Annotated in this window: 33 protein-coding genes and 1 pseudogene; 21 read left to right on the top strand and 13 right to left on the bottom strand. The window is 53.6% G+C overall.

Annotation, left to right across the window (positions count from 1 at the left end):
• Positions 1-336 precede the first annotated feature (336 nt).
• Complete coding sequence (locus tag ACR0BU_RS23425) at positions 337-1,194, bottom strand: penicillin-binding transpeptidase domain-containing protein (protein WP_480739248.1); 858 nt, start codon at positions 1,192-1,194, stop codon at positions 337-339.
• 260 nt (positions 1,195-1,454) lie between these two features.
• Here ACR0BU_RS23425 and ACR0BU_RS23420 point away from each other — a divergent pair, with 260 nt between their 5' ends.
• Both ACR0BU_RS23420 and ACR0BU_RS23415 read left to right on the top strand, forming a co-directional pair.
• Positions 1,455-1,772: a hypothetical protein gene (locus ACR0BU_RS23420; protein ID WP_480739286.1), complete on the top strand. Its 318-nt coding sequence runs from the start codon at positions 1,455-1,457 to the stop codon at positions 1,770-1,772.
• Between the two features lie 687 nt (positions 1,773-2,459).
• Positions 2,460-7,595, top strand: a complete 5,136-nt coding sequence (locus tag ACR0BU_RS23415) for an NACHT domain-containing protein (RefSeq protein WP_480739250.1) — start codon at positions 2,460-2,462, stop codon at positions 7,593-7,595.
• Between the two features lie 789 nt (positions 7,596-8,384).
• On the opposite strand, the gene ACR0BU_RS23410 is transcribed toward ACR0BU_RS23415, so the two are convergent.
• The gene (locus ACR0BU_RS23410; RefSeq protein ID WP_480739251.1) at positions 8,385-9,122 is read right to left on the bottom strand and encodes a hypothetical protein; all 738 of its coding nucleotides are present in this window, start codon (positions 9,120-9,122) and stop codon (positions 8,385-8,387) included.
• 450 nt (positions 9,123-9,572) lie between these two features.
• Between ACR0BU_RS23410 and ACR0BU_RS23405 the strand changes: the two genes are divergently transcribed.
• Entirely contained in the window at positions 9,573-11,336 is a 1,764-nt protein-coding gene (locus tag ACR0BU_RS23405; protein WP_480739252.1) for a hypothetical protein, read from the top strand.
• Between the two features lie 18 nt (positions 11,337-11,354).
• Entirely contained in the window at positions 11,355-12,830 is a 1,476-nt protein-coding gene (locus ACR0BU_RS23400; protein ID WP_480739254.1) for a pentapeptide repeat-containing protein, read from the top strand.
• Between the two features lie 101 nt (positions 12,831-12,931).
• On the opposite strand, the pseudogene ACR0BU_RS23395 reads toward ACR0BU_RS23400, so the two are convergent.
• A pseudogene (locus ACR0BU_RS23395) lies at positions 12,932-13,141 on the bottom strand (integrase); the annotation flags it as partial.
• A gap of 900 nt (positions 13,142-14,041) precedes the next feature.
• On the opposite strand from ACR0BU_RS23395, the gene ACR0BU_RS23390 reads away from it, so the two are divergent.
• Both ACR0BU_RS23390 and ACR0BU_RS23385 read left to right on the top strand, forming a co-directional pair.
• Entirely contained in the window at positions 14,042-15,745 is a 1,704-nt protein-coding gene (locus tag ACR0BU_RS23390; protein ID WP_480739255.1) for an Hsp70 family protein, read from the top strand.
• 82 nt (positions 15,746-15,827) lie between these two features.
• Entirely contained in the window at positions 15,828-18,131 is a 2,304-nt protein-coding gene (locus ACR0BU_RS23385) for a hypothetical protein (RefSeq protein ID WP_480739257.1), read from the top strand.
• Here the strand turns inward: ACR0BU_RS23385 and ACR0BU_RS23380 are convergent, their stop codons facing one another.
• The 5 genes from ACR0BU_RS23380 to ACR0BU_RS23360 form a co-directional block, all read right to left on the bottom strand.
• The gene (locus ACR0BU_RS23380; RefSeq protein WP_480739258.1) at positions 18,132-18,446 is read right to left on the bottom strand and encodes a Rid family hydrolase; all 315 of its coding nucleotides are present in this window, start codon (positions 18,444-18,446) and stop codon (positions 18,132-18,134) included.
• A 360-nt stretch (positions 18,447-18,806) separates the two neighbouring features.
• Entirely contained in the window at positions 18,807-19,244 is a 438-nt protein-coding gene (locus ACR0BU_RS23375; protein WP_480739260.1) for a GNAT family N-acetyltransferase, read from the bottom strand.
• Between the two features lie 401 nt (positions 19,245-19,645).
• Positions 19,646-20,824 carry a carbohydrate porin gene (locus ACR0BU_RS23370; RefSeq protein ID WP_298938393.1) on the bottom strand — a complete coding sequence of 393 codons (1,179 nt, stop codon included), beginning with the start codon at positions 20,822-20,824 and terminating at the stop codon, positions 19,646-19,648.
• Positions 20,821-21,525 (bottom strand): DUF3299 domain-containing protein, encoded by a 705-nt coding sequence (locus tag ACR0BU_RS23365; RefSeq protein WP_298938391.1) that lies wholly within the window; start codon positions 21,523-21,525, stop codon positions 20,821-20,823. Before ACR0BU_RS23365 ends, ACR0BU_RS23370 begins: the two co-directional genes overlap by 4 nt.
• A gap of 86 nt (positions 21,526-21,611) precedes the next feature.
• Entirely contained in the window at positions 21,612-23,009 is a 1,398-nt protein-coding gene (locus ACR0BU_RS23360; RefSeq protein WP_085823390.1) for an amidohydrolase family protein, read from the bottom strand.
• Between the two features lie 132 nt (positions 23,010-23,141).
• Here ACR0BU_RS23360 and ACR0BU_RS23355 point away from each other — a divergent pair, with 132 nt between their 5' ends.
• The 6 genes from ACR0BU_RS23355 (at position 23,142) to kdsA (ending at position 28,769) form a co-directional block, all read left to right on the top strand.
• On the top strand, positions 23,142-24,152 hold the full coding sequence (locus tag ACR0BU_RS23355; RefSeq protein WP_480739262.1) for an AraC family transcriptional regulator: 1,011 nt from the start codon (positions 23,142-23,144) through the stop codon (positions 24,150-24,152).
• A gap of 518 nt (positions 24,153-24,670) precedes the next feature.
• Complete coding sequence (locus ACR0BU_RS23350) at positions 24,671-25,417, top strand: SH3 domain-containing protein (protein WP_480739264.1); 747 nt, start codon at positions 24,671-24,673, stop codon at positions 25,415-25,417.
• Between the two features lie 280 nt (positions 25,418-25,697).
• The gene (locus tag ACR0BU_RS23345) at positions 25,698-26,060 is read left to right on the top strand and encodes a DUF1428 domain-containing protein (RefSeq protein ID WP_480739265.1); all 363 of its coding nucleotides are present in this window, start codon (positions 25,698-25,700) and stop codon (positions 26,058-26,060) included.
• A gap of 230 nt (positions 26,061-26,290) precedes the next feature.
• The gene (locus ACR0BU_RS23340) at positions 26,291-26,782 is read left to right on the top strand and encodes a GNAT family N-acetyltransferase (RefSeq protein ID WP_480739266.1); all 492 of its coding nucleotides are present in this window, start codon (positions 26,291-26,293) and stop codon (positions 26,780-26,782) included.
• Positions 26,783-27,007: 225 nt separating this feature from the next.
• Positions 27,008-27,553 (top strand): P-loop NTPase family protein, encoded by a 546-nt coding sequence (locus tag ACR0BU_RS23335; protein WP_480739268.1) that lies wholly within the window; start codon positions 27,008-27,010, stop codon positions 27,551-27,553.
• 370 nt (positions 27,554-27,923) lie between these two features.
• On the top strand, positions 27,924-28,769 hold the full coding sequence (gene kdsA / locus ACR0BU_RS23330) for a 3-deoxy-8-phosphooctulonate synthase (RefSeq protein WP_480739269.1): 846 nt from the start codon (positions 27,924-27,926) through the stop codon (positions 28,767-28,769).
• A 327-nt stretch (positions 28,770-29,096) separates the two neighbouring features.
• Here kdsA and ACR0BU_RS23325 read toward each other — a convergent pair whose 3' ends face one another.
• Complete coding sequence (locus ACR0BU_RS23325; protein ID WP_480739270.1) at positions 29,097-32,993, bottom strand: autotransporter family protein; 3,897 nt, start codon at positions 32,991-32,993, stop codon at positions 29,097-29,099.
• Between the two features lie 826 nt (positions 32,994-33,819).
• Between ACR0BU_RS23325 and ACR0BU_RS23320 the strand changes: the two genes are divergently transcribed.
• Complete coding sequence (locus ACR0BU_RS23320) at positions 33,820-34,557, top strand: hypothetical protein (protein ID WP_480739271.1); 738 nt, start codon at positions 33,820-33,822, stop codon at positions 34,555-34,557.
• A gap of 483 nt (positions 34,558-35,040) precedes the next feature.
• Here ACR0BU_RS23320 and ACR0BU_RS23315 read toward each other — a convergent pair whose 3' ends face one another.
• From ACR0BU_RS23315 to ACR0BU_RS23305, 3 genes are all read right to left on the bottom strand, one after another.
• Complete coding sequence (locus tag ACR0BU_RS23315) at positions 35,041-35,832, bottom strand: DUF4147 domain-containing protein (protein ID WP_480739272.1); 792 nt, start codon at positions 35,830-35,832, stop codon at positions 35,041-35,043.
• 136 nt (positions 35,833-35,968) lie between these two features.
• Complete coding sequence (locus ACR0BU_RS23310; RefSeq protein WP_480739273.1) at positions 35,969-36,808, bottom strand: EamA family transporter; 840 nt, start codon at positions 36,806-36,808, stop codon at positions 35,969-35,971.
• Between the two features lie 3 nt (positions 36,809-36,811).
• Positions 36,812-36,964: a DUF1127 domain-containing protein gene (locus tag ACR0BU_RS23305; protein ID WP_480739275.1), complete on the bottom strand. Its 153-nt coding sequence runs from the start codon at positions 36,962-36,964 to the stop codon at positions 36,812-36,814.
• A gap of 111 nt (positions 36,965-37,075) precedes the next feature.
• Here ACR0BU_RS23305 and ACR0BU_RS23300 point away from each other — a divergent pair, with 111 nt between their 5' ends.
• The 7 genes from ACR0BU_RS23300 to ACR0BU_RS23270 all read left to right on the top strand — a co-directional run bounded on the left by ACR0BU_RS23300 (position 37,076) and on the right by ACR0BU_RS23270 (position 43,966).
• Complete coding sequence (locus tag ACR0BU_RS23300; protein WP_299085518.1) at positions 37,076-37,951, top strand: LysR substrate-binding domain-containing protein; 876 nt, start codon at positions 37,076-37,078, stop codon at positions 37,949-37,951.
• A 121-nt stretch (positions 37,952-38,072) separates the two neighbouring features.
• The gene (locus ACR0BU_RS23295; protein WP_480739276.1) at positions 38,073-39,218 is read left to right on the top strand and encodes a homocitrate synthase/isopropylmalate synthase family protein; all 1,146 of its coding nucleotides are present in this window, start codon (positions 38,073-38,075) and stop codon (positions 39,216-39,218) included.
• Positions 39,218-40,438 carry a 3-isopropylmalate dehydratase large subunit gene (locus tag ACR0BU_RS23290; RefSeq protein WP_480739277.1) on the top strand — a complete coding sequence of 407 codons (1,221 nt, stop codon included), beginning with the start codon at positions 39,218-39,220 and terminating at the stop codon, positions 40,436-40,438. The genes ACR0BU_RS23295 and ACR0BU_RS23290 overlap by 1 nt, the downstream gene beginning before the upstream one ends.
• Positions 40,395-40,958, top strand: a complete 564-nt coding sequence (locus ACR0BU_RS23285; RefSeq protein ID WP_480755766.1) for a LeuD/DmdB family oxidoreductase small subunit — start codon at positions 40,395-40,397, stop codon at positions 40,956-40,958. Before ACR0BU_RS23290 ends, ACR0BU_RS23285 begins: the two co-directional genes overlap by 44 nt.
• The gene (locus ACR0BU_RS23280) at positions 40,951-41,892 is read left to right on the top strand and encodes an isocitrate lyase/phosphoenolpyruvate mutase family protein (protein WP_299085525.1); all 942 of its coding nucleotides are present in this window, start codon (positions 40,951-40,953) and stop codon (positions 41,890-41,892) included. Before ACR0BU_RS23285 ends, ACR0BU_RS23280 begins: the two co-directional genes overlap by 8 nt.
• 3 nt (positions 41,893-41,895) lie before the next feature.
• Positions 41,896-42,969, top strand: coding sequence for an isocitrate/isopropylmalate dehydrogenase family protein (locus ACR0BU_RS23275; protein ID WP_480739280.1), 1,074 nt, complete (start codon positions 41,896-41,898; stop codon positions 42,967-42,969).
• A gap of 376 nt (positions 42,970-43,345) precedes the next feature.
• Positions 43,346-43,966 (top strand): hypothetical protein, encoded by a 621-nt coding sequence (locus tag ACR0BU_RS23270; RefSeq protein ID WP_298938396.1) that lies wholly within the window; start codon positions 43,346-43,348, stop codon positions 43,964-43,966.
• A 276-nt stretch (positions 43,967-44,242) separates the two neighbouring features.
• Here ACR0BU_RS23270 and ACR0BU_RS23265 read toward each other — a convergent pair whose 3' ends face one another.
• Entirely contained in the window at positions 44,243-45,145 is a 903-nt protein-coding gene (locus ACR0BU_RS23265; protein ID WP_480739281.1) for a DMT family transporter, read from the bottom strand.
• 89 nt (positions 45,146-45,234) lie between these two features.
• Between ACR0BU_RS23265 and ACR0BU_RS23260 the strand changes: the two genes are divergently transcribed.
• The gene (locus tag ACR0BU_RS23260; protein WP_480739283.1) at positions 45,235-46,110 is read left to right on the top strand and encodes a LysR family transcriptional regulator; all 876 of its coding nucleotides are present in this window, start codon (positions 45,235-45,237) and stop codon (positions 46,108-46,110) included.
• The last annotated feature ends 426 nt before the right edge of the window (positions 46,111-46,536 follow it).

Here is a 46,536-nt window from a genome sequence, read left to right as displayed (position 1 = left end):
AAAACACCAGCTCCCCGACGCTGCTTGACCATTTGTGCAGGTCTACAAGTCGTATGGTCCCCGCATCTGATGACGCGGCTTGAACCGCACCAGGTTTACCGGAGGCTTCAACTCGAGAACATGATGAAGCCACAATGGTTTCTGGTGCCAGCGGATGGTAAGGACTCATGCTACCCGTCAATACTTGTCGCGGAGAACGTCCGTTGCAAGCCCCAGAGTGACCAATGCTGCGGCCGGGATACGCAGCGGCTTTGGAGAAACGCGCAAAGCCCGTTAAGGCCTTTTTGGGCAGCCGTTACGATTGGCCTACTAATGCGAGATGCAAGCCGCACGCGATCAGCTGTCAAAGCCGCCAGGAAGATATCCGCACTCAATTAGCATCCGGATTGCGAATTGGCGCCGAAAGTCTCTGATCTCACCATACGTGGCAGCTTGGGCATAGAGCGCGAAGGGGATCGGCTTTAGACCGTTCCTTGCCACCCATCCCACGTACCAACCTTCGAAGGGGCGTGAGAAGTCTCCTGGAACAAGCGGACCCGATCCAGTCTTGCCGTGGAGTCTGAATCCATTGGTGCTACGGTCCAGGCTTGCCATAGTGAGCGCTTCGAGGCTCTCCGGAGCCACGTCAAAAGACCCCGACAGTAAATGCGAAAGGAACTCGACCTGCTCAGAGACCGAGATGCGCAAGGTCCGGTCCAGCCAGAAGGTGTCTGAGTTATCTGGGGCTGCTGCATTACCGTAGCTCCAGTCGTCCATGATCATCCGATATTGTTGAGCTCCCACATCGACGGCAACATCCTGAAAATACCACGCCGCAGAGCGTCTGAAGGCGCTTTCGAGCGTCTGGTCTCGTCGCCAATCGTCGGGCCAGTAGTTGGCCGCTGGTCGACGCTGCTGATCCCACGCCCGCTCCGCTTCCAGACCGTCTACCACGCCGGTTTCCAATGCGATCAGAAGGTTGGGTATCTTGAAGGTTGACCAGGGCCCGTATTGCGTTTCGAGATCGCTATCCTCCAACACACAACTCGCTTGCGTTTCAGAGTTATGGGCCAGGAAACTGACTTCGCGCCCCGTCATTTCCTCAGCAAGAGGTGCGGCGGGAAGAATGACGCGCGACTCAGCGACAGCCTCCCCAGAGAATATTGCGGCGACAGCGAAGAGGGAGCAAGCGATGACGGCGGTGCAAAGGTTCATTATTCACTCTGGGTTGTTGTTGCGTTGGTATTTCAAATGTGTTCCGACCATCAAGCAACATGTCTGGAAGACAGCGTCGATGGACCGAAACACATTGGTTCAGCCAACGTATCGGCATTTAGGGTCCTGGAGACAAGCGGCCGTTCCAACAATCGCGCTGAACGGCAGCCAAGTCCGCTGACCAGATCTAGCCCAGCCTGAATCTAAGCCTCCCCAACTGAACTGGTCCACCGTTATGTTTAGGAAACGGAGGACCACGAATGGCAAGCAAGAGACCGAAGCCTGAAGAGATTGTCTCAAAGTTACGGCAGGTTGAAGTTCTGATGGGTCAAGACATGTCTCGTCTTGATGCGTTCATTCAGGCCAATGAACTGATAGCACTGGATACTGAACCGCACCGGGTTTGCCGGAGGCTCCAACTCTTGAGTAGGGTGGAGCATTATGACGAAGACAACGAACAAGTATTCACCAGAAGTGCGCGAGCCTGCCGTGCGGATGGTCAGGTAGTGATGTTCGATCTTCCAGATCGGTTCTGGGTGCTGAGTCCTTTCATGGAGAAAGCTATCCCGGCATTTTAGACATTAAACCAGGGTTCGGATCCTCCGACACCTCAGCGTTACACTTGCACTATTGGAGTAACGAACAGTTACGGCTTTGATAACTCCTACTAGGTTATTGCAACTGGTACGCAAAGGCTAACTGAGCAGCCTTTGGGCAGGCTTCGATTACGTGGTCCATGTGGCGCGAAAGACGAATTTCTCCTCGCAGCCACCGCCCAGAACCTCCGCAAACTGGCTAAGATCTTTCCTGCACCGCAGCAAACGCGAAAAGCCTGACTGGGAAGGCGCTCGCGCTATAACCGGGGCATCGGTTTCTGCGTGAGCAACACGTTGTTTTTCAACACCATCGCCACACAGCAGACATTCGTTGCATACGCGAAATTCTTGCTGCAAGCGCGAAGCAATCCAACGGGAGGGCGGTTTCCGGTCATTCGCTGCAAGTGCAAAACATGAGGAGCCATTGCCACGAAGCGGACATTCGGCAAGGAATTCAAGTCTATACTTGATCGCTCAATATGAAGCTCGAGTTTCGGAGCTTCAAAGCATTGAATGTCTGCGTCTCGGACAGCAGTGTGCCGCGAAGCTCATGAGCTCGGACCCTACCAAGATGTCACCCCAGCGACCCTTAGAAAGTAATCGAATTAGGCCCGCGTTTCCGCTATCGAGTTGGCACATGTCAGAAAAGATCCATAGACGACCGACGCAATGAGTCAGACTCCCGAAGGATGCTTAAATCAGGAACAGAAAGGCTCCAGCCCAGTCGGTCGCGGAGGCGCCGGAACCTATATTGAGGGCGAGCTTGGTGCCTATTATCTCCTGCAGATGCTTGCGGGTAGCGAAGCGCGCGGTCTTCCCAATGCCCGAATTGAGCAAGTACAACTGCAAGGGGAAAATGAAGGCTATGCGCTTGACGACCTGATCGTCCATGGCGTGTCGAACAACGGCACAGCGATCCTCGAAATCCAGTCCAAAAGAACCATCCGCTTTTCGCCCAAAGACCCTATCTTTAAAGGCGTCTGCGAACAGGTTGTGCGCAGTAATCCCGCTCAAAAGCCGACGGACCGCCACTTACTGGCGGTTGCCACTCAACGAACCAGCTATTCTATCTCTGGCCCCTATCAGGACGCGCTCGAATGGGCGCGCAGAGCGGAAAGCGGCGTGCAATTCTTCGCGCGGTTAGCCCTCCCAGGCGTCGCCAGCGCAGAGATGCGTACTTTCATCGAGGCGTTCCGGAATAATCTTGTGGCTCAAGGCGTAGCGGACGACGACGAAGCCATCTGGGTCATTCTTCGGCAGTTCATGATACTCGAGTTCGATTTCGAGTCTTCTGCACCTGAGGCAAGGGCCCATGCTTTGACTATGGCTCGCCAAGTTCTCGCGCCTGAGGATGTGATAAGCGCTGAAGCGCTTTGGAGCAATCTCATCGAGATCGTTCTTGAGACGGGCAAAGCTGGCGGCTCGATCTCGCGCCAGTCTCTTATCGAGCGACTAAGGATGCGGGGCTTCCACCTTGCTGGCGACCAGAATTTCGCGCTGGCCCGCGACAAACTTGCGGAAATGTCGCGCCACGCACTGATGGAGATCGGCACTACGGTCGGAGGCGTCAATCTCCCCCGCTTGAGCGCGCTTGCCGATCTCGAGAAAGCGCGCGACGAGCATCGCTTCGTTGAGATCACCGGCAAGCCTGGCGTGGGCAAATCTTGGGTCTTAAGACATCTTGCTGAGCGGATAGGCCGCGAGGGCCATGTCATTGTCCTTGATCCCGTAGGCACGCCGGATGGCGGATGGTCGGCGCTCGCGCAACGTATCAATATGCCCGGGACCGCAAAGGATTTCTTGTGGGACCTTGCGGCAAGTGGCGGCGGGGTCCTGTTCATCGACGGCCTCGAGATGTTCACGTCCGTCGAGCGCCGCCGCACAGTGAATGACTTGCTGCGCGAGATTACAGATGTCCCAGGCTTCTCCGTAGTCATGTCCAAGCGGCCGGATTTCGGCGCCGAAGACACCGCCTGGGTCGCCGAGGAAGCGCTCGCAAGGTTGGGTACGCCCTACCAAGTGATCGTGGACGAACTGAACGACGACGAGGTTGCAGCGCTGAGCATTGCCACCCCGGAACTGCGCGCACTGCTGTCACCGGACCATCCGGCCGCGAGTATTGCGCGCAATCTCTATCGATTGGCCCAATTGCTCAAGGTCCCGAAATCGGCCGAAATTCGAACTGAAGCAGCGCTTGCCGATCGTTGGTGGAAAAGTGGTGATGGCGCAAAGCCAGATGATGTTCGCCCGGCGCAACGGCTTTTGGCCGAGCTAGCAGAATCGGCGCTGGCAGGGCAGGACTTGATCGAGGCGTCGACGGACACGCCGGCACGAGCCCACTTACTGCGTAGCCTGACCCTGTCCGAACCGAGGCGCGACCGTCTCAGCTTCTACCATGACGTGCTGCGCGACTGGGCGATCGGCGCGCGTCTCAATGAAGACATCATGTTGCTCGACAGCATCGATCTTTCGGTGCCGCCATCGCCACAGGTGGCGCGTGGCATCGAGTTTGCCGGGCGCTTCGCACTCGAACAGGGACCGGACGGCTCGAACTGGACGGCCCTCATTGGGGCTCTCGCGCGACCAGGTGCCCATGATGCATGGCGTCGCCAAGCGCTCATGGCGATCGTGCGATCCGAGCTGTCTTCGCACCTTCTGAACAGCTGCCGCGCCGCATTGCTTGCCGACGGTGGCTCGCTGCTCGTCGAGATCTGTACCGCCATCATCGCGACCGAAACGATCTCGGCCGCATCCGCCTTCAAGCAGATCGCCGCGAAGGGCGTTGAGCTTCCTGTCGAGGCGCCAGGCTCTTTGCGCATCGCCAACACGCTATCGGCGCCCACGGTTCTCACGTGGTGCGCTGTGAATGCCAGCGAAATTCCAGTGCAAGCGATCGCTGCTGTTCTGAAGCTCGCGGAAGTCCAGTTTCTCACATTGATGAGCATTCCTGAACTCGGGCAGCTTACGGCGAAGATGCTGTTCGGGTGGCTTATGCAGCTTGACCTGCGTGCCTCCACCGTCACGATCCCGGGTGCTCAGGATACGCCATGGACTGAACGCTCAACTCGCAAGACGATGATCGAAGACCTTCGCAACATGGCGCTTCTGAGCGCGTCACACGCGCCGGATGACACAAGGGCCTATTTGACCGCGATCGCGAAAGAGGACGATCATTACAAGGTCAAGGCAATGCGGCCGTTCAGCAAGACCTTGGCTAGCGCCGCGCCGAATGAGCTTGCGGCGCTGATCACATCCAGTCTTATTGAACAGTCACGTCGAGGCCGATCACGACGGGATTCCCTGAATGGCGCGTTCGGCTTTGCGGATACCGACTACATGCCGGTGTCTCCAGCGCAGCCTCCTTTTCTCGACTTGCTCGATGCAGACGCCGAGATCGGACTCGGCCTCATCCGAGCACTCATTGACGCGGCGGTCGCGCATCGTGCGGATGGCATGAAGGCGGGAATAGACGGCTTCACGATCGTCTTCGACGGGAAGCCGCGCTTCTTTCCATGGGTGCAGACCTATTACTGGTCACGCTCCAGCCAAGCGCATGAATACGCTGCATCTTCTGGCCTAATGGCGCTCGAAGCTTGGTCACAAGAGCGCCTCGACAGGGGCGAAGATGTTGATGCGGTTCTCAGGGACATCCTCGGACCGGAAGGTAGCTGCGCCGCCTATCTGCTGATCGCTCTCGACGTGCTGCTATCGCATTGGCCGGCGACGCGCGATGCGCTCGTCCCGTTTTTGGCGAACCCCGACCTACTAGCCAATGATCGCACCCGGTTGACGTTAGAGAGGCTTGGAGGCGCGACGATGCTGCAGAAGGAGCCCAAAGGCCGCGTCATGCTTGCCGATCTCGCAAAGCGCCAATCGCGCTCCATCTCGCTCGAGCGACTAATCCCCTATTACATCGGCGAGGATGACGCCGGGCAGAAGGTGCGCTCCTTGTTGGCTAATGCAGTCGAAAAAGCTGGCTCGTACAGCGATGAAGCGAATTTCGGCGATCCCGCTTTCATGGGATCCTATGCACTCAATATGCTCGACCGGGCGAACTGGGTGAAGGTCGAAGAAGGCCTCGCTTACAAGTCGCCGCCAGCTGAGGCCGAACATTTCGAACGTCTCGAGGCCAGCCGACAGGCGCATGAACGTTCCAGCACGATTGAGGTGAGAATTCAGCTGGCTATCAGCGATCCAGCGAAAGGGTCGCCGGATTTGGCGCGCGAGGCCGTCGAATACGCTGCCGGCGATCTGCCTGACTATAGCGATACCGATTATCTTAAGTCACGATCGACGCGGTTGATTTCGACGGCGATGCTTGTTGCGCGGGACGGTGCGGATACTGTCCTTGACGATCATGAAGACTGGGTTCGGACCGTGATTGCCACTGCCTTGGCGGAAGAGGTCGACCGCTACGACTCGAAAGAACGGCTGGACTACAATCGCCCGGCGCAGGGCATATGCGCTCTAATCCATCTTTGGCATCGGAGACGGCGGATCGAGGACCGCGACCAGCTACTGAGAACCGTCGCTCGACAAGACCAGGCCGCCGTCGTTTCCATGGCGGCAGCACACGCGAGCATCAGAGATGCCGAGCCGCGGCTAATCAAAGCGGCAATCCGTATCGCTTTCACCTGCTGCCGTTGGCGTTGGAATCCCTATGACGAGGACGCCTCTACTCGACAGGCTTACGAGGAGGAAAAAGTGGGGAAGGACGCTGATGCGGTTGCAGCCGAGATCGCTTGGCTCAATGGCGGGCCCGAGCCGACTTGGCCAGAGCTTCCGGAAGAGACACCGGCGTTTTCGCGGCGGCCGCGTGCAATTGCCTCACTGAACGGTGAACAAATTGACCTCGAAAGTGATGACGCATCCCAGAGACGTAGTTCCGGGGAGGCGGTCGTTCGCGCCAATGATCAAGAGCTTTCACGATGGTTGAGTCTACTCAATGTTGAAGGAAGCGCTCGGCCTGGCTGGTACCTTGAGATCATTGAATCATACGCGCCATGGTCAGCACGAATGAATGGTCACGGCTATTCCGCTGATGCTGAGCTCAGTCAGACACCAAGCGATTGGAACAATCAGTTTTACGCCTTGGTAACAACCGCTTTGATGGACTGTGCGGAGGATCAGTTCTTATCGCTTCTTCTACTGATAGTTGAGCTACCTGATCGGTCATTCTGCGATGTTGCTGAAACGGTCATACATGCCGCTGATGTTCACTATTTTAATGAGCCGGACCGGCCGTCAGCTCGGGCGTCGGGTTTGCGGCAGAAGATGGTTGCGCGTGCGATTGAGCTAAATCGATGGTCTTGGGATCGTCGCCGGGGAGAACTCGGGATCGACATAGAAACCGGTCCAATGATCGGCAGGTTGCTGATGAACTTCCACAGCCCATTTTCTGGAGCAAGTACTTATCTTGTTCCGGCTGTGTTCGACCGAGTTGATCCAATTCTTGAAACGCTACGCCCGATGATGTCAGGCGGTCCTACCGCTTTCGTCGCGCTCTGCACGATGAACACCCTAAACGTTGCTCCCACTGCACGACATCTCGATTTCCTGTTGAACGCGATCGAAACTTGGCTCGAAGTAACGGACGGCAACCGCTCGATGTGGCATGAGCTCGGTATCGGTCGCAAAGTCGCGGAATGGTTGAATAAGGCGGCGGTCGATGATCCGTCTTTGTATAGCAGGTCTCACCCATCACGCAGCCGCATCGATGCCATCTTGGGGCGTCTTGTCAGCTTGGGTGTGTCAGAAGCGCATGAGCTAGAGCTAAGGATCCAAGCGGAAGCAAACAAACGGTGAGTTAGCAGATCATCCTCTTTCAGCGCTTTCCCTTTCGTATCAATACTTGAGTTTCTTACTCGACCTTCCCTTCACGTGGAATCCCCCAAGATGGCAGCACTCAACATCTTGTGGTATGCATGTGCCCCCATGTCAGATCATGCTAGTAACGTCGCCATGTTTTCATTATGTTCTGGTATGCTGTGGACTCGGAAAGGTTTTGGTATGAGCGAAAACAAAAACGAAAGTAAGTCTGAAAAGGTCACAACTCTGATTGCCAAGCCTGAGAATGGCTTGTGCGTCTCGATTAACTCACAACAACCGATGGCAAGTGCGCCTTCCGCGCCACCACCTCCAAAGCCAAAGCGGTAGGCATGGCAAAGAAGCCAACACCGTAGCCAAAGCCCAAGCCAGTCCCGCGTCAGCGGGGTGAAGTCCGGGTGCAAGGATCACAACAGCCCCGTGCCGCTGCGCCGGGCACGCCTCCACCACCCAAACCAAAGAGGTAGAATACATGGCCAAGTCACCATCGTCCAAGCCATCGCCTAGACCTGCTCCGCGCCAGTCTAGCTCAAGAGTGTTGATCGAAAGATCGCAGCAACCGGTTGCCGGCAAACCCGCATCATCGCCGCCCCCTAAGCAGAAAAGGTAGATCAATGACTAAAAGGCCATCACCCCCACCAACACCGCCGCGTCCTTCTTTGCCGCCATCGCGACCAACCCCAGAGACAAATACCCGTCCCGCACCAGCGGCACCATCTTCGCCGCCACCACCCAAGAGGTAGCACTATGCAAGGTTTTGAAATGCAGTCAGGGGGTGGACCCGTTTACATCCCCGATAACGCCAGACCCGTCCCCAGCGCCCCGTCCTCGCCTCCACCGCCTAAGAAGTGACGGGTTGTGCCGAATACGTACCTCTGAAATTTCGCCGGCAGGAATGACCGTAATTTCCGGTCCCCAGTCGCTATGCTCTGGGCTGACCGTTTCCCATTTTCCGGTTTTGTCCCGGTAATCCGTCACGTACATTGCAATTGACCCGTCTTGCCCCAATATCACCGGACCGAAGGGCGCATCTTTGAAGTCGTCAAGGCGCTCGCATTGAACTGTCATCCCATCCTTTTTGAGAACGGTAATCTGGGTCGGCCCGGAATCTTCTCGGTTAATAACGGTTTCCCATGCCGCGGCGTTTCTATCCGATGAGGAAATTCCCGCCTTTCGCAAGAACGCTGGAAGGCTATTTACACTGGCACGTCGCCAAATCGCAGCAGCAATAAGGGCGACGATGATCCCGCCAACGCTTGCCCCGTAGCCCATCCATAGCGGCAATTTTCCACCCGTCGGGACAGGATACTTCCAGTTATAGAGGATCAAGAGCCCCGCTGACGCAGCCTGCGCTATGAATGCGAACACAAGCGCTATCGCCAAAGTGTCTAGCGTGCGGTGCGTTGTGTCGCGGCCTGTGTAAGCCAGACGATACGACAGGTATCCCGCGACCAAGATCGCGAGAGTTTGATAGGGAAGTTGAAGAAGGTTTTCGAGTGCTTCCATCAATTCACAAGACCACCAATTTCAGCCGTACACAACACGCAAGCAAGAGATGTTCACTCTAACAACATAGTTCCTCAGAGCGAGTGCTGTCGAAAACTGCTCAGAACCGCTTAGTCATCGGATAGACACTTTCCGTACGGCAGCAAAGTTTGCAATCAGTGAGTCCGTCTTTGCAATTACTTCGCGCCTGCAGCGAATGTCCGGAACGCGACCGTCACAGCGGCAACCAAGCCGACTTCTGGATGTCCGGCCGGGGCCGACTCAATGTGCCTATCGGGTCACGCCACTTCCGATTCTGCGTTACCTCCAAGGCTGGCAAAGATGAATATCCAACGTTCGCTCAAGTAACACGCAATCCAGCATGGGTCGAAGTGCACTAGGTGACTATGCAACATCATGAGTAACATCTATCCTATCCCGCATATTCAAGGTTTTTTGAGGTGCGGAAAGATGGAATTTCCCGAGAACCCAATTGCATTTCTTGATCTTCTTGCAACCCGTCACAAAGCCTGGCTGAAAGCGCGCCCAAGACGTGGTGAATCGATCCGCTATATGCGCGAAGCGGTCGATCAACAGGGCACCGGATCTGAGTTCATGGTGCATTATGTTCATAATCCGGAACCTGCCCAGCCCGATCCGACAGCCGAGGACACCGACCTCGCACTCCTGCAGCTTTACGCACACTGGCGGCAAGAACGCGGACTCAGGCCCATCGAGCCTTGGGATGGTTCCCGGTTGCGACCGTGGCTGCCAGAAGAGAGCAATCCGGCGGTGCCTGCACTCCTGCAGGGTAATCTATCCCATTTCAACGATGCCTATGTGAGATGGGGCCGCAACAAAGAGTGGCCAGCGATCGATGTACTCGGCAATGCGATTGAGCAATACTTCGCGGACATCAGACATCACAGCATTTGGTCAAGGCCTGTCAATGGCGGCAAGCTTCGCCTCTACCGCCACAATGAGCTGAACAATATCGAGACAGCATCCTACAGCATCCGGTTCTGGGGCTTTCTGCAGTGGGCGGATGATCTACGCCGGACCTTGGCCGGCGAAAAGATCGAGACCTATCCCCATGACAAGTGGTCTGACATCACCTTCATGGATCAATTTAACCAGGATCATTTCCCCTGGCACGATGATGTGTTCGGGAATGGCCGGTGCCCGAAATGGCACAGCCAGTTCGGCGAGAAAGCCCGTCACAAATACCCGATGAACACCTATGGCTTCGGGTTGGAGTTCCTCGAATTCCACAGCGATCTTCTCGATGCTTACAATGATTATCTTGCACGCTGGGGCAGACCACCGACCACGAGCTGGCGAGACGGCGAACAACCCTGGGAGCCTGGTATTCATCATTCCGCGCATATTCTAAAGCAGGCCGGGTTTGGTCCCTGGGGCATTGGCGGGACCAACGGCGAGGCGCTTGCGCCTGAGCTTTTTGCACCGGCCTTGCTCGATCCGGATCTGTCAAAGTTCAATACGGGCACCGAGCTTGGCGCTTATCTTGAGGGCTTCGGAGTGCGGTATCACGGCGCGGGCCATCTTGAGCATTGCGATATTCGTGATCCTTACACGAACAACTATTCGCTCCGCTTCTTCCATTGGCATCAGTGGATCGATGATCTCTACAAGAAGCTGTTGGCGCAGGGAAAACCGCATGTTTCCGAGGCGGCCGACGAGCAGCTGGGGGACAAGGTCAAAGACGCGTTCTTCGAACGCTTTGCTTCGCCGCTTGAACTGAAATTCCCTCTGACCGGCACCTGGACCTATCGCAGCTTCCATAATGACGCGGACAGGAATGATCAGAACCTTGCTGCCCTTTGGTTTGTCGCGGACCTGACCCTTGAGCAGGCCGGGAATGGCCAGATCACCGGCACGCTACAAGGTGGGCATCCGGACCCGAATCCCGATTATGTCTACAGTGTTGAGGGATTTTATGATGACCGCAATGTTGTCTACGAGCTGACACCGGATTGGTGGGAACAGCGCGAGATCATCGTCCTGACCGCGAAGGGTGCAACGCCCGTTACAGACGGCCATGTCTATGAGTACCGTGGCCACCTGGTGGCCGATTGGCCGAACGGAAAGGACCGGTTGCCCGCTTTGGTCGGATCTGTTTTGCGCGCAAGACGGCCGGATGATCCCACAAAAGAAGGCAAAGTCGGATCCTTCGTCGCGGTTCTGCAACCCGACGAGGCGCCCGCGGTCGCCTAAACGCACGGGGAGGCGGCAATGACACAGACAGACACGGACCAGGGAAGCTCAAAGACCCCGGTTCTGAAAACGCTCGCCTGGGCGACGCAACCGGGTCTGATTTACGGGATCGGGTTTGGGATCGCCTTTACGGTGGCGTTCATCGTGAGCGCACAGCTTGGGATCATCACCAATGTGCTGATCGGCTTCCTAGCGCTGTTGTTTTTGTCCGTCTTCGGAGCCTTGTTCTTTTTCTTCATGGCCCAGGCCCTGTCCCGAAAGTTCAGCTTGAAGGATGTGTTGGCGTCGGCCGGCGAGGCCTATGGCCCGAAGCAAATTCTTTCGGATGTGCGCACCTTCGCTGACAAAGACGCTGTTGATGAGGTCGAGTGCGAGGAGGTCGAAAACCGGCTCGGCAACACACTGTCCGGTCTTTTCGTACTCGCCGGCAGTGCGATTGGCCGGTATTTTAGTCTGGTGTTTTTGGTCAGCGTTTTGGGTGGAGCGGCGACCTTTGCGATCTTTGCCGCAACCTTCATTCAGGCAGAGCGCCTGGCCGTTCAAAACCGTCTCATTGAAAACCAATTGCATCTGGCGGAGGCGCAGAGACAAACGGCGTTGGCTGTGTCTTTGGAGAACCTCGAGACGGAACTTGTGCGCCTGCAGGGCTCGGGCGGCGAGATCGAGTTACCCGAACCTCTGATCTTGAAGATCGTCGCGCTGAGCCGGACATTTCGACCCTACCGCTTCGTGGAATACTCTCTGCAGAACACCCTCAATGTGGTTCAGCAGGATCTTCTGCCCTTTGATGCGGAGTTCGGCGTGCGTTTGACGCGGACGCCGCTTAGTCAGGAGCGATCCCGATTGTTGTCGCAGATCGTCTTCGCGCCGATATCCAACATGGGCGACCTCCATCAGAAGGGCCCAGTGTTTCAGTTCTCAGATTTCCGGGAGTACTTTCTGAGCGAGGTTAAGCTGGACTGTTTTGATCTGCGCAGCAGCGATTTTCGCGAGTCCTATGGATTCGCGGCGAGCTTTAGGGGTGCCCAGCTTCAACGCGCCGATTTCAGCTATGCCAACATGACCGGCGTCAATTTCTCAACGGCTGTGACGGAAGAAGAAAACCCGCCCTGTCCAGATACGATTGGTGCCTTTCACCCTGACCGCATCACAAATCTTGCAAATGCGAATTTTAGCTTTGCGCGTTTAAACCACGCGAACTTTGATGGGGCGATCTTGGAGGGCGCAAACCTAACAAACACGGTGCTCTTCGGCGCAACGTTTTTGGAAACAGACATCTCGTCCACGAGCTTTGAGAACGCAATCATCAGTTCCGGCGATGAAGCTCCGGACATTGGAGCAATAGCTGAGGGTTTTTTTGGTGAAGCGAGTAGCGAAGCTAAGTCGGAATTTATCCGCCATTGGATGGTGGTTTCGGCGAAACCAAATCATCCTTTTCTCAATCAATCGGATTTGGACGACACCATCTACTACGTATTGAAACCAAGGCGTTGAGGCACAGTTCTCTCGCAACACGACCCGCCTGATTTTGCACCAGAATGCTGAAAATCTGTTCTTCGGTGAAGCGGCTTTTCTTCATCGACTGGCTCGTCTGTTGGAGAAAGGTACTCAGACCCGATCATGAGCTCATCTTCCATCCACTTCTCGACGGAAGCACGTGTACCTTCGGAAATTTCGAAGCGTACAGGTTTCTGGGTTTTGCTTTGCAGAACGGACGCGAGCTCTTTGATCTGCCCCGACGCCATGACATCGGCTACTTTCATTTTCATCAGATCACAGCCGCGGAGTTTGCTGTCGATAGCCATATTGAACAATGCAAGGTCACGATGGTTCTCGGCCAACTCAAGTCTAACGCGGATCTCCGCAGACTGTGAGTTGGGACAGACACAAATTTTGGCAGCGCAGCGAATGGCCGCTAAGCGGGCAGCTGACGCAGAATTCGGTTGCTGTGCTCAAAGTCGGCTCTGGGCCGGACTACCATGCTGCGTTTGCAAAGACGTAAAACCAAAGCAAAGGTCGGTAAGGGCTCAAACTGCTATCCTTGGTGTGACGACTATATCGAGTTTCTCTCGGGTGCCCAGGCTCAACAAGATTTGCTGCACAGTTGAATGGGGCTCAGTTCGAATTGGGGCTGATCTCGCCCTCTACCACCCGTTCCACTTCACTTTCAGTTTTTACACAAGACAAATTCGAACCGCCAAAGGTGGGAACTGGTTTTGCTATCCAGGGGCCGTTACGCCTTAAGCATGAGTTATGCAACAACGCCCGCCACACGGCCAAATCATAGTAAGGGCCTATTAAAATATAGCCTCTCAGTATTTCTTAATGCAGCAACCTAGTCGTAGAATTTGGGCGTCCGAAGCGATGTTTGCCGACCGCAATTGGATTGATGTCATAGGTAAGGAAAGATGAGATTAGACAGGCTACGATTACGAGGCCGATGTGGCGTAAAAAACGATTTATTTCTCGCCTCCACCATTTAAGACCTCCGCAAACTGGCCAAGATCTTTCCTGCACCGCAGCAAACGCGAAAAGCATGACTAAAGAGACGCACCCAGAAAACTCTGAACATCGATTTCTGCACCAGGGAAACGTTATTGCCGAACACCATGGGCGGGATGCTGGCATCCCCAGATTTGTCAACATTGCGCATAGCTGGTTCAGGTCTCGCACGAAAATTAGTCATAAATTGCAGGAGGTTCGCGTTGCTGGCGGTCGGAATTGATCTTGGAACAACCCATTCACTGGTATCGACTATACGCGAAAACGGCGAGGTTGATCTGATCAAAGGTAGCAATGGTAGTGTTCTGACGCCTTCGGTCGTTGGGCTATCGGACGATTTTACGTTGTTGGTGGGATCATCGGCCCAGGCACGCTTGGTTAGTTGCCCTGAAAAGACAATCGCCAGCTTTAAGCGGACAATGGGCACATCCAAGACTTACGAGATTGGGCGGCAATCCTACAATTCCAGCGAACTGTCAGCAATAATTCTTCGCAAACTCGGGGCTGATTTGGCAGCCAATGAAGGCGCGGTGGAAATTGGTGCATTGGTGATCTCGGTTCCGGCATATTTCAATTCGACACAACGCGAAGCGACGATGCTGGCTGCCGAACTCGCGGGATTGCCACGCCCGCATTTGATCAATGAACCCACAGCCGCCGCCATGGCTTATGGGCTTCATGCAAAGGATATCGAACAAACCATCATGGTCCTGGATCTTGGCGGAGGTACGTTCGATGTTTCAATCGTTGAGATGTTCGAAGGGGTTATGGAAGTTCGGTCCAGTTCCGGGGATACGCAACTGGGTGGTGAAGATTTCACTCAAGCGGTTCTCGCAGACATTCTGAACCTGAATGACCTGGATGCCAGGAAGATCAAGACCAATGAACGTGCCCAACTGAACATGGCAGCCGAAGCGATAAAGCACCGTTTGTCTTCTGCGGATCAGGCGGAGGTTACGATCAACTTATCAAAACGCTCAATTGAGTATTCGTTGACGCGCGACCGGTTCGAAGAGATCTGCGGAGATCTTTTGCTTAGGATGCGGCGACCAATTGAGCAATCACTATATGATGCTCGGTTGAACGCAGATCAGATTGATCGAGTGGTCTTGGTCGGCGGCGCGACACGCATGTCGATGGTGCGGGGCCTAGCGGCGCGCTTACTACGTAAACTGCCTGAAGCTGGTCTGGACCCGGATCAGGTTGTTGCCTACGGCGCAGCTGTTCAAGCCGGATTGCTGCGCAATGACGAAGCGTTGTCGGATATGGTTATGACGGACGTCGCCCCGTTTTCGCTGGGCATTCGTTCGAATATCGAGACGCAGACCGGCAGTATTCCCAACGGTTTCGCCCCGATAATAGAGCGAAACACGATCTTACCTGCATCGCGAATGAGTCACTTCTGGACTATGGAAGACAGGCAAACTCGGATCGATGTAGATGTCTATCAAGGTGAATCTCCGATCGCGGCTGAGAACATTAAAATCGGACATATGTCAGTGCAAGTCCCCCCAAATCAAAAGGGAAAGGAATCAATTGCGGTCCGATTTTCCTATGATACGAGCGGTTTGTTGCAGGTTGACGTGACGGTCACATCCACGGGCTTGTCACGCCAGTTAGTGATTGAAGGTAACGCAGCTTCACTTTCGAGCGCGGAAAAAACGGCCCGTTTGCGGGCATTGGATGCCTTCAAGGTTCATCCAAGGGAAGACGAAGAAAACATAGCTCTGCTAGAAAAGCTCAAGGGCCTATATGCGATGCTACTTGGCGTAGATCGTACGGAAGTCACAAACCTAATTTCCGAGTTTGAGCAAGTATTGGGCAAACAAGATCCGCGTGAAATCGCGAGATGCCGGGAGCAGTTGCTTCAAAACATCGAAAGCATTGAGCGTAACTATGTCCGGTAAGTCTGGGGTTTTTCCGTGGAACATTCTGGGTCTGGATGGGCCTGGGCCTGACAAGGAAATTCGCAAAGCCTATGCGCGCGAATTGAAAGCTCTGAACCGCCAGACGGATCCCGAAGGGTTCCAGGCTTTGCGTCAGGCGTATGAGTTCGCGCGACAGATGGCAGCCAACGATGAAGCGGCTCAGGCGCAAAGCCATGAAGATGCAATCAGATCGGAACCTCCTACGAATGAAGAAGGCAAAGCAACCGCTGAGGAAGATACCCCAAAGTCTGGAGAATCAGTAGTATCGATCAATCACGACGACACAGAATTCGTCGAGATGCCCGGACAGGTTGCCGCTGCCACAGCCTATCAAGATCTTTTGGTTAGGATGCGTTATCTGGTTGAAAGTCGGGATTACGACGTCGCCACCTGGACGATCTTGCTGAACGACAGGTTGCTTGACGAATTCTCGAGTGCTCGGGATTTCGAGCAAGCTCTGGTAGTTTGCTTGGCCGAGAACGAATTTTCCGGTTGCGATGAGTTCAAGAAGTTCATCTCGGCAGACAAAGAATGGGTCGAACTGATCGAACGGCGCTACGGCTGGATCGAAGATGGCCTGAAATTCGAGCGACGGTTTCCCGGTCATCGGAAACTGCGACGCGCGATGGTGGCAAAACGCGAACTTCTAAACAAAGATGGGCAACAGGCCGCGGTTCAATTTAAAACACCCAGAGTGCCATTAGATGAACGACTTGCCAGTTTTGCGTTGCATCCCAAGATGGTTTGGTTGGCATTTTTTGCTACGTGCTTAGCGTGGATCTATGTTTTCGAGCCCTTTCACCCATTCGCTATCATCGTTCCAATCATTCTTGCAGGTGGATCATATTTCGCCTTTGAGTGGATTTACTCGCTACTAGACAAACCGTTGGTCACCAGGAGTGGACTGGTACGAGCAAAGCTGACTTTTCTTTACAAGTATCTGGTTGGAAGAGGCCTTGCACAGGTTACGGTTGGCATGATCGCGTGGGCAGGTTTCCTAACAATGGGCGGTTTTCTGTTTGTACCGACCGAAGCACCAAGAGGTGCTCCCCGTGTACATTTTTTTGTAACTGATGAGTTTTCGCGCGTCCAAAACCAGCTGGATACGGAGGGCGATAATGGCCAGTTGAGCAGACATTCCTGGCAGGTGATATCTGATTACGACCCGCAATCCCAGTCTGTGGATGAGTTCTTGACCCAGCTCGGAACGCCATATCCATTGATCGCGTTTGATCAGCTTCGTGACATGTATGACGTTGAAAAACAGGTTGTTTCAGAATCGTATGCCGACGCAGAAGAAGATCCAATTCCAATGCGCACACAAACGATGGTAAGCTGTCGCCGAACGGGCAGATGTTCGGCCCTGATTGAAACAGGAGCATTGATTCAAGTTGAGTCCTTTGCGCCGCATGTGAACATCGTATCGCGCAGACTAGCAGACACACCTGTCGTGCAATTGCGCTCGGATGAAGGCGACCAGAAATACCTGGAACCATCTGTTCTGTTCGAAACCAAAATGGATTTCATCGTAAACGCCGACACTAGGAAGCTGGTAAATTGGTTTAATCAAAACGTGAATCGGTTCAGTTTTGAGACGCTTGAAGCCACTGCAAAGGTCGCTGCACCTACAGGCGAAAGCGTACTCTCATTAACGGTTAGTCTAGCGAAACCCAGTGAAATCGGCTGGCGTGTAGTAGGATGCGCGGCATCGGTCCTACGTCACGTCGAATACAAGCATGTATTCGAGATTAACCAAAATAAAGATGACCTGATCGAAGAACTATGCTCGGTTAGAGAAGAACAACTGACCCTATTAATGCGAGCATGCCCTCAGCCGCCCGGAGCAGAACGCGCCCTTTGCCCACCAAGGCGAGCACTGCCCGTAGAGTACGTACGTGCGGAGAACAGTTCCAGCCATGCGTTGAGAACAGAGTACTTTATCGATCCAAGTGTTCCGGCAGTCCGTGATGGTGTTTTCCAAGAGGTGTTGGATACAGATGGGGATCGATTTGTTTTGGCTTTTTTGGACCGCTGGTCCGGGCGCACCCCGCGAATGGACGCGAGTACCCGCAAGCGTTCTGAAGAGATATCTGATCAGATCATTCGCGATTATCTGACTGTTTTTTGGAATACTACGCTACCTGATTCTCTGGCGTCTTACCTGGTTGAATATCCGGAAATTCAAGGCGAGCGTACCGCGCCGACCGACCATAAGCTAAAAGAGGCAGTTCGGCGCCAACCCCAACTAACACGCTATTATCGGGTTGACGAAAAGGCTGCGCACGCAATTCTGGTCGATATGTTCGCTTTCCTGAGCCGAACGAAAATGCTGAGACATGAGACAATACCAATGCGTGTGAACTAGTTATACTGCACACTTTTCATTCTCATCTGCTTTTACTGAGCAGCCTGATCTGACTGGTCCAATCCAGTCAAGCCAGACACTGTCTAAATCGGGCTTTTGTCTTACGTCATTGAGATAGACTGTTGCCTGAAGCATGCCAGCTAATCCGCTATCCGCAGCTTCTAGAATGCGTCTGAGTTCATTCCGTGTATTTTGCGTCTGCGCAATTATACCGTCTGCCAAACTTGGATCGGTTGCCACAGCGCAAACAATCCCATCCGACACGACCGCTTCACACCTACCTAATCCTTCGTATGGAAATCTTTTGATCGTCATGTGTCACTTCCTGATGCTCCGCACTTCTTTACGTAACCTAGGCGACTGTGAGTAGGTGATTCGATTGCGAAAGCCGTCATTCGAAACGCGGAGTTTAACGACAGCAATAGTCCACACTTCCGCCACTTTCCACCTGGTTTTAAATGTCCAGAATGTGCGGATTGCTACATGCTGCAAGTGCGAAGCCTGAAGGCACGGTGAAGGTCCGGTCAGGGCTCATTCCACCATTCGGACTTGTCGCAGAGAGGGTCTGGTGCGAGCTCGTTTTGGCGGCCGGCGCTTGCACGGCGAAGACCGGATTCGAATGCGTTGAAAGGATACGGGTCTTAGAAGTTGATGAGCTGTTTCACGGAACGAAGACTAGCGGGTCAAGCGTAGCGCCATGTCTATGTGTAAGATACCTGCATCCAAGTATTGTTGTCCTTCTTCACGAAACCCCAGTCTTCGATAAAAACTGAGCGCACGAACCTGAGCGCCGAGACGGACGAACTTAGCGTTCGTGGATTTACCTGCACGTTCTACTATAAACTGAATGATTTTCGCACCGATGTCTTTTCCACGCTCTTCTATTGGAACACAAACGCGTTGAATTTTGACATAGTCGTCAACCAAACGAAAGCGCGCAGCTCCCACCGGTGTATCTCCAATCTCAGCGAGAACGTGCGAACACTCGTCGTCTTCTCCGTCTACCTCTTCTTCTTCGGAAACACCTTGTTCTTCAACAAACACCGCCCATCGAATTTTCATGCAGGTAGCAATATCGTCCCGTTGTTCAACAATTCTAATGGATGTCGGCATGTTCTCTAGTCTCGTTTTCTCACAATACTTAAGTTCTTATGACTAATCCTCTTCAGGCCGTCCATCTCTACCATTCGGTGCGAAACCGGTCATTGGCGCGTCCGCAGCGAAAGCGTGCTTCGTCCACACTCGCCTTTAGTCGTCAGCATTTCCAATGTCTCGTTTGCATTATTAGCGACGTGCTGCACGAGCGAAGCAATGGAGGAGGGCGAAAGTCTGGTAGGGGCTCTTTCTACCAATTCAGGCTTGTCGCAGAGAATATCCGCGGCGAGCCCAAAGTTACCGGGTGCTGCAGTCCGCGCTAACGGTGGCAACGCGCAGAAAGCAGGCTTTGCAAAGTCCTGTTGATCTCCCTTAGTCGCCCTTTGGCACTGCCGCTTACCTATTGCATTCACCCCGCATTAGAAAACGATCTGGGTTCTTAGACCGAACAGAGTAATCTGGTCCTGATTGGGATTCAGAAGCGGGTCGGAAATGAATTGTACCGATGGCGTGATCTGCAGTCCGGGCGAGATTGAAAAACGGTAGAATGCTTCGAGCGTGAACTGGTCACCGTCTATGCCTCTTGCCTCGGCCCAGTTCAGGCCCAGCCCGGCCAGGTCAGTATTGTGACCGTAATATCCCAGACCTGCAGAGATGGACCGATCGTAAAGCGCCGCTGTTCCTTTAGAGGCCCCTGCCCGAAAGAATGGCATCCATTTATTGCCAACAAACCATGCCGCTGAAAATGCAGCCCCATAGTCTTCAGGGCGACTGCCATCGTCGGCTGCATCCGCATGCCAAAGGGTCAGGTGGATATTGTCGAAGTAAATGCGATCGAAGCCGGAGGTGTAACCAAGCTCGAGTGACTTGAAGAGATTGCCATCGCTAAACACATCAAAGTTTGGATCAGACGGGTCGGCGTTTGCGTCTGAGACGCTCGCAACAGCGTAGATGTTTTCGCTCAACTTTATCCCACCGGCAATGCCAAGACCTTGGTTGGGCGCGTTAATTGTCGGATTGGTATTAAAAGACAGGTTTTGGAAACCACTGTAAGGGCTGACCAACCCATAGATATCCACAAAGTCCGTTACATCAATCTGCCCAACTTGCAGCGTCCACGCGCCGTTCTCGGCCCTTTGGGTCCAGAACAGGTTGGTCAGCAGCAAACCATTATCGTTGAAGGCTGTCCCAGTGATCGAAAGTGCTCCGCCATCCAGCCCAAGAAACTGTGGGGCAACATCGGTGTAACTGTGCCGGTCTTCGATCTTGAATGTCAAAGAGCCGCGTTCAGTTGCCTGCCAACTACCGTAAAAACGCGCAATTCCGCTTGCTGCTTCGCCGGTTCCCAGATCAGCATTCGTGGATTGGCCCAATGCCAAGTAGTCAATATTGAAACGAAATCCTTCCTCGGCCAGTCGGTCTTTCCACTGAAACCAACCCGGAGCTATATTGCGTGGAAAATCGGAACGGTATTGCGGATCGGTTAGCCCATCTCCGGGCTTTAGATCAGCTTCAACCGAAGATGGCCCGGATAGTCCCTGAGCCGACGCTACGCCAGCAATGGCAATACTCAATGCGGTAACCAGAAGTCTTATCATTCAGACGCCTTTGCCCCTCCGGTCTTGCGATGACCTGCCGCTCGGATGCGATCAGCAGCACGTTGCTTCCATTCCAGCCCGTCTGCTTCAGTTTCCAGAGTTTCGACACGTTCCGTCTCTAACTGGAAAGTCGCATTCATTGGCATGAGGCCGTCCACAACCATCATATTCTGAACAGAAGGATCGATAGTCAGCGTGCCCGTCAGCCGAACGGGTTCGTGGTAATAGCTGGGCGTCCAGTCGCCATTCAACCGCACACGGATCATCTGGTTGGGCGGAGGTGGGGGCATGTGACTGCACATCCCGCGTTCTGGCACCAAATACGCCACAGGCCGACCGTCCGGATCACTCGGAGCAGGAATGGCAAAGCCCGCGAGTGTGATTGTTTGACCGTCGAATTGCAGATTTCCGTTCGTCCCAGCCTTTCTTCGACGTTCCGTTACAACCTCTCGCTGATCGAGTAGCCAGTCGACATCAATTCCATCAGCCGCCAAGGCATCCTCAGTCTCGGTCAGAAGCTCTTGCCATTTCTGCCTCTCTTCTTCGCTGCCACTATCCTGCCGTAGCCTGCCGCGCAGCCGTACGACGTAAAGGACATCGTCGAACTGTTTCGCGCTAAGTTCGCGATAGGGGTCTTCAAAGACCTGCGCGGACGGGTCAGGCAGGTCAGACCAGTCCAACGCGGTTCCTGGCGTCGCCATGACAGGATGACCACACCAAACCAACCCTGCAAATACTAAGGAGCGAAACCAATGGTGCATAAATACTCTCCGGCTGTTTAGACAGGTCAATCCAATGTGTTTTTGTAGATGACGCCGTCCTTCATGATCAGGCGGATCGTATCTGGGCTTTCAGGCCTCGGGTCGGCACCGAACCACTGATCACCCGTGCCAACAACCGAGAAGTCTTCAAGTGGGTTTCCGTCGATCAGCAGGATGTCCGCATAGGCCCCTTCCTCGATCACACCCAGTTTTCCAGCGGTATACGGGTTCATAAAATCCCCTGACAGAGCGACAACTTCACCGCCCGTCGATGTCAGTGTCACCATGGACGTATAGGGGCCGAAAAAATCATTGTTTAAGTGTTTTTCGTAGGCAATCTGGATATTGCACGCCTCTACCGAACCAACACAGTCTGTCTGAAAACCCCGCTTCACCGGGCATTCTTTCATATTGTCGATATAGCCTGCAAATGTGGCCGAGGCAGACTTTGCCTTGGCAAGGCTCGCCGGAACATTCGCCACAGCTGGAATGTCGAGAAGGCCGGGGTCAAATGCCGTTAGGTTTGTTGTAATGTACGCACCCTTCTCGTTCATGACTTCGGCAATTTCGCAGTCAAAAGAAAAACCATGTTCGATTGACATAACACCTGCGTCGAGCGCACTCAGGATAGCTTCTTTACGATAGGAATGCGCCATGACATAGCTGCCATATTCATTCGCGACCTGCACGGCGGCTCTGATTTCTTCGGGCGACCCGGCCAGCAATTGCCAAGGGTCGAATGCCGACACGACTCCACCGGATTGCATGAATTTCAATTGCGTCGCGCCCATACGAAAGTTGTTACGTGCGAATTTATAGACGTCATCAACACCACTGACCTCCTGAGCCATGTTCAGCCGACCCATGTTGGTCTCCGAACCAGGTGGTGCTGTGAAATTCGCGAAGTCAGCGTGACCACCGCGTGTTCCAATAAACGCCCCAGATGGATAGTAACGAGGGCCCTCGATTTGCCCCGAGTCTATCGCCCTACGTAGTCCGCCATTAGCGCCACCAGCATCCCGGACAGTGGTGAAACCCTGCATCAAATACATCTCGGCCATCCGCGCACCGTGTATGGCAAAGTCCTCCCAGGTCGTGTTGGCCTCCATCGCAGGCAAGGTCGGCCCCATCAGCATGAGATGCGCGTGCAGTTCAATAAACCCGGGGGTCAATGTCCGCCCCTCTCCGTCAATGACTGTAGCATTGGGGGCATCGATCGCATCGGTTGATACGGACTTAATCAGGTTGCCCTCGACTAATACGCTGGCATTCTCGATGCGCTGTTCATTCACGCCATCGAAGATGTGCACGTTGGTAAACAAAGTTTGGGGTTCTTCTTGACCCTGAGCCTGCGCGGACGCTGAAAAAGAAAGACCTGCAGCGACAATTACCGTCGAGCAAAGCGACATTCGTAGACCGGACATAGGTACTCCTTCATATTCATGTTTTGCCAACTGTAGTCCGGAAAATTTTGCCTCGGTTGCCACTTTCGAATTGGCATGTTCGAATGTGATCGTAAAAATGGCCACTGAATATAAATACCAATCATCACAAGGGTGACGAGCTTGCCTTTCAACTCCACCTCTAAAGAGCATAGCGAGGGCTTTATTCGCCTCTCCTTAGCCGCTCCGTTTTTGCAATATCTCACCGAACGCAAGATCAATCCGCAACCAGCATTGGACCAGGTCGGATTGAGAGCCGAACTGTTGTCTGACCCATCCGTGTTCGTTCACTCAGAGCTGGTCTACGGTTTGGTGAATGCCTTCTCAGAAGTATCAGGGGATCGATACCTAGGACTGAATGTAGGGGAGGCGTTTGACCTACAAGGATGGCCGCCCTTCGCTCAAGCCTTGCAATCTACAAAAACGCTATTCGAGTTTTTTACCCGCTTTGTTGGGCTCGTACCGCAGGAGTCCAATTCTGTGCGGCACAGCCTTGTGATTGAAGCAGACAAGGCGACTTATCGTATCGAGAGGCAACAGGAACCAACTGTCCCACCCATTCAGGTGACCGGTTTTGGTGCCGCAATCTATGTACGCCTATTGCAGACCGTCGTCGGAGATTCTTGGGATTCTTCGCGTGTGCGATGGGAAAGCAGATACATCAATGGGCTGCCTATCGACTACAAAGGGATCGAGGTTGGCCTTGGGACTGATCCCGGAATGCAAATTAGTTTTCCTGTGGGATGGTTGTTTTTGCACCATGTCTCTGAGGGCTCTGCCAAGCCCATAGCTTCACCTCAACAAGAGGAAGAAGTAACCGTGGTCGCAGCTTTGCGCTCTGTCTTACGCGACAAACTAGATGAAACCGATTTGGGACCTGAGATGGTGGCTGGAATGCTGGGAATACAACCGGAACGGTTTCTGAAAGCGCTTCAGCGACAAGGAACAACGCTACCCCGTGAAATCAAACGGCTGCGTGTCGATGTCGCCAAAGAGCACCTCAATGAAGACCAGATGACAATTGCGGAGATCGGTCTGATGCTCGGCTATTCCGACAAGTCCCATTTCACTCGCTTTTTCCGAGGTCAAACCGGAATGACACCGACTAAGTTCCGAAGCAAGTAAATGTGGTCGAGCCAAAAGAAAACTTGGTTGGGAACGTACGATTAGGGCTGCGAGCGGTCATTTATCGTTCAGCATCCGACGGCAGCATTGTCCGCCATTCGGCCATCTGACACTGGGATTTGAACGTCCGGAATGTGCGGCTTGCGACTTGCTGCACGAGCGAAGCCTCAAAGTGCGATGAAGGTCTGGTAAGGGCTCTGACCACCAGTCGATGCAAGTCGCAGAGTAAGTCGGCAGCGAGCCCAATTTTCCGTTTTTCAACGCAGCGAATGAGGGCCGCTATGAGAACATCAGATTTTCAAAAACTTTATGGATTTTTAGCGCAGATCAAGTTCTCACCTTTGGGAACAGTATCAGGGAAACCGGGTTTCCTGTTAAAAAGGAAGGGTTTGCCATTGTTAAGGTCCGCTAAGGCCGATAATTCGAATTGTATTAACGCTTATCCGGGACTTGGGTCCACCCTAGTCGGATAGATTTTTCAGATAACACCATATTGGTGACGGCAAAGGATGTTAAATTTGGAAGATAACATTGGTCTCGCCTCAGTTGCAGCGATTGCATCATTGATTTCTCTTGCCGCAGTCATTTATCCATTCAAGCCGTTCAAAAAAAGATGGACAGCATTGCTATCATCCATCCTCTGTTTCGTTCTTGTTGGCATGTTTGCGGCGACACCGGAAGGTGTTCAAACCACATCGGGCGAGGTTGATCAGTCGCCAAACGATCCCAAGCACTGGGTTATTTCCGAACGTTTGAATCGCCGAACCTGCCCTTCAGTAGATTGCGGAATTGTCGGACAGTTGTTTTTTCGGGAAGGTACAAGAATCCTTGAGAGACGCGGCAAATGGGCACGAATTACCATGCCCTATGATGCTTCTTGTGTAGGTGGGCGCAGCGAGTATGTAGACACGGGTGACGCATCTTGCGATCCATCGAATGGAATCTCTGGTGGGAAATTTTCCGAGTGGGTATCAACCGAGTTCCTGTCAAATGATCGACCGTCAGATCCAGCAGAAAGTGCTTTAGATACAGAGCGTATGATTGCAGGATCTGATGACTTCGCACGCTATCGAACCACATTTACAACAGCAGCTCAGTCTCTCATTGCCCAAGGGAGATGCACGGGCGGTGACTTCCTCGAAATGGGGGGATGGGTGAAATCATCGAACCATAGGAATGAACCAATCTATTTCGCTTACTGCGGCGGCTCCACTACTGCAAACCGGCTATACTTGAATGCGGTGACAGGGGACGTTTTCAAATAATCCAAGGGCCATTATTTTTCGAGAGCCAGACGGCTGCAAAGTCCGTCCGCTCGCCTTTTATTGAACCTTGCTGAATGTCCAGTTTCTGCGGTTTGAGACTTGCTGCACGAGCGAAACCGGCAACAACAGTAAAGGTCTGGTCAGGGCTCTGACCGCCAGTCGGTTCGAGCCGCAGAGAAAGGGGGGTGCGAGCCCGAAGCGACCTGTTTCCAACCATTCGCCAGACTCCTTACCATTGGATCGAATCCGGTTCGCAAAATCAACATAAGGGAGATCAAATATGTACATCGTCGGATTTGTAATCCCGGTGCCAGAGGAAAGACTCAATGATTTTAAGGTGTGGTCGCAACGTTCGACCAAACTACTGATGGAATATGGATGCATGGAGGTTGTCGAGGCTTGGGAAGACAACGTGCCTTCCGGAAAACACACAGATTTTCGACGGGCCGTAAAGTCGAAGAGTGATGAGAAAATTGTGTTCTCATGGCAAAAGTGGCCGGATAAAGAAAGCGTTGATGCGGTCGAAAGAGCTATGTCCGAGGATCCCCGTTTTGATCCGCCTGGAGAGGTTCCATTTGATCAACAACGTCTTATCGTGGGAGGCTTCGCACCGATCACCTATAGCAAGGGCGTTAAGAGCTGAGCCGCATGTCCATGGTCCGCTTCGTCCCGCGACCAGTGAATTCGTCGATCAAACCTTGAAGGTCTGCAATGGCCAACCAAACCTGACGAATGCAAACGCAGCGGTCAAAAAGACCGGGAACGGCCGGTTGGGGCTCTTTTGACCAGTAGTCCCTGCGATCCGCAGTGAACGACGGCACCGAGCCCTTAGCGTTGGTTGCTAAACGGCGCGAGCGAAGGTAGCTCCGTAGTATGAAATATACCTTGGGATTTCCGATCAAAGCACAGGCCAAACAGATTTGCGCGATCTGGGAAGCCGGGTGGCACGAAGCTCATGCCAACATTGTACCGGCTAGCCTGCGCGAAGTGCGCACTGCCAGCAGCTTCTTTGACCGTACCATTGCAAATCTTGCAAGCACGCGGATAGCGAGTGACGGCGCCGAAGTGCTCGGGTTTTGCATGGTCAAGGAAAATGAACTTTATCAGATGTATGTATCGCGGCGCGCGCGGGGAGCCGGTATAGCTCAAGCGCTGATTGAAGACGCTGAAGAACGTATCCGACTTGCTGGGCACAATGCAGCTTGGCTTGCCTGTGCGATTGGAAACGACCGAGCAGGTCGCTTCTATGAAAAGTCCGGGTGGACCAACACGGGTCCGCGAATTGTAGAATTCAACACTTCGGAAGGAACTTTTCCTTTGGAGGTATCAAGATTTGAGAAAATTCTGGAGAATAACAACGTCTAATGAGTCCACTCTCTCGCCTTTCCAATCTGGGAAATCCAACGTCCGGTTTCTGCGATCCACGACGTGCTGCGCTAGCAAAATCACTCGTGCTAGCGGAGGTCCGGAAAGGGCTCAAACTGGAGGTCAAATCGGAAAGCAGAATACGAATTCAACCGGTTAGCATGCAATCGCAATCAGGCAGATGCACCTATTGCACCCGCTGCCGTCTTTTATCACCATAAGGTTATGCAGCGCGTGATGATCATCGGACAACCCGGATCGGGGAAATCGACCCTTGCACGCCGTTTGGGGGCTTTAACCTTCTTGCCGGTTGTCCATATCGATCACATCCACTGGAAATCCGGCTGGATCGAGAGAGACCGGACGGAAAAGACGAAGATGACACTTGAGGTCATAAAAGACCCGCAGTGGATATTTGAAGGGGGTCATAGCGCTACATGGCACGAGCGGTTGGACCGAGCGGACACCCTAATCTGGCTGGATATTCCCTTGAACTTGAGGGCATGGCGCGTCTTGCGGCGCACTTTGCTCTACTATGGCCGGACCCGCCCGGATCTTCCTGATGGATGCCCGGAAAAGCTTAGCTTGGAGTTCTGGTCCTGGATCTGGCGGACCCGCCACACAGGGCGCCAGAAAATGCGGACGCTCTGTGACAATGCACCGGCCGACAAAACTATCTACCACATAACCTCTTCAAGAGAGGTCAACACTTTCTTTTCAAACCTCAGCGAAGCTATAGCAATTGGCAATTTGGGAATTCCCCACCGCTGATGGCACTTTACTAGGCCTCGACAATTGCCTCTTTGCTCATTCAGGTTTGGGCGGAGTAGCCATTGAATTTGGCTCCACTCTTTTCTCGGAAGCTGCAAAGCTCAATTGTGAAAGTCCGCTCTGGGCTGGGACCATCATGCTGCGTTTGCAATTACCTAAGACTGGGGCAACGGCAGCAACGGGCTCATTCGACCAATTCAGGATTGTCGCAGAGAATGGCCGCATCGAGCCCATCATCACCGATGCTGTAGTCTGTATGAACGTCCGCTAAACTGAATCTGCGACTGGGTTGGTGTTAGGGAAACAAGGGATATTATAATGTTTCTGCTGTGCTAGAAGCTTTCATGAAAGAAAGAGCAGGAGACACCAATTGGCTGATGTTACGGTAGCAAATATCCCTATAGGCAACCGCAATGCGATGACACTGATAGGTGGGATGAATGTCATCGAATCCCGCGACCTTGCTCTTCGCGTTGCTGAAACGTTCGTCTCAGTTACACAGGAACTAGAGATCCCCTACATTTTCAAAGCTTCGTTTGACAAGGCAAACAGATCATCGATCCACTCATTTAGAGGACCAGGACTGGACGAGGGACTGAAGGTGCTCTCAGATGTTAAGTCCGAGTTTGGCGTGCCCGTTATTACAGACGTACATGAAGTGTCACAGGCCCAACCAACAGCCGAGGTTTGCGATGTATTGCAGGTGCCCGCTTTTCTGGCACGTCAGACTGACCTGATAGCCGCCGTAGCTGCCACAGGCGCAGCAATTAATCTGAAGAAACCTCAGTTCATGAGTCCACCGCAGGTTAAGAATCTTGTCGAGAAGCTGAGAGAGTGTGGCAACAGTCGTGTAATGCTTTGCGAACGAGGATCATGTTTTGGATACGATAACTTGGTTGTTGATATGCTCGGCATCAGAACGATGCGGGAAAGTAGTGAAGATGCCCCGGTCATTTTCGATGTAACTCATGCTCTGCAAATCAGAGATGCGGCAGCAAATGCGTCCGGTGGGCGGCGCAGCCAAGTTGCTGAACTTGGACGGTCGGGCTTAGCAGTGGGTATCGCAGGCTTGTTTCTAGAAGCACATCCTGATCCGGACAACGCCAAGTGTGATGGTCCAAGCGCGTTACCATTGGATCGCTTGCGCGATTTTCTGACGCAGATGAAAGCGGTTGACGACTTAGTTAAGGGAATGCCCGATTTAGAGTTGGGCTGAGCAACTTATAAAAAGCTTCGCCCCGCTACGACGCTCTTGTCTGCTCTGGTGTCTTTCAAGAAGCAGCCATTGGTCTAAGTGTGGCGAAAGTCGGCAAAGTCCTGCGAAGCTGCCTTAGGTCACTGGTACTACTAATGTCCGGTTTGCGCCGTTCACGACTTGCCGCCCGAACGAAACTGAAAACAACAGTGAAGGGCCGGTCAGGGCTCATTCTACCAATTCAGGCTTGTCGCGGAGAATTGGCTGATATTCGGCGTGGTCGGTGCGCTGCTCCTGAATTGCCTGTTTGCTGACGTTCCAGTCCTCACAACGACCAGACCCACCCCCTCAGAACACCACTTTGAGGCCTGCATTTGCACTCAGAGCGCTGGTATCACCGGCGTTGCTGAGCCCGGTGGCATAAGAGGCTTCGCCAAAGAGATCCACGCGGTCGGTCAGGGCGTAGTTGCCGCCGAAGCCGACCCCAACGGCCCAGGGCTCACTCTCGGTCGTCAGGGTCGCCCCCGCAACATTCACCTCACTGCCCGCGCCAAACTCATGGAACAGGTTCACGATGCCATAAAGGCGACGCGTCTCCTGTGCCTCCTGCGCACCAAACTCAAGCCCAAGCCGCAGCTGCTGGCTGGACGCATCCTCAAGCGTCACCTGCTCCCCGTAGCGCTCACCCTCAAAGTCATCAAACGCAACAGAGGACAGGCTCAGCTGCGCCTGCGGGATCACCGTCAGCCGGGCGCCCAGGTCAAGCTGCTGTCCCGCCTCCACCGACAGCGCATAGCCGGTGCCGCCGTTGCCCTCGGTCAGGGTTCCAATCCTGTCGGCCTCGAGGTCGCTGGAGTAGGAGGCAAACGTGAACTGCCCGTCGACATAAAACCGGCGATTGTCATACCACGTAGCAGCCAGACCCAGACCCAGGCCCGTGGTGTCAATCGACCCGTCCCCAAACTCAGAGGTCACCGACGCACTGCCCGTGGCGTAGGAGAACTGCAGTCCGCCCACAAGAAGGCCCGCACCGCTCTCGCTCAGGACAACATCCCCACCGATCTCCATCTCCCAGATACTGCTGTCGAGCGCGGCCCCTGTTGTGCTGTGTTCTTCAGACAGCGTGACCTGTTCTGTCCCCATCTGGAACCACAGCGGGGAGCCTGCGCTTTGAGTGGCTGGGCCACCGTCCCAGGCCAGGCTCCGGAAGTCTTCCGAGCTGCCCCGTTTGCGCAGCGACGCAGGGCCATTGAGGGCCAGCAGCGACTGGCCATAGCTGTCATAGATCGGCGCAGAGGGTTGCCAGTTTCTCCCACCGCTCTCCGACAGCGCGCTCAACACCCAACCGCGGCCAGTCTCGGCCAGTGTATAGAGGTAGGCACCTGCGATCACCGCTTGCGCCCCGTCCGACATCACATGGTTGCCACCCACAAGGGTGAAGGTCGCGTCACCAGACTCGCCGTCAACAGTGACCACGTCGATCGCAAGCGGGGCGCCTTCCGCACCGACGCCGCCCACGCTGGCAATCAACACCTCCATATCGCCTGACACATCGCCGATGAAGTGAAGTATGTCGGTGTCCGTGCCATCCATACGCGCATCCAGGGCAAAAACATCCGATCCCATGTCCGACCCGGTGTAATTGCCCTCAACTCTGATCACGTCCCCCGTATTCCCGTCCTGCACGCTGAAGACCACGGAGCCCTCATTGGTCACTTTAGGACCTGCGATGGTCATACCACCTTCCCCACCGAACGCGCGGAACACAGACCCGGCGTCGATCGAGAGATCCATATCCACCGTGGTGACCCCAGACAGGCGCAGCGTCGTGTCATTCAGCGTGACGCTCTCCCAATTGAGGAAGTTCGCAGCTATGTTGCTGATGGTCTGGCCGTGCAGGGTCAGCTGATCGTTGTCGCCCGCACCGCCGTCCAGAACGTGGGACCCAACATAGGTGGTGTCGGCAAAAATCGTGACGGTATCGTTGCCCTCACCGCCATAAATGCCACCGGTGAAGCGGCCATCTTCTATCTTCAGGATATTTTTACCCCCCACAAGACGAATATCCCCGGTGAAACGGCCACGTTCCAAGGTCAAGGTATTGTTGCCCTCACTGCCATAAACATTACCGGTGATGCTGCCATCTGTCACAATCAGCCTGTCGTCACCGGCATAAAGAAGAATATCGCCGGTGATTGTCCCGGCAGAGGTGATGGTCGCTGTGCCATCGTCGTCTGCTGTCACAGCACCAGCTTTCCCGGCAGTCACCGTGTGTATCGCAACACCAGACGCATCCGCAGTCACTGTGGCGGTGACGGCAATATCAATCGTCCCGGGGTCGCTGGATATCGTTCGGATCGCGGCACCATTGCCAGCGCCGCCCGTCACAGTCCCGGCCGCGTCTATGTCAAAGCCTCTTGCACCTAACTGAACAAGGTCGTTCGGGGTGCTGGCGTCGTCATCCGCATCCACTAAATTCCCTGAAATGCGAATCCCGTCTGAACCCGATCCTAAAGCCGTGACCTCGGCAAGCGCACCCACGGTGACAAACGCCTTCGCCTGCGTCGCCGAGCCCGGATCAGTCCGCTCGCCGTTCACTTTCGCCTGCGCTTCGGATTCCGCCCAAATCCCGTGAGACCCATTCCCACGCGTGATGACTGTGCCGCGCTGCATCTCCACAATCACATCACCAAAGCCAGAGGTGTCCGCCAAAATCCCATGGGACCCACCTCCATCCCCCGTCCCCTCCGTCTCGATAGACCCTCCGTCCATGAAAACCTTCGATTCTTGTTCATTGTTCGAGTTGTCAATCCGCGCATAAAGCCCGTAAGAACCACTGTCATTCGTGGTGATCCTGCCGCCGCCCATGCTCACCAGTGCTTTGCCAAGGATGCCCTTTGCCTGCGCATAAGCTCCATGGGCACTGTGAGCGTTAATGGTGATCGTCCCGGCACTCATTTTAGCCTCAGCCACCCCCGCAGCCGTCGCTCTCCCGTCCGCGGTGGTCTGATCCTCGTGGGGATTGGCAAACGCCTGAATCCCGTGAGATCGGTTTCCATGCGTCGTGATCGTGCCACTAGTGCCATCCATTTCCGCAGTCGCATTGCCAAGGGCATCGTTCAACGCCCGAACCCCGGATGAATTTTTACGGATCGTCTCGATCTCACCTCCGGTCATTTTCGCCGTCGCCTTGGCCTTACTATCACCATCAGGGATGTACCCGAGTTGCGCCAAAAGAGCGTGCGCGTCCCCGCTCCTTCTCAGTTCCTCTGGCGTCCCCGCATATTCCACTACCTCCTCCCCATGTGTGGTGATTTTGCCGCCAGACATATGCACGAATGCCTCTGCATTTTCGTTGATGCCACCGGTCGTGGCCCGCAGGCCAATACCGTTAATATTCCGCGTCTCGATCTCCCCTGTAGTCATTGACGCCGTCGCCCTACCCTCATAATCCGCGCTGTTGTTGTCGGTGGATGCATTAACCGCGACTCTTAAGCCTAGGCCCGCCGCTACCACGATTTTGCCGCCCCTCATTTCCACAGTCGCATTGCCAAAGCCACTGGTGAACGCCGAAACCCCCTCGGATAAGCTACCGTCAGCAACAGTAATCTTTCCTCCGGTCATGACCGCCTTGGCCTCGGCTGCGCTCGCATTGTTGTCAATCTGCGCCCTAAGCCCTGCAGAAAGATCACTATAGATAGTGATGTTATCCTCATCATCCTGAATATCGAGGCCGTCCTCACCACCCAGTTGGGCCTTCACATTTCCAGTACCTGTGGTGCGCGCAGAAACCCCGTGATTGAAGTAATTGTCGCGCGTGACGTTGGCCTCAGCAGTAACCTTCCCGTTCTGCATGTGCACAAAAACATCCTCGTTACCCACATAATCCAAAGTCACCCCACGGCCGAGCACAGTGAATTCAGGATGGTCCGGCAGTACCAGGGTGTGAACCGCCATTGCTTCGGTAAAGACGATGCCATCAACGTAGGGGTCATTGCCAGGAAAGGTATCGAAAGGGGGGACTGTGGGGATAGCGTCCGGGCCACATTGGGCGTAGCCGAATGAATCATAAGTACAGGCGGCCTGTGCTGCGCTGCCGCTGAACAGCACTGCAACCGTCGCCACCACCGACAAACCTGGCGCAATGCTCGCCACGCGCCCCTTGAATTTGGTCAAACGACCACCCCGAACCGAGACGTTGTGTGAGTGAAGGGCGGGCTGGGTGTCTGAGGACTGGTTTGTCATTTTGAAACACTCCTGTGAGGGGCATTGAGTACGGTCGGGAAAAGGCACCGCCTGCTCCGCCGAGCGGACAGTTGGTTGGCATAAATGCGGGAATTGATACTTGCGTTGGCCGGAAGCGCTGTGACAGCCTCAGCCAGAAGCGAACCCCCGCCGGGGATCGGGCGCGATCGCGTCAAGCTATCCAATCCGGAAGCCACGATCAGACTGTCTATCAATCCACGAGCAATAGCTGGCCTGGGGCCGGATGTCAGAGTATCGGGGTGATGTCACCGGTGGGTGCTGCTGTCTGCGCCAAGGCGCGGCGCCGGAACTCGAACCGGAAAGCCGATGAAACCGTAGACACATCCGGACCGCAGATAACAGAATGAATCTATCGCAAATTTTGGCTATTTTCAGCCAAACACCCTGGGGGCAATCGATGCTTACCATACTAAATACTAGAACCAGCTTGCAGTCTTTGAGAAATTCCCAAGTCCTATGTTTGCATAGACACCAGCTATGGTGATCTGCGCCTGCTGGGTTCTAATTTCATCAACATGGGCAAGAGCTTGCAGATGTTCAGTCTGGCTAGACGAACAGTCGCTCAGTTGCAGTGGAAGCAAATTAGGTCCCGCTCATCCACCATTTTCCACGTGATATTGAATGTCTGGTTCTCGCGATTTGCGACCTGCTGCACGAGCGAAACTACGGAGGATGTCGAAGGTCTGGAAAGGGCTCTACGCACCAGTTCGGGCACCTCGCAGAGAAAGTTGGCAGCGAGCCCAACGTTGACTGACGCTGCGCTACGCACGAATGTCAGCAATGGCAAACAGAGGGTTGTTTCGCAATGATGGACTTAGAGCAACTTCAAGACCTACTTTCTGATTGGTACGAGGTAAGCCCTTCTGATCTTGGCGTTCCTGAAAGCGTTATTCCCGCTTGGTTGAACCCAATTTTGCGAGATTTTTATCGTCGGTTTGGTGCGCTGACGCTGCGCAATTCGCTGTTTGTGCATTCGGAATCTGAGAATTCACCATTATCATGCCAAGATCATGTAATTCCGATAGATGAGCTGAAGTCTGAAAACGGCTTTGCGGTCTTTTGTGATGAAAATCAGAGCGTCTTTGTCGTTGCGGCAAGCAATGACTCGTCTGATAGCGGAACATACGCAAGAGGCGATGGGGTTTCTGATCATTTTGTCAAAGAGTTAACTTGCGTTGATGTGCCATTGCAGGAGTGCCTGATTACTTGCGTTCTGCGCGAGACAATACTGAGCGTGAATGACAGATATCGCCGTATTACGCCCGACAGCTTGAAGACGGCTTTGCAAGTTGCTCGAATGGGAGAAACCGTAAGTAGTCGTTACATCTGGTCGGACAGTTATTTCACGTTCCACCTCTCAAAAGACGTTTGGTTCATGGACTGGGATGGCATGCAGTTTGCCGCACATCGTGGTCTGTGGCGGAAAAAACCGTCCACTTGGCAAGAACAAGTATTCGAAAATGGCGGAAGTTGGTCTTCTGGCCCTTCTGAACCAACGGTGACACAGAAAATTGAACGTTTTCTAGCTGGATTGCGGAAGTGAAGCAGCCATTGGGAGGTTCTTTTTGAAGGGCAGCAATGTCCGCATAGCGATCACTGATGCACTGCGCAGCGAACGACTGCGTCGAGCCCGCTTATCAGCCATCCGACGCCGGGCTGTGAATGTCCGGAATGTGCCGTTTGCGGTCCGCTGCATGTGCGAAAGGCGGAAATGGGATCAAGGGCAGCTTCGGGCTCATTCGACCAATTCAGGATTGTCGCAGAGAAGGTCCGCAGCGACCCCAAAGTGCAAAATGCTGCGATACTAAAGAATGACTACTTTATTAAATCGAGGCCAGAACATCCTGTTGTTTTGTGTGCCTTCCAGCATCACCTTGCGGAGGTATTTCTTCCCCCAAAAAAGAGCCCGGCATGAGGCCGGGCAAGTTTGTGGCGGGGATCACCACACAGGAAGATCGGAGTCTACTCGTCTCTTGCGAAATCCAACTGTGATTGAAGAGTGAGACGACGCGGTTGCCAAGTTTTCTTACGCCACTCCTAACCTTGTGAGAGGGGCGAGGGAAACCACTTTCGCTGGGGGCGCCAGAGGCACTTCCAGCGGTGTGCTGGAGTTTTCGAGAAACTCGCGGACGAGCCTAGGCAGTCGTGTGAACAATCCCTTTTCGATCAGTAACCGTCTGGCATCTGCTATGGTGCCGAGCGGGCCAGTGCTTGGTCCACTACCGATAACAGACGGATCAAGAATATCTTGCCGCGTGGTAGAAAAGGAATGAACCACCGCCGGGTAAGCTGCTCTCAAAATACCGCCCCCTTTCAGGGTAGAGATACATTGTCGTACTAAGTTGATCTGATAAATGTTCAGATCTGAAGCCAGTAGAAGCTCGTTGATCCGGATCTTGTCGTTCAAAGATACCCCGGCGACTGGTGACGGAAGCAGTGCGTATGCACCGTCACTGATGAGCGCAATTACGTTCGTTCCAACTCCACTATTTGCCAGCTTATCAGTAACAATCCTTGAGGCATCCAGCCCTTCCGCGTTTGGAATTGGGTGGGATGCCGCCAGCACCTCGCTTCCGTCGATCTCTCGATGATTTTCATGGCTTGTTACAGCGATTGCATCTTCCGCACTCACATCTCCGAAAACGTTGAGGGCGGTGTCCATCATGGTGCAGGCATCATGACCAACAGCTATGACGACGGTTTTGTGATTTAACGTCAGGCTGGACTTTGTTCTCCGTAACTCAGTCTCTAAGGGCGGAGGGCTTTGTACGCCCACCTGCATCGCACACGACAGACTTTTCAACGCTTGGAGTGCCATTTTGAAACCTCCCGATGTAATTCCAACTCGCCAATGAGGAGATGAAAAAAGCTCTGAATCAATCGAGTTTTCGGAACGAAATACGTGAGGAATTCGCACAAGTGTTCAGCAAGGATGCGATTAGCGCGCGCAAAATTCATAGCTTGATGAAGATAACACCACAAAAGATCGCGCATCCGGACGCCCATCTCCATCGGCTGACGGATTCGCCGAGAAGAAGCGTTGAGATGATGATTGCGAACAAAATGCTGGATTCACGAAGCGATGCCACGAGAGCAATGGGTGCCTTCGTGAACGCCCATACCGCGATCCAATACGAGCCGAGTGACATCAAACCAGCGGCAGTGCCAGTTTTCCACGCTGGTTTCAGGCCAGAAAATGCACTACGGCCTCGGACGGCGGCCGAGTAGATGAGCATTCCAATAGCATCACCGATGACCATCCAAAGGATAAACCCGGAGGAAGTGCCCGCAATTCTTGCGCCTATGCCGTCAACTAATGTGTAACTCGCTGTGAAACCGGCAGTACCGATCACAAAGAACAGTGCCGTCCCCCGAAGGCGATCTATGTGGCCTCCTCTCAGGGCCATCACAAAGATGCCCACCGAGATTAGGCCGACGCCCACCAAACTACCGCTGCTGAATGCCTCGCCGAGAACCAGCACGGAAAACAGAGTCACCAGTAGCGGTGCCGTACCTCTTGCCAGAGGGTATGCTTGGCTGAGATCAACCCTTGCATAAGCTTCCACCAGAAAAATCTTATACCCAGTATGAAGCAATGCCGCGGCTACAATCCAAGCATAGGCGGAGCTATCGGGTTGTTGTACGAATGGGAGAATTGGCAGCGCAGCAAGGGCTTGAACTATCGCCAAAAGTAGTACCGAAGATCTGCGGTCAATATCCAGCTTTACAACAGAGTTCCATCCTGCATGCAGAAGAGCAGCAACAAGGATCGCCAGAAATACGTGGGTTTGCATCAGTTACTCCCAAAACCATTTTTTTAGCTCTTGCTCCCGGTCCATGATGGATATTCCGACATCTTTCAGCGCACTCCGACCGAGCTTTGCCAGCGCGCATCTGGATCGGCGGTTTCTCGCCCATAGATTGAAAGTTGAGACTAAAATACTTGCCACTTCGTGTTCGCTTCGGTGAATGTGATCTGATTAGTGATGAAACGACTTCTCGCATTAGATAAGCACTTATAAAATCGAGATTTTCTCAAATCACTAGTGAGGATTTAGCACATGAAACGAGGAGTGTTACCTCTGAATGCGCTAAGGGCATTCGAATCTACAGCGCGCTTGGGCAGAATGCGTGATGCAGCTGACGAGCTTGGGGTGACATATGGCGCCATCAGCCGCCAAATCAGAGGGTTGGAAAAAACCCTAGGTATCGTGCTGTTTGATGGGCCAAAAAACAAGCTAGAACCCACCGAGGCGGCGCTTCGGTTGTTGCCTGCTCTTACCTACGGATTTGATCGTATCGAGGAAGCGGTCAATAAGGCCATGCAGGAAGAAGATCGGATCATAGACGTGTCTTGTCTTGGCACTTTGAGCATGAGGTGGCTAATCCCCCGCCTTTATGACTTTCACGACAAATTCCCCAAGATTGACATTCGCCTCACAACAGATGACGGACCGGTAAACTTCGCAAAACAACACTTCGATGTGGCTATTCGTGTAGGTAGTCCTGACCGAGCTGAACACAGCTATGAGCGACTATTCGACGATGCTGTTGGTCCAGTGCTGAGCCCGAAGATCGTTCCTAACGCAGGAATTCTCCATCCCAATGACATGAAAGATATTCCTCTGCTTCACACCAAAACCCGCAAGGACGCGTGGGCAAATTGGTGTGAGACGGTTGACGCCGATTTGCCGCACGAGGGTCGGGAATATGAGCATTTTTACTTCATGCTTGAAGCGGCGACAGCTGGGCTTGGGGCAGCACTTGCACCTCAAATCCTCGTCACTGATGACATTGATGCTGACCGCCTAGTGGCCCCTTTTGGCTTCCAGAAAACCGGCAACTTTTACTACGCAGCTTTTCGGCCTCGCTCCGGTCCACAGATAGCTGCGTTTATTGAATGGTTGGTTACGCAGGCGCAATCGGTCGATTCATGACCGGATTCAGCTCTGTGTAGAATCCTCACATACAAAGTCAGATACTTTCGATTGTGTCAAATTGAGACTCTGCGTTCTAAAGTTGTCAGTTTTGTAACGCTTTTATGAAGGAGAGCCAGCGATGCACGCGAACATTATTTTAGAGGATACAACACTTCGTGACGGTGAGCAGGCCCCTGGAGTCGCCCTTTCTGCTGAGAAAAAGCTGAAGGTCTTCGATGCTCTGCTCGGTGCGGGCGTGAAATGGCTGGAAGCTGGAATCGCCGCCATGGGCGGTGAAGAAGTGAAAGCCCTTCATCAGATGCTTGAGCGCAAGGACGAAGCAACCATTGTCGGGTGGAACCGGGGCGTTCGAAGCGACCTAGAGACAACACTGGGCTTGGGATTCCGAGCCATTCACATCGGTCTGCCAACGTCCAGTGTCCATCTGAAACACAGTGTTGGCAAAGACCGCTCATGGCTTCTTCAGGCGGCTTCCGACATCATCAAGGTAGCCAAAGACAAAGGGGTCTTTGTGTCCATCAGCGCGGAGGATGTGGGACGAACCGAAATCGGTTTTCTGCAAGAATATGCGTCTCACGTTGCGGATGCCGGTGCTGACAGGATCAGGCTTTCAGACACAATCGGGATGCTAGATCCAAAAGGATATGCGTCCCGCGTAACGGCCGTGAAAGAAGCTGCCGAGATTGATGTTCAGTGTCATTGTCACAACGATTATGGGCTGGCCGTTGCGAACACTTTGGCGGGGTTGGAAGCCGGAGCGCGCTATTTTCATGTTTGCGTCAACGCCATGGGTGAGAGAGCGGGGATGCCTGACCTTGCACAAATGGTTCTGGCTCTTCGAGACTTCCACAAAGTGGATGTCGGCATTGACACGACCAAGCTTTGGAACCTGTCGCGAACATTGTCGGATGCCACTGGCCAGGGGTTCCCGCCCTGGCAGCCGATTGTGGGTGACAATGTTTTTGCACATGAATCCGGAATTCATGTCAACGGTGTGATCAGATCGGGAAAAACCTTTGAGCCAATTGATCCGATTGACGTTGGTGGACATCGCCGCCTGGTTCTTGGCAAACATTCAGGTCGTGCCACGCTCAAGTACCACTTGGAGCAGTCCGGGGTCACGGTGAACGATGATCTCTTGCAGGGTTGTCTGGATAGCGTGCGGGCAGTCTCCATCGCGACCGGCTCCGAAGTATCGGTGGAAAGGCTCAAGGAAATCTACAGCGATGCCGAACGGCAATCCCTGCCGGAGGGTGTACACTGATGGCTATCGTGAATGACATCATCGCCGCCCATTCGGGTGGTGAACCGGTGGAGGCCGGTCAGCTCGTCACCGTCAATGTGGATAAAGTGTATGTTCAAGACGGTAATTCTCCGACCATAGCCAAGATATTTGGCGACAACGGGTGTAACTCAGTGTTTGACAAGGATGCCGTCGGCATTTTCTTCGATCACTCAGTCATTACGCCGAACATCGCAATCGCCAATCGCTTGAAGGAGGCACATGCATTCGCCACGCAACTCGGTGTGCAAGTTTTTCCGCAAGGTGCAGGCATTAGCCATGTGGTTGCGCTGGAGAATGGCTGGTTTGGACCCGGGGAGATCGTTATGGGCTCCGATTCCCACACGTGCACGGGTGGGGCCGTACAAAGTCTTGCCTTGGGTATGGGTGCGTCTGACATCGCCGCTGCTATGATGACCGGCGAAGCTTGGCTAAAAGTACCTGACACGGTTTGGTTGAACATCAAAGGCCGGCCTCTCTCCGTGACAAAAGCCAAGGATGTTGTTCTGCATGTGCTGGCAACGCTTGGCCAGGAGGACTTCCTTTATCGCTCAGTCGAGTGGATGGGGCCTTGGGTCTCCGAACTCTCACTCGACAGCGCGGCGACAGTTGCCAGCTTGGGGGTCGAACTCGGCGCAAAATGCGTGTTTTTGCCCGATGGTGCAGGGCGGCCAGACGGAATGCGTCAGATCAAACCAGACGCGGGCGGGCGTATTCTGGAGGTCGATATCACCGATCTACCACCGATGATTGCCAAGCCACATTCGCCATCGAATGTCGTTTCCATTGATGAGATGTATCACACCGAAATCGACTATGTTTTTGTCGGCAGCTGCACCAACAGCAGGCTGGAAGACATTGCGGATGTCGCTCATTTCCTCACGGGTAGGAAGGTCAGCGATCGGGTGCATTGTTTGGTGACGCCCGGCTCGAAGGCCGTGTATCTCGAAGCTGTTGAAAAGGGATACATCAGCGCACTTACGGAAGCAGGTGCAGTTGTCACACCACCGGGTTGCGGTTCTTGCCTGGGCACCCAAGGCAGCATACCGGCAGATGGTGATCGCGTTCTGTCCACTATGAACAGGAATTTTCTTGGCAGAATGGGGAACCCAAAAGCGGAGATCTATCTGTCGTCGCCGCTAGTCGCAGCACACGCAGCTGTTCACGGGCGAATTCCCTCCGTGGAGGACCTGCTATACTGAGAGCCTGAATGTAAGAACACGTCGCATCTCTGGCGTCATTTCCACAGATGACATAATCCCCGGCCGCTACAAACATATGCACACTGACACGTCTAAACTGGCTCAGCATGTATTTGAAAACCGGTTCCCTGGCCTGGCGGCGACTTTCAGCCCCAACGATCTGATCGTGGCCGACGATACGTTCGGAATCGGGAGTTCACGGGAACAAGCTGTTAGTTCTCTGCTTGCAGCCGGTGTCCGCGTAGTTGTTGCTCCACGCTTTGGGCGAATTTTCTTCCGAAACTGCTGGAACCTTGGGTTGTTTGCTATCGAAGCGGATGCCCTCTGCTTCGCGGAAGGCGAAAAAATCGTGGTGAACATTGCTGGTGGGACACTGATCGGTGCGGATGACATCGTTCACTTTTCACCACCGCCAGAACGGATGCTGGACATGGTGGCAGCGGGTGGCCTCATCCCGTCAGTGCTCAGCAAGGTCAAAAGACAACCGGTAGAACTCGAAGGGAGCGTGGATCATGCTTAGATCAAGCATCAACGGATTGCCCGAACGCCGCCGTGGAGAACTGCGCAGACGGTTGACCGGCAAAGGGCCAGTTGTTTTTTGTGAGGCTCACAATGGCCTTTCGGCAATGATTTCCGAAAACGCCGTATCAACGACCGGGGAAAAATTCGACGGCCATTGGGTTTCGAGCCTTACATGTTCGGCTGCGCGTGGATTACCTGACATGGAGATCTATGTCGCTGAACGACGCCTGGAAATGATCGAGGAGATATGCTTTGCGACCGGCAACCCCGTTATCGTTGATGCTGATACCGGAGGTGATGCCGTTAGCCTGGAATACTTGATCCGTAGGTTGGAAGTTCTCGGTGTGTCCGCGGTTGTCGTAGAGGACAAACGCCACCCGAAACGCAACAGTCTTGATGGCACTGAGCTGGATCACCTGGAGGAACCATCGGTTTTTGCGCGGAAGATACGCCGGGCTAAAGCCGCGATGCTCACCGACGACATGATGTTTATTTCCAGGCTGGAGAGCTTAATTGCGGGTGGCAATTTGTCTGATGCTCTCAGCCGCGCGGAAACATACATCCAAGCTGGCTCCGACGGTATAATGATCCATTCAAAAGATCAGACGCCCGATGAGGTTTTCGCATTTGCCGACGCCTTTCAGGAGCTGCGAAGCAGCTTCGACAAATACATCCCGCTGATGTGTGTCCCAACGACTTACAACACGGTCAACGTGCAGGATTTGGGCGTGCGTGGGTTCGATATCGTAGTTCATGCAAACCACCTTCTGAGAGCGGCGCATATGGCAATGAGTTCTACCTGTCAGCAGCTCCTTGAGAGCGGGATGTCTGCAGTGTTGGATAACAAAATTTCGCCGGTGAAAGATCTATTTTCTCAAACCGGCTACTACGACGCAATGGAACGCGACAACCGCGTGATAGAGGGGGCATAGCCAATGAAAATCGCTTTGTTCACAGGTGATGGAATCGGCCCCGAGATCTCGGCGGCGACAAATAACGTTCTGATCACGGTTCGCGACCAACTTGGGCTCAATCTGGAAATTTCTGCTCAGCCCGTTGGGCTGAGTGAACTTGACCGCTACGGCACAACGGCACCAGCCAGTGTTTGGGACTTGGTGAAAAACTGTGATGGCGCAATTCTTGCGCCGCTTTCGACTTACGCATATCCAAAACCCGAGGATGGTGGCGTAAATCTGTCTTCGGAATTCAGGACCAAACTCAACCTTTCTTCAAATGTCCGGCCATGTGTATCGCTATGCGACGTTGGTCAGGCGATGGATCTCGTTGTCGTTCGTGAAAACACAGAGGGTTTTTACGCTGTGAGAACGATGTTCCAAGGCGCCGGGGAATTCATGCCTGATGCAGACTCGGCATTCGCGATAAGGAAGATCACCAGAGTTGCAACCCGACGGGTTGCCCAAACAGCTTACGAGTTGGCGGCAGAGCGTCGCAAGAAAGTATCTGTCATCCATAAAGCAAATGTTCTCAAACTGTCGGATGGGCTATTTCTTGATGAGATCCGCCAAGTGGCCAAGCAATATCCAGCCATTGAGTTGGAAGAGGTGCTTGTGGACGCAGCTGCGTCACTGCTTGTTCGTGAACCATCATCGTTCGATGTCGTTTTGACCAGTAATATGTTCGGGGACATATTATCCAATCTGACCGCTGAACTATCAGGGGGACTAGGGTTGGGACCGTCTTTGAATATTGGTGAGAATTTTGCCGTCGCTCAGGCGTCTCACGGTTCGGCTCCCGATATTGCTGGGCAAAATATCGCCAATCCGGTTGCTCTGACTTTGTCTGCAGCGATGTTGTTGGATTGGTACGGGAACCAACCGTCTGCTTTTCGCAAACCATACCTCATGGCGGCATCGACAATCAGGTCAGCAGTTCGAGAGGTGCTGGCTCGGACGAGTTCCAGAACACGGGATCTGGGTGGAAGCACGTCAACGACAGATTTTTCCCAATCCGTGTGCAATGCGATACCTTCGGTCCTCGCATCAGCGTGACAGGTTGATTTGTTGAAAGTAAAGGGCATTTGCGCTACGCAGGTGCCCTTCAATCACTCCTAGAACACAGCGTACATCATCTAAGCTCGCGGGAATGAATGCAGACCTACATTTTATTTGGCTGGAGGTCTGGTTTGTCCGCGTCTTTCCTGTTCATGCGGCGTGCAGTGAATGTCGATCCATACCGGACCGGCCCTTGGTGCAGACCGCGGCGAAGGCGCCAGGGGAGCCCAACTTGACCAGTGCTGCGCTGTGAACGAATGGCAGCTTGCGCGGGTGAGCAACTTTAAACCGCACGTGGTTTCCCGGCACTGAGAACCTTGCGGTTCTAAAAAGCTGCGTTCACTGTTTTCATTGAAGGTAAGGGAGATCCAAAATGGGAGACGCACTATCAAACGCACTCCGGAAAGCAGCAAAAGGTAGTGGCTGGTCCATAAAGCAAGACATGCTCTCAAAGCAAAACGAAGGATATGCATTTTCCGTACATCCAAGAAGGGGGGCTTTAGGGTGTATCGAGTTTAGAGCAAAGCCCATCGTCTGGGACACTACGCTTTGGTCTATCCTTCAAATCGAAGGCAATGAGGCAAAGCCTGTCAGCTTTCGTTTTTCGGGCGCATTTACCTGCGATTGCCCCGCACTTATCCAAGAAGCTGTGGACGATCTCAAAACAAATCCAGAGACAGCAGAAAAGATGGTTGAGCTATCTAGCCGGGCTCTGGAGAAGCGAAACATTTGGCAAGGCTATGATCTTTCTAAAGCTGCTGAGCGTGAACAACCGCAGCAGCTCTACAGGTATCATATAACTCATGTTGTGGATCAGATTTGCCGAGGCGACCATCAGTCCGCGCAGCAGATATGCACGGCGGCGCTGAATGGCGATTTGGACTTGCGTCATACGCTGTATTCGACTGACAAACTTGCGCCAACACGTCCGGATGGTAGCAGAGAAAGCCGATCCTTTTTTAAACTCGCCCAGCTTTGGATGGATCGCTTCTAACTATTGACATGGTACACCTGAGCGACCCAAAAGCTGACTTCGGCGCAGCCGCAGCGAAAGCTCACTTTGTCCCGCTTACTTGCAACTGATAGATCTTCGTTGAATGTCCGGTTTGCACCGTTCACGACGTGCTGCACGAGCGAAGCCTCAAAATGCAGTTAAGGTCTGGTAAGGGCTCAAATCACCTGTCTGAACCCGCGCAGCGAATGACTGGAGCGAGCCCAAAGTGCGTAATGCCGCGTTTCGAACGAATGACTGGTTTCAAGACGCCAACATTTATGTCTCTCGATTTGCAGTTCTGGTATCCATCTTCAAGGTAGGAATGCTAGCAAGCACTCCGCCGCCGATGATGATCAAGATTCCACCTGAAATGAAACCAATGCCTGGGTATTCACCAAATCCAACAACGCCCAATATCATTGCGAATATCAGCCATGAGTAATCAACGGGCCCGACAATCGACAGCGGCGCAATGCGATATCCCCGGATCGTGCAATACTGCGCGAGGACTGAAAGCGGTCCAAGCGCAAAGCACCCTAAGACAACAGCCATACTGACGGATTTCCACTCAAAATATGCCGGGACGCACATCAGCAGAACGCCAAAAGCGCTGATGTGAAGCATCATAGAGAGCGCGCTTTCAGTTTGGCTCAGCAGTCGGATAAGCAATCCTTCGGAGGCCATCAAAAAGGCGCTGAGCAATGCAACTGAAGCCGGAATAGCAGCGAGTCTACTTTGGAATGCCCCCTGAGAAAACATGATCAACACCGCGCCTGCAAGCGATATCAAGACCGCAAACCCATGGCGTACCCCAACGTATTCCTTCAGGAACACAACTCCAAACAGAACTGTCACAACGCCGTAGAGAGTACCGATAGCCGATGCGTCTGCTACAGGCATATGTGCGGATGCCCAAGTGATTGTGGCGGCGGCGGAGCACCCAAAGACTGCGCGTATAAAATGCCGGAGCGGTACTTTGCTTTTGTACTGAACAAAGGATCCCAAACGCACCGCCAAACAAAACACGGTCACGCAAGAGCCGATGTACCGTAAAAACAGGATTTGAAATGTTCCAATGGCCCCGTCGGCAAATTTGGCGGCGGCAAAGATAACAGTGAACAGGGCTGTGCTCAGCAGTACCCAAAGGATGGCCTGAGCATTGGTATGAAATGATGACATGAAAAACCCGTTGATGAATTTTGTTATTTCTAAAGACCGGTTCCTATTGCGATCAAACGAGTTATACTCAACTTGAGTGAGGAAATTTGATGCAGACTACCAACGCAATATCATTGAATGCACTGCGTGTGTTTTCATTGGTAGCCCGGCATATGAGCATCAGGAAAGCCGCAGAATCGCTTGGGGTAACTCCGGGCGCGGTCAGTCACCAGCTCAAGACGTTTGAACATTCTTTGGGGGTTCAGCTTTTTGTGCGGCGCAACAACGCGATTGATCTGACGGACGCAGGCGCGCGGCTGTTTCGACAGTCTGCGCCCAGCCTTCAAATGCTTCACACTGCGCTTGAGGATGTCGTTCGCGACACGAACGAACTTCGCGTTCGGTCTACGATGTCATTTGCCGTACGTTGGCTGATACCTAAGCTACATCTCTTCAAGTCGAAGAACCCAAATGCCAGTGTTCAGGTTGAAACGTTCTATGATATAGACAATCCACCGACTGGAACGGCTGATGTGACAATCAGTTACTTCAAGCGCGATAAATGCCCGGATGGCGCACGCATCCTTTTTCATGATGTCTGCCGTCCGTATCTAGCGCCTGGATTACTGTCAAAACTAGTCGACCCACTGGACGTCGCATCTATTCCCGCTCTTCAATGCACAAAAGGGAACTGGGATTGGCAGCTCTGGCTCGTCGAAGCTGAAAAAAGCGACATGCAGCTTAATTTTGCTGAACATTTTGACCTGGATGATGCCGCCTTGCGTGCCGCATCTGCGGGAATGGGAATGGTGCTTACATCCGATTTTATGGTTGAAAACGATGTCGCCGAAGATCGTCTTGTTCCGTTGCCCAATAGCAAAGACATCAATGTCGGATATTATACCCTACGTGTTGATGGGCGTGAAACAGGATTGTCCAAGCGATTTGTTAGGTGGTTGGAAAGTGCAGCTGAAAGCCGCCATTAATGTCAACGCTGCGAAAGCTCAGTAGGCCCGCTCATCTGCCTTAGGTCACTGGCCTGTTTGCGCCGTTCACGACTTGCGGAACGAGCGAAGCCTCAAAGTGCGGTGAAGGTCTGGTAAGGGCTCATTCGACCAATTCAGGATTGTCGCAGAGAAGGTCCGCAGCGAGTCCATGCGTCCAACTTACTGTAGCGCGGCGAATGTCCGGTTTCGGTATTTGGCAAAAGGTGTATCCTGACATCATCCTTCCAAACAATGAGGACCGTAACTCTGTGCCAACACAGACAATCAGCAAGCGCGTGCCTTGGGTCCTTGCCTTGGGAATGTTCGTTATTGGTACGACGTCGCTCAGCATATTGGGCTTGGGACCGGCGCTGACGCGCGATCTGGCCACGGACCCAGCAGACGCGGGGTGGCTCGTCACAGCAT

Source organism: Ruegeria sp. CK2, assembly GCF_056536585.1.
Note: the sequence above shows the minus strand (reverse complement) of the source record. Positions and strands in the feature narration are given on the sequence as shown.

What these genes read in the sequence shown, in the direction of transcription:
- ACR0BU_RS23335 (WP_480739268.1), top strand. Translation starts at nt 27,008, where the DNA reads ATGCAGCGCGTGATGATCATCGGACAACCCGGATCGGGGAAATCGACC.
- ACR0BU_RS23320 (WP_480739271.1), top strand. Translation starts at nt 33,820, where the DNA reads ATGATGGACTTAGAGCAACTTCAAGACCTACTTTCTGATTGGTACGAG.
- ACR0BU_RS23275 (WP_480739280.1), top strand. Translation starts at nt 41,896, where the DNA reads ATGAAAATCGCTTTGTTCACAGGTGATGGAATCGGCCCCGAGATCTCG.
- ACR0BU_RS23340 (WP_480739266.1), top strand. Translation starts at nt 26,291, where the DNA reads ATGAAATATACCTTGGGATTTCCGATCAAAGCACAGGCCAAACAGATT.
- ACR0BU_RS23375 (WP_480739260.1), bottom strand. Translation starts at nt 19,244, where the DNA reads ATGCCGACATCCATTAGAATTGTTGAACAACGGGACGATATTGCTACC.
- ACR0BU_RS23380 (WP_480739258.1), bottom strand. Translation starts at nt 18,446, where the DNA reads ATGACGATCAAAAGATTTCCATACGAAGGATTAGGTAGGTGTGAAGCG.
- ACR0BU_RS23370 (WP_298938393.1), bottom strand. Translation starts at nt 20,824, where the DNA reads ATGATAAGACTTCTGGTTACCGCATTGAGTATTGCCATTGCTGGCGTA.
- ACR0BU_RS23300 (WP_299085518.1), top strand. Translation starts at nt 37,076, where the DNA reads ATGAAACGAGGAGTGTTACCTCTGAATGCGCTAAGGGCATTCGAATCT.
- ACR0BU_RS23290 (WP_480739277.1), top strand. Translation starts at nt 39,218, where the DNA reads ATGGCTATCGTGAATGACATCATCGCCGCCCATTCGGGTGGTGAACCG.
- ACR0BU_RS23280 (WP_299085525.1), top strand. Translation starts at nt 40,951, where the DNA reads ATGCTTAGATCAAGCATCAACGGATTGCCCGAACGCCGCCGTGGAGAA.
- ACR0BU_RS23415 (WP_480739250.1), top strand. Translation starts at nt 2,460, where the DNA reads ATGAGTCAGACTCCCGAAGGATGCTTAAATCAGGAACAGAAAGGCTCC.
- ACR0BU_RS23420 (WP_480739286.1), top strand. Translation starts at nt 1,455, where the DNA reads ATGGCAAGCAAGAGACCGAAGCCTGAAGAGATTGTCTCAAAGTTACGG.
- ACR0BU_RS23265 (WP_480739281.1), bottom strand. Translation starts at nt 45,145, where the DNA reads ATGTCATCATTTCATACCAATGCTCAGGCCATCCTTTGGGTACTGCTG.
- ACR0BU_RS23410 (WP_480739251.1), bottom strand. Translation starts at nt 9,122, where the DNA reads ATGGAAGCACTCGAAAACCTTCTTCAACTTCCCTATCAAACTCTCGCG.
- ACR0BU_RS23310 (WP_480739273.1), bottom strand. Translation starts at nt 36,808, where the DNA reads ATGCAAACCCACGTATTTCTGGCGATCCTTGTTGCTGCTCTTCTGCAT.
- ACR0BU_RS23400 (WP_480739254.1), top strand. Translation starts at nt 11,355, where the DNA reads ATGACACAGACAGACACGGACCAGGGAAGCTCAAAGACCCCGGTTCTG.
- ACR0BU_RS23260 (WP_480739283.1), top strand. Translation starts at nt 45,235, where the DNA reads ATGCAGACTACCAACGCAATATCATTGAATGCACTGCGTGTGTTTTCA.
- ACR0BU_RS23315 (WP_480739272.1), bottom strand. Translation starts at nt 35,832, where the DNA reads ATGGCACTCCAAGCGTTGAAAAGTCTGTCGTGTGCGATGCAGGTGGGC.
- ACR0BU_RS23405 (WP_480739252.1), top strand. Translation starts at nt 9,573, where the DNA reads ATGGAATTTCCCGAGAACCCAATTGCATTTCTTGATCTTCTTGCAACC.
- ACR0BU_RS23345 (WP_480739265.1), top strand. Translation starts at nt 25,698, where the DNA reads ATGTACATCGTCGGATTTGTAATCCCGGTGCCAGAGGAAAGACTCAAT.
- ACR0BU_RS23270 (WP_298938396.1), top strand. Translation starts at nt 43,346, where the DNA reads ATGGGAGACGCACTATCAAACGCACTCCGGAAAGCAGCAAAAGGTAGT.
- ACR0BU_RS23295 (WP_480739276.1), top strand. Translation starts at nt 38,073, where the DNA reads ATGCACGCGAACATTATTTTAGAGGATACAACACTTCGTGACGGTGAG.
- ACR0BU_RS23365 (WP_298938391.1), bottom strand. Translation starts at nt 21,525, where the DNA reads ATGGCGACGCCAGGAACCGCGTTGGACTGGTCTGACCTGCCTGACCCG.
- ACR0BU_RS23360 (WP_085823390.1), bottom strand. Translation starts at nt 23,009, where the DNA reads ATGTCCGGTCTACGAATGTCGCTTTGCTCGACGGTAATTGTCGCTGCA.
- ACR0BU_RS23425 (WP_480739248.1), bottom strand. Translation starts at nt 1,194, where the DNA reads ATGAACCTTTGCACCGCCGTCATCGCTTGCTCCCTCTTCGCTGTCGCC.
- ACR0BU_RS23325 (WP_480739270.1), bottom strand. Translation starts at nt 32,993, where the DNA reads ATGACAAACCAGTCCTCAGACACCCAGCCCGCCCTTCACTCACACAAC.